45 protein-coding genes (1 of these 45 only partly in view) are annotated in these 56247 nt (G+C 73.2%); 22 read left to right on the top strand and 23 right to left on the bottom strand.

Going from position 1 to position 56247, the window contains the following annotated elements; translation table 11 throughout:
• Positions 1-1275, bottom strand: a 1275-nt coding sequence (gene ligD / locus AB0J97_RS37105) for a non-homologous end-joining DNA ligase (RefSeq protein WP_364097739.1), incomplete at its 3' end; no start/stop codon positions are given.
• Between the two features lie 29 nt (positions 1276-1304).
• Positions 1305-4511 carry a BTAD domain-containing putative transcriptional regulator gene (locus AB0J97_RS37110; RefSeq protein ID WP_364097742.1) on the bottom strand — a complete coding sequence of 1069 codons (3207 nt, stop codon included), beginning with the start codon at positions 4509-4511 and terminating at the stop codon, positions 1305-1307.
• A 55-nt stretch (positions 4512-4566) separates the two neighbouring features.
• Here AB0J97_RS37110 and AB0J97_RS37115 point away from each other — a divergent pair, with 55 nt between their 5' ends.
• Entirely contained in the window at positions 4567-5847 is a 1281-nt protein-coding gene (locus AB0J97_RS37115; RefSeq protein WP_357700998.1) for an FAD-binding oxidoreductase, read from the top strand.
• Positions 5848-5883: 36 nt separating this feature from the next.
• Here AB0J97_RS37115 and AB0J97_RS37120 read toward each other — a convergent pair whose 3' ends face one another.
• Together AB0J97_RS37120 and AB0J97_RS37125 are read right to left on the bottom strand one after the other, a co-directional pair.
• Positions 5884-6627, bottom strand: coding sequence for a crotonase/enoyl-CoA hydratase family protein (locus tag AB0J97_RS37120; RefSeq protein WP_364097746.1), 744 nt, complete (start codon positions 6625-6627; stop codon positions 5884-5886).
• Between the two features lie 35 nt (positions 6628-6662).
• Complete coding sequence (locus AB0J97_RS37125) at positions 6663-8315, bottom strand: acyl-CoA dehydrogenase family protein (RefSeq protein WP_364097749.1); 1653 nt, start codon at positions 8313-8315, stop codon at positions 6663-6665.
• 31 nt (positions 8316-8346) lie between these two features.
• On the opposite strand from AB0J97_RS37125, the gene AB0J97_RS37130 reads away from it, so the two are divergent.
• Positions 8347-9066: a PaaX family transcriptional regulator C-terminal domain-containing protein gene (locus AB0J97_RS37130; RefSeq protein WP_364097752.1), complete on the top strand. Its 720-nt coding sequence runs from the start codon at positions 8347-8349 to the stop codon at positions 9064-9066.
• A gap of 37 nt (positions 9067-9103) precedes the next feature.
• Here the strand turns inward: AB0J97_RS37130 and AB0J97_RS37135 are convergent, their stop codons facing one another.
• The 3 genes from AB0J97_RS37135 to AB0J97_RS37145 all read right to left on the bottom strand — a co-directional run bounded on the left by AB0J97_RS37135 (position 9104) and on the right by AB0J97_RS37145 (position 12340).
• Positions 9104-10132, bottom strand: coding sequence for a hypothetical protein (locus tag AB0J97_RS37135; protein WP_364097755.1), 1029 nt, complete (start codon positions 10130-10132; stop codon positions 9104-9106).
• Between the two features lie 64 nt (positions 10133-10196).
• Complete coding sequence (locus tag AB0J97_RS37140; RefSeq protein ID WP_364097758.1) at positions 10197-11594, bottom strand: glutamate--cysteine ligase; 1398 nt, start codon at positions 11592-11594, stop codon at positions 10197-10199.
• A gap of 35 nt (positions 11595-11629) precedes the next feature.
• Positions 11630-12340, bottom strand: coding sequence for an SDR family oxidoreductase (locus tag AB0J97_RS37145; protein WP_364097761.1), 711 nt, complete (start codon positions 12338-12340; stop codon positions 11630-11632).
• Between the two features lie 113 nt (positions 12341-12453).
• Between AB0J97_RS37145 and AB0J97_RS37150 the strand changes: the two genes are divergently transcribed.
• Entirely contained in the window at positions 12454-13284 is an 831-nt protein-coding gene (locus AB0J97_RS37150; RefSeq protein ID WP_364097764.1) for a helix-turn-helix transcriptional regulator, read from the top strand.
• Position 13285: 1 nt separating this feature from the next.
• Positions 13286-14317, top strand: coding sequence for a zinc-dependent alcohol dehydrogenase family protein (locus AB0J97_RS37155; RefSeq protein ID WP_364097767.1), 1032 nt, complete (start codon positions 13286-13288; stop codon positions 14315-14317).
• Between the two features lie 14 nt (positions 14318-14331).
• On the opposite strand, the gene AB0J97_RS37160 is transcribed toward AB0J97_RS37155, so the two are convergent.
• A complete protein-coding gene (locus AB0J97_RS37160; protein ID WP_357701016.1) occupies positions 14332-14820 on the bottom strand; it encodes a carboxymuconolactone decarboxylase family protein in 489 nt (162 codons plus the stop codon).
• A gap of 143 nt (positions 14821-14963) precedes the next feature.
• Between AB0J97_RS37160 and AB0J97_RS37165 the strand changes: the two genes are divergently transcribed.
• The gene (locus AB0J97_RS37165) at positions 14964-15572 is read left to right on the top strand and encodes a response regulator transcription factor (RefSeq protein ID WP_364097770.1); all 609 of its coding nucleotides are present in this window, start codon (positions 14964-14966) and stop codon (positions 15570-15572) included.
• A gap of 36 nt (positions 15573-15608) precedes the next feature.
• Here AB0J97_RS37165 and AB0J97_RS37170 read toward each other — a convergent pair whose 3' ends face one another.
• From AB0J97_RS37170 to AB0J97_RS37195, 6 genes are all read right to left on the bottom strand, one after another.
• Positions 15609-17588: a prolyl oligopeptidase family serine peptidase gene (locus AB0J97_RS37170; RefSeq protein ID WP_364097773.1), complete on the bottom strand. Its 1980-nt coding sequence runs from the start codon at positions 17586-17588 to the stop codon at positions 15609-15611.
• The gene (locus tag AB0J97_RS37175) at positions 17585-19345 is read right to left on the bottom strand and encodes an ABC transporter ATP-binding protein (RefSeq protein WP_364097776.1); all 1761 of its coding nucleotides are present in this window, start codon (positions 19343-19345) and stop codon (positions 17585-17587) included. Before AB0J97_RS37175 ends, AB0J97_RS37170 begins: the two co-directional genes overlap by 4 nt.
• Entirely contained in the window at positions 19342-21006 is a 1665-nt protein-coding gene (locus AB0J97_RS37180) for an ABC transporter ATP-binding protein (RefSeq protein ID WP_364097779.1), read from the bottom strand. Before AB0J97_RS37180 ends, AB0J97_RS37175 begins: the two co-directional genes overlap by 4 nt.
• Before the next feature lie 69 nt (positions 21007-21075).
• A complete protein-coding gene (locus tag AB0J97_RS37185) occupies positions 21076-21207 on the bottom strand; it encodes a SapB/AmfS family lanthipeptide (RefSeq protein WP_352327332.1) in 132 nt (43 codons plus the stop codon).
• 3 nt (positions 21208-21210) lie between these two features.
• Positions 21211-23766, bottom strand: coding sequence for a class III lanthionine synthetase LanKC (gene lanKC, locus AB0J97_RS37190; RefSeq protein ID WP_364097783.1), 2556 nt, complete (start codon positions 23764-23766; stop codon positions 21211-21213).
• Between the two features lie 127 nt (positions 23767-23893).
• The gene (locus AB0J97_RS37195; protein WP_364097786.1) at positions 23894-24976 is read right to left on the bottom strand and encodes a histidine kinase; all 1083 of its coding nucleotides are present in this window, start codon (positions 24974-24976) and stop codon (positions 23894-23896) included.
• 228 nt (positions 24977-25204) lie between these two features.
• Here AB0J97_RS37195 and AB0J97_RS37200 point away from each other — a divergent pair, with 228 nt between their 5' ends.
• From AB0J97_RS37200 to AB0J97_RS37220, 5 genes are all read left to right on the top strand, one after another.
• Positions 25205-26176 carry an aldo/keto reductase gene (locus tag AB0J97_RS37200; protein WP_364097789.1) on the top strand — a complete coding sequence of 324 codons (972 nt, stop codon included), beginning with the start codon at positions 25205-25207 and terminating at the stop codon, positions 26174-26176.
• Between the two features lie 38 nt (positions 26177-26214).
• On the top strand, positions 26215-27894 hold the full coding sequence (gene polX, locus AB0J97_RS37205; RefSeq protein WP_364097792.1) for a DNA polymerase/3'-5' exonuclease PolX: 1680 nt from the start codon (positions 26215-26217) through the stop codon (positions 27892-27894).
• 233 nt (positions 27895-28127) lie between these two features.
• Positions 28128-28901, top strand: a complete 774-nt coding sequence (locus AB0J97_RS37210; RefSeq protein WP_364097795.1) for a hypothetical protein — start codon at positions 28128-28130, stop codon at positions 28899-28901.
• Positions 28902-29073: 172 nt separating this feature from the next.
• Positions 29074-30147, top strand: a complete 1074-nt coding sequence (locus tag AB0J97_RS37215; RefSeq protein WP_364097798.1) for a sulfite oxidase — start codon at positions 29074-29076, stop codon at positions 30145-30147.
• Between the two features lie 142 nt (positions 30148-30289).
• Positions 30290-31771 carry a wax ester/triacylglycerol synthase family O-acyltransferase gene (locus AB0J97_RS37220; protein ID WP_364097801.1) on the top strand — a complete coding sequence of 494 codons (1482 nt, stop codon included), beginning with the start codon at positions 30290-30292 and terminating at the stop codon, positions 31769-31771.
• Here the strand turns inward: AB0J97_RS37220 and AB0J97_RS37225 are convergent.
• Positions 31709-32254, bottom strand: a complete 546-nt coding sequence (locus AB0J97_RS37225) for a helix-turn-helix domain-containing protein (protein ID WP_364097803.1) — start codon at positions 32252-32254, stop codon at positions 31709-31711. The genes AB0J97_RS37220 and AB0J97_RS37225 overlap by 63 nt on opposite strands.
• A gap of 121 nt (positions 32255-32375) precedes the next feature.
• Between AB0J97_RS37225 and AB0J97_RS37230 the strand changes: the two genes are divergently transcribed.
• The 3 genes from AB0J97_RS37230 (at position 32376) to AB0J97_RS37240 (ending at position 35461) form a co-directional block, all read left to right on the top strand.
• Entirely contained in the window at positions 32376-32948 is a 573-nt protein-coding gene (locus AB0J97_RS37230) for a TetR/AcrR family transcriptional regulator (protein WP_364097806.1), read from the top strand.
• Positions 32948-34453 carry an MFS transporter gene (locus AB0J97_RS37235; RefSeq protein WP_364097809.1) on the top strand — a complete coding sequence of 502 codons (1506 nt, stop codon included), beginning with the start codon at positions 32948-32950 and terminating at the stop codon, positions 34451-34453. Before AB0J97_RS37230 ends, AB0J97_RS37235 begins: the two co-directional genes overlap by 1 nt.
• 78 nt (positions 34454-34531) lie before the next feature.
• On the top strand, positions 34532-35461 hold the full coding sequence (locus AB0J97_RS37240) for an aldo/keto reductase (RefSeq protein WP_357701045.1): 930 nt from the start codon (positions 34532-34534) through the stop codon (positions 35459-35461).
• Between the two features lie 82 nt (positions 35462-35543).
• Here AB0J97_RS37240 and AB0J97_RS37245 read toward each other — a convergent pair whose 3' ends face one another.
• Entirely contained in the window at positions 35544-36578 is a 1035-nt protein-coding gene (locus AB0J97_RS37245; RefSeq protein ID WP_364097812.1) for a polyprenyl synthetase family protein, read from the bottom strand.
• 284 nt (positions 36579-36862) lie between these two features.
• Between AB0J97_RS37245 and AB0J97_RS37250 the strand changes: the two genes are divergently transcribed.
• Both AB0J97_RS37250 and AB0J97_RS37255 read left to right on the top strand, forming a co-directional pair.
• Entirely contained in the window at positions 36863-38233 is a 1371-nt protein-coding gene (locus AB0J97_RS37250) for a cytochrome P450 (RefSeq protein WP_364097815.1), read from the top strand.
• Positions 38230-39744 (top strand): prenyltransferase/squalene oxidase repeat-containing protein, encoded by a 1515-nt coding sequence (locus AB0J97_RS37255; RefSeq protein WP_364097818.1) that lies wholly within the window; start codon positions 38230-38232, stop codon positions 39742-39744. Before AB0J97_RS37250 ends, AB0J97_RS37255 begins: the two co-directional genes overlap by 4 nt.
• On the opposite strand, the gene AB0J97_RS37260 is transcribed toward AB0J97_RS37255, so the two are convergent.
• Positions 39741-40763 carry a terpene synthase family protein gene (locus AB0J97_RS37260; protein WP_364097821.1) on the bottom strand — a complete coding sequence of 341 codons (1023 nt, stop codon included), beginning with the start codon at positions 40761-40763 and terminating at the stop codon, positions 39741-39743. The two genes, AB0J97_RS37255 and AB0J97_RS37260, sit on opposite strands and share 4 nt — an antisense overlap.
• Before the next feature lie 190 nt (positions 40764-40953).
• Here AB0J97_RS37260 and AB0J97_RS37265 point away from each other — a divergent pair, with 190 nt between their 5' ends.
• The 5 genes from AB0J97_RS37265 (at position 40954) to AB0J97_RS37285 (ending at position 45372) form a co-directional block, all read left to right on the top strand.
• Entirely contained in the window at positions 40954-43305 is a 2352-nt protein-coding gene (locus AB0J97_RS37265) for a nitrate- and nitrite sensing domain-containing protein (protein ID WP_364097824.1), read from the top strand.
• A gap of 34 nt (positions 43306-43339) precedes the next feature.
• Positions 43340-43759 carry a roadblock/LC7 domain-containing protein gene (locus AB0J97_RS37270; RefSeq protein ID WP_357701054.1) on the top strand — a complete coding sequence of 140 codons (420 nt, stop codon included), beginning with the start codon at positions 43340-43342 and terminating at the stop codon, positions 43757-43759.
• The gene (locus tag AB0J97_RS37275; RefSeq protein WP_352356948.1) at positions 43756-44133 is read left to right on the top strand and encodes a DUF742 domain-containing protein; all 378 of its coding nucleotides are present in this window, start codon (positions 43756-43758) and stop codon (positions 44131-44133) included. Before AB0J97_RS37270 ends, AB0J97_RS37275 begins: the two co-directional genes overlap by 4 nt.
• On the top strand, positions 44114-44701 hold the full coding sequence (locus AB0J97_RS37280; protein ID WP_357701056.1) for an ATP/GTP-binding protein: 588 nt from the start codon (positions 44114-44116) through the stop codon (positions 44699-44701). Before AB0J97_RS37275 ends, AB0J97_RS37280 begins: the two co-directional genes overlap by 20 nt.
• Before the next feature lie 71 nt (positions 44702-44772).
• Positions 44773-45372 carry a hypothetical protein gene (locus tag AB0J97_RS37285; RefSeq protein WP_364097829.1) on the top strand — a complete coding sequence of 200 codons (600 nt, stop codon included), beginning with the start codon at positions 44773-44775 and terminating at the stop codon, positions 45370-45372.
• Between the two features lie 8 nt (positions 45373-45380).
• On the opposite strand, the gene AB0J97_RS37290 is transcribed toward AB0J97_RS37285, so the two are convergent.
• From AB0J97_RS37290 to AB0J97_RS37305, 4 genes are all read right to left on the bottom strand, one after another.
• Positions 45381-48803 carry a SpoIIE family protein phosphatase gene (locus tag AB0J97_RS37290; RefSeq protein WP_364097832.1) on the bottom strand — a complete coding sequence of 1141 codons (3423 nt, stop codon included), beginning with the start codon at positions 48801-48803 and terminating at the stop codon, positions 45381-45383.
• Between the two features lie 128 nt (positions 48804-48931).
• Positions 48932-50551, bottom strand: a complete 1620-nt coding sequence (locus tag AB0J97_RS37295; RefSeq protein WP_357701343.1) for a cation acetate symporter — start codon at positions 50549-50551, stop codon at positions 48932-48934.
• A gap of 17 nt (positions 50552-50568) precedes the next feature.
• Positions 50569-50898, bottom strand: coding sequence for a DUF485 domain-containing protein (locus AB0J97_RS37300; RefSeq protein ID WP_357701062.1), 330 nt, complete (start codon positions 50896-50898; stop codon positions 50569-50571).
• 165 nt (positions 50899-51063) lie between these two features.
• On the bottom strand, positions 51064-52242 hold the full coding sequence (locus AB0J97_RS37305) for a PLP-dependent aspartate aminotransferase family protein (protein WP_364097836.1): 1179 nt from the start codon (positions 52240-52242) through the stop codon (positions 51064-51066).
• An 11-nt stretch (positions 52243-52253) separates the two neighbouring features.
• Between AB0J97_RS37305 and AB0J97_RS37310 the strand changes: the two genes are divergently transcribed.
• Positions 52254-53246: a LacI family DNA-binding transcriptional regulator gene (locus AB0J97_RS37310; RefSeq protein ID WP_364097839.1), complete on the top strand. Its 993-nt coding sequence runs from the start codon at positions 52254-52256 to the stop codon at positions 53244-53246.
• 73 nt (positions 53247-53319) lie between these two features.
• Positions 53320-54645: a hypothetical protein gene (locus AB0J97_RS37315; protein WP_364097842.1), complete on the top strand. Its 1326-nt coding sequence runs from the start codon at positions 53320-53322 to the stop codon at positions 54643-54645.
• Between the two features lie 66 nt (positions 54646-54711).
• Here AB0J97_RS37315 and AB0J97_RS37320 read toward each other — a convergent pair whose 3' ends face one another.
• Positions 54712-56199, bottom strand: coding sequence for a cation acetate symporter (locus AB0J97_RS37320; protein WP_357701069.1), 1488 nt, complete (start codon positions 56197-56199; stop codon positions 54712-54714).
• A 19-nt stretch (positions 56200-56218) separates the two neighbouring features.
• Positions 56219-56247, bottom strand: partial view of a hypothetical protein gene (locus tag AB0J97_RS37325; RefSeq protein WP_357701071.1) — the 3' end only. Its footprint extends 418 nt past the window's final position; only the last 29 of its 447 coding nucleotides appear in the window; its start codon lies beyond the right edge, outside the window; its stop codon occupies positions 56219-56221.

Below are 56247 nucleotides of genomic sequence, written 5' to 3' on the forward strand. Positions count from 1 at the left end.
GCTCGGCGCCAACGACGAGATCTCGGCCAACTTCCACGTCAGCCTCAACTGGACGACGTACATCGGCCGGGTGCTGGTCTTCGTCGCGCCGGCGCCCTGCCAGGGGTCGTAGTCGACCTCCAGCGGCTCCTGTGCCGGCCGCTCCTCCTCCGGCACGTGCTGCAGGTTGACCCGGATCCGGTACCAGACGCTGCTGCGCCCGCGCATGCCGTCGACCAGCACGTCGGCGGCCTCCAGCAGGGCCGCGACCTCGGGGTGGCGGGCCTTCCAGCGGTCGAGCCCCGCCAGCGCCTCCTCCTTGTGCTGGGCCCTGGCGATCTCGATGACCGGCATGGTCTGCTGCCTGCGCCCGCTGCCCTTGGGCGGCTTGGGCGCGGGCCCGAGCTCTTCGGCCAGCTCCAGCAGCCCGTCGAGCGACCCGGCGTGCAGATCCATGTCCTCCCACGGGTCGCCGAGCTCGGCCAGCCGCTTGGGCACGCTGTCGACCGTGAACGTCTCGGGCCGGCAACCGGGCACCTCGTCCCAGGTCAGCGGCGTGGACACGCGGGCGTCGGGCACCGCGCGCACCGAGTACGCCGAGGCGACCGTGCGGTCGTAGGCGTTCTGGTTGAAGTCGACGAACACGCCGTGGCGCTCCTCCTTCCACCACCTGCTGGTCGCCAGGTCGGGGGCCCGCCGCTCGACCTCGCGGGCCACGGTCTCGGCCGCCTTGCGCACCTTCGCGAACGGCCACCGCCGCTCGATCCGGGCGTAGACATGGAACCCGCGCGACCCGGACGTCTTGGGCCAGGCGACCAGCCCGTGGTCGGCCAGCACCTCCCGCGCCACCTGCGCGGTGGCCAGCACGTCGGCCCAGGCGACGCCGGGCACGGGATCGAGATCGATGCGCAGCTCGTCGGGCCTGGCCAGGTCGTCGGCGCGCACCGGGTGGGGGTTGAGGTCGACGCACCCCAGGTTGATCACCCAGAGCAACTGCGCCAGATCGGTGCAGACCACCTCTTCCGCGCTCAGCCCGGACCGGTAGCGCAGCTCGGCCACCTCGATCCAGTCGGGCCGCTTGGCGGGAGCCCGTTTCTGGAAGAACGCCTCCTGCTCGATGCCGTGGACGAACCGCTTGAGCACCATCGGCCGCCCGTGCACGCCGCGCAGCGCCGCCTCGCCCACCGCCTGGTAGAACCGGATCAGGTCGAGCTTGGTGTGGCCCGACTGCGGGAAGACCACCTTGTCGGGGCTGGTGATGCGGACGGAACGCCCCGCGACCTCGATGTCAGGCATGAGATCACAGTACGCGGCGGGTCCGACAGTCAGCCGGGACGCCACCCCCGGCTGCGCGCCTCCCAGTACGTCAGCCCGAGCCGCCGGTGCAGCGCGACCGCCGCCTCGTTGTGCTCGCGCGCCTCCCGGTCGCGGCCGAGCCGCCCGGCCAGCTCGGCCAGCACGTCGTGCACCGAGCCCCAGGCGGCGCTGCCCATCCCCATGACGATGAGCTGGCCGGAAATGGGCAGCAGCCGTTCGTACAGGTCGGCCGGGTCGGGCGTGCCGAGCCGGGCGGCCACCAGCCCCCAGACCGGGTGGAGGAAGTCCGCCGACCAGTCCTCGCGCAGCTCCACGCCCCACCGGCCGATCAGCTCCCTGGCGAGCTCGGGCCGCCCTGCCTCCAGCGCCGCGAGGACGGCGAGCGGGCGCACCGGGCTCATCAGCGGCCGCTCCCCCGCCGCCACCAGCTCCTCCAGCAGCTCCGCGCCCCGGTCCTGGCCGCGCCGGCAGGTGTAGAGGGCGGCCAGGCGGCGCGCCTCGATCCCCCACAGGCTGCCGCCGTACGTGAGGCCGGGGAAGCGGCCGAGCAGGGCTTCGGCCTCGTCCCAGCGGGCGTGCAGGGTGTGCGCGGCGGTCTGCGAGACGCGGACCATCGCCTCCAGCTCGGGCCTGGCCACCTCGTGCAGGAGCTGCTCGCAGCGGTCCAGGTCCCTGGCCCACTCGGCCAGGTCGCCCGCGCGCAGCAGGCACGACATGCGCAGGACGCGTCCCACCAGCCGGGCCTCCCTGGGCAGGCCGGGAATGGCGAGCATCTCCTCGGCCGCCTTGAGCCGCACGTCGTTGCGGCCCGGGACGAACCCGGCGATCAGGTAGTTGTTCAGCGCCGTGGCCAGCAGCATCGGGTCGTCCAGGCCGCGGGCCAGCTCGACGGCCTCCAGCGCCAGCCGTTCGCCCTCGGCGCGGCGCGGGCCGTAGTGCAGCTCGATGCCGAGCGTGCCCAGCAGCGCCGCCCTGGACGCCGGGTCGAGGCCGCCGGCCAGCAGGTCCTCCAGCACCGTGACCATCGCCTCGTCCACGACGCCGTACGGCCGCCAGTTCCACACCGACAGGCCGCCGAACACCGAGACGGCGGCCACCAGCGCGTCCTTGTCGCCGAGCCGCTGGGCCTGGGCGACGGCCTCGTCCAGGTCGCGGCGGGCGCCGGCGGCGTCGCCCAGGGTGCGGCGGGCCCGGCCCAGCTCGACGAGCAGCCGGCAGCGCCGCGGCGAGTCGCCGGGCGGAAGGTGGGCCAGCGCCAGCTCCCACAGCTCGACGGCCTCCTGGTAGCCGTGCCGGGCGGCGGCCTGGGCCGCGGCCTCGGTGGCGTGCTCGACGGCCTTGGCCGCCCCGCCCAGCCTGGCCGCCGCGGCGAAGTGGCCGGCCAGCAGCGCCGGGTCGGCGCCGGGCACGCCCTCCAGGGAGCGGCCGGCGCGCAGGTGCAGCCGGGCGCGGGCCAAGGTGGTCAGGCCGGCGTCGAGGGCCTGGCGGACGAGGGCGTGCGAGAAGCGGTAGTCGGCGGCCTCGGTCAGCAGCCCGGCGGCCAGGGCGGGCTCCAGGCCCGTCATGACGTCCTCCACCGGCTGCTCCACGAGCGCGGCCAGCAGGTCGACCGAGACCTCGCGGCCCGCGACGGCGGCGGCCCTGAGCAGGTCCCGCGTCGGCCCGGGCAGCCTGGCCAGCCTGCGGTCGATCACGTCGGCCGCGCCGGGCGGGACGAGGTGGCGTTCGCGTTCGGGCAGGCGCAGCAGCTCGGCGAGGTAGAACGGGTTGCCGCCGGAGCGGTCGAGCAGCTCCCCGGGGTCGGCGCTCACCTCGCGCAGGCGCAGGAAGTCGCGCACCCCCTCGGCGTCGAACGGCGCGAGCGGCAGCCTGCGGCCCTCCCTGGACAGCGTGCCCATCGTCTCGCGGAGCTGGGCCGGCTGGTCGGCGGGCTCGGGCCGGAGCGTGGCGATGATCAGGGCGGACGTGCCCGCCAGCTCGCCCGCGACGTGGCCGAGCAGCTTCAGCGACGAGGCGTCGGCCCAGTGCAGGTCCTCCAGCACCAGCAGGAGCGGGCCGCCGCGCAGCGAGGCGAGCACGGCGTCGTAGAGGTCGAACAGCTCGGCGTGCGGGGACGGCGGGATCATGCCCGCCCGCGCCCACGGCCAGAACGCCGGGGCCCTGGGGTCGTCCAGGCATCTGCCCCACTCCACCCGGAACCCGCGGGCGGCGGCCAGGTCGGCGGCGGCCCTGACCAGGCTGGTCTTGCCGATACCCGCCTCGCCGGTGACCAGCGCCAGGCCGCCGTGCCCGGCCCTGGCGCCACCCAGCAGCTCTTCCAGCGTCCGCAGCTCCGCCTCCCGTCCGACCAGGCGCTCTCCCGCCGCCCTTCCGCCCGCCGCGGCACTCGGTGCCGGTGGGGCCTTCGCGTCGTCCGCGTCCGGTCGCCGGGGCGGTTCGGCGGCGGTCGTCCCGCCGGGGGCGTCCAGGGCCGGGGACTGGTCGAAGACGGCCTGCTCCAGGCGTTTCAGCTCCGGGCCCGGCTCGATGCCCAGCTGTCCGGCCAGCAGCCCGCGCACCCGGCGCAGCGCGGCCAGCGCGTCGGCCTGCCGGCCCGCCCGGTAGAGCCCGAGCACCAGCAGCCGCCAGGCCCGCTCCCGGTACGGATACGCCTCGGTCAGCGCCTCCAGGTCGGGCACGGTGGCCTCCCCCAGCTCCAGCCGGGCTTCGAGCAGGTCCTCCTCGGCCGCCAGCCGCAGTTGCCCCAGCCGGGCCGGCACGTCGGGCGCCAGCCCGGGGAACTCGGCCAGCGGCTCGCCGCGCCACAGCCCGAGCGCCCGGTCCAGCACCCGCGCCGCCTCGCCGTGCCGCCCCTGCCGCACCAGCCGGGCGCCGTCGGCCGCCCAGGTGGCGAAGCGGGCGACGTCCGTCTGGCCGGGCGCGATGTCGAGCAGGTAGCCGGGCTCGCGGGTGAGCAGCACTTGAGGCGGCGTGCGCGGCTTGCGTCCGGGTTCGAGCACCCGTCGCAGGTGCGACACGTACGCCTGGAGCGTGGCGGTGGCCCTGGCCGGGGCCTCCCCCGCCCACAGCTCCTCGATCAGCCGGTCCAGCGGCACGATCCGGCCCGGCTCCAGCGCCAGCATGGCCAGCACCGCCCGCTGCTTCCTGGTGCCGAGGTCGAGGCGGGCGCCGTCGTCGTCGTCCACCTCAAGCGGACCGAACAGTCTGAACTCCACAGGGCTCAAGTCAACCCCAATTCCCACGCAAGTGGGACCAAGCATCATCGATCACATGAACGAACTGAGGAACATGACGACCGGCCCCGTTCTCCTTCCCGGCGACGACGGCTTCGACCAGGCGCGCCGTCCCTGGAACCTGGCGGTCGAGCAGCCGGTGCGCGCGGTGGTCGAGGCCGCCGACGCCGACGACGTGGCCGCCGTGATCGGCTACGCCCGCCTGCACGGCCTGGCGGTGACCGCGCAGCCGGGCGGCCACGGCGCGTCGGGCGACACCGAGGGGACGATCCTGCTGCGTACCGGCCGTCTGGGCGGGGTGGCGATCCGCGACGGGGTGGCGCGCGTCGGCGCGGGCGTGAAGTGGGGCGAGGTGCTGGACGCCGCGAGCCCGCTCGGGCTGACCGGCCTGGCGGGCAGCTCGCCGGTGGTGAGCGTGACCGGTTACACCCTGGGCGGCGGTCTGAGCTGGTTCAGCCGCAAGCACGGCTTCGCCGCCGACAGCGTGCGCGCCTTCGAGGCCGTGGACGCCGACGGCGGCCGGATCACGGTCACCGCCGAGAGCGACCCCGAGCTGTTCTGGGCCCTGCGCGGCGGCGGTGGCGACTTCGCGATCGTGACGGCCATGGAGTTCGACCTGCACCCCGCGCCCTTCCTGTACGGCGGCCGGATCATGTGGCCGGCCGACCGCGCCGAGCAGGTCATGGCGGCCTTCCGCGAGGTCACCGCCGACGCGCCCGAGGAGCTGTCGGTGTGGTTCCAGCTCCTCACGCCGCCCGGCGCCCCCGGCTTCGTCATGGTCGAGTGCACCTACCTCGGGGCCGACCCCGGGACGCTGCTGCGGCCGCTGGAGGCCGTGGGCGGGGCGATCGCCGACACCAGGCGGGTGCTGCCGGTGGCCGAACTGGCCTCGATCTGCGACGAACCGGTCGACCCGAGCCCCGGCATGGGCCACACCGAGCTGCTGACCAGGCTGGACGACGAGGTCGCCGGCGTGCTGACCGGGGAGCCGATCGAGCCGCTGCTGGCGGTGCAGGTCCGGCACCTGGGCGGGGCGGTGGCCAGGCCGGTCGAGGGCGGCGGCGCGGTGGAGCGGCTGCCGGAGCCGTACCTCGTGCACGCGCTGGGCCTGCCGTCGCCGGAGGTGTCGGAGCGCATCGAGCGGCTCGGCAAGGTGCTGGTGCCGTTCAGCAGCGGGCGGCGGCCGTTCACGATGCTGCACGGCGGGGAGCAGGCGGCGGCGGCGTTCTCGCCCGAGACGCTGGCCCGGCTGCGCGACCTCAAGCGCGCCCGCGACCCGCTCAGCGTCATCCGGTCCAACTTCCCGGTGCTCGGCTGACCCGGCCCGATGGGCCCGGGAGCCGCGGGCGGCGGGCTAGGTGAGGTCGCCGTGACGGCCGGCGCCGGCGGCGAACCTGGCGGCGCCCGCCGCCGCGCCGGGCAGCGAGACCAGCCCGTGGCGCAGCTCGTTGCGCATGGCCTCCTCCTCGGTGAGGCCGTGCTGCTCCAGCAGCGACATGCGGTCGCCGCGCAGGCACGCCTGCGGGAACGCGGCGATCCGCGCGGCCAGCTCCTCGGCGTGCCGCCGGGCCGTGCCGGTGGGCACCAGGCGGTTGACCAGGCCCATGTCGAGGGCCTCCGGCGCGTGCACGGGGCGGCCGGTGAGTATCAGGTCCATGGCGCGCGAGGCGCCGATGAGCCGGGGCAGCCGGACCGTGCCGCCGTCGATCAGCGGCACGCCCCAGCGGCGGCAGAAGACGCCGAACACCGCGTCCTCCTCGGCCACCCGCAGGTCGCACCAGAGGGCCAGCTCCAGCCCGCCGGCCACGGCGTGCCCGGCGACGGCGGCGATCACCGGCTTGGACAGGCGCATCCTGGTCGGCCCCATCGGGCCGTCGCCGTCCTCGCCGACATGGTTGTCCAGCGCCTTGAGGTCGGCCCCCGAGCAGAACGTGCCGCCCTCGCCCCACAGCACCGCCACGGCCGCGTCGGAGCGCTCGAAGTCGCCGAACGCGTCCGTGAGCGCGCCGGCGGTCTCCCTGTCGACCGCGTTGCGCGCCGCCGGCCTGCTCAGGACGACGGTCGTGACGGGTCCTTCGCGCTCGACGCGTACGGTCATGCGGCCCTCCTCGGGGAGACCTGGCGAGCGTACTGTCAGGCGAGCGCCCCGGCCAGCAGCTCGTCGAAGTGGTCGGCGGCCGGGGCGTCGACGCCGCGCAGCGGGCCGCGGTCGGCCAGGTGCGCCTCGGCGTACAGGCGGGCGACCAGGGCCTTGCGCCCGTCGTCCAGCCCCCAGGCGGCCTGGTCCTCCAGCAGGGCGGCGGCGTAGACGTCGGCCATGAACTGGGCCAGCGGGTAGAGGCGTTCCTCGGCGAGCGCCGGGTCGAGCCCGTGCCAGGCTTCGACGGCCTTGGACAGGTCGTCGATCCGCGCGTTCACCAGGTCAGAGGTGGCCAGGGCGCGCAGGCGGGCCAGGAAGGGCACGTGGGCCTCCTCGCGCAGCATGGCGCGGCGCACGTCCAGGCACAGGATGTTGTCGCCACCCTCCCAGATCGGGTTGACCTGGGCGTCGCGCAGCAGCCTGGCCACCGGCCACTGCTCGATGTAGCCGTTGCCGCCGTGCACCTCGATCGCGTCGCTCGCCGCCGTCAGGCCGAGCCGGGCGGCGCGCAGCTTGATCAGCGCGGGGCCGAGCCGCAGCCGGGGGCCGACCAGGCCGTCGAACACCATCGCCTGGGCGGCCTCGACCTCGACGATCAGTTCGGCGAGCTTGCGGCGCATCAGCGGCTGGTCGATGAGCGGGCGGCCGAACGCCTCGCGGGAGCGGGCGTAGCAGATCGACTCGACCAGCGCCCGCCTGGCCACGCCGACGCCCATCATGGCGACGCCCAGCCGGGAGGCGTTGGTGAGCTTCATCATCGTCCCGAGCCCGGAGCCGGAGCCCTGGCCGGCCAGCAGGAACGCCTCGGCGCCGGTGAACTCGACCTCGGCCGAGGCGACCGAGCGGGTGCCCAGCTTGTCCTTCAGCCGCCGGATGCGCACGCCGTTGCGCGAGCCGTCGCGCCGCTCCCACAGCGCCAGGAACGGCGCCACCGCGCCGTCGGGCGTGCGGGCGAGCACCACGAACGCCGACCCGTTGGCGTTGGAGGCGAACCACTTGAACCCGGTCAGCCGCCACGCCTCCCCGTCGGGCTCGGCCCACGCCTCCAGGGCGGCCAGGTCGGACCCGCCGGTGCGCTCGGTGAACATCTGAGCGGCCTCGCCGGAGTAGTAGCCGTCGGCGAAGATCTCCCGGACCCGGTCGCGTATGTCCGGGGGCGCATGCTTCTCGGCCAGCGAGACCACCATGTCCCCGCCGGTGCCGAGCGCGCAGCCCATCCCGATGTCGGCCTGGTCGAGCAGGTACGTCCAGGCCGCCGCCAGCGCGGACGGGTCCGCCCCGTTCGCCCGTGCCTCCTCGGCGAACGACGGCGAGGTGAAGTTGTCCTCCATGAGCGCCGCGCGGGCGGCCTCGAAGGACGGCGGCATGACGACCCGGCTGACGTCCCTGCCCCACTTGTCGTACTTCTCCAGGCGGGGCGGGTTGCGGTCGGTCTCCTCGGCGCACTCGGCGACCAGGCCGCCCATCAGCGCGCCGAGCCGTTCCAGGCGGGGCTCGGCCCAGGCGAAGCCGTCGCCGAGGTGGCGCCGCATGAGCAGGCGCAGCGTGGGGTCGCAGGTCCACCAGTTGCGCCCGGCCGCCCCCTGGTAGCGCTCGGTGGCGTAGCGGTCGCTGTGGTCGAAAGGTTCGATGAGATACCGGCCCATACTCGCGAGTGTTACATATAATCAACACGCGATGGAAGACCGTAACACCTCACTCAGCGCCCGGTCGGCGGTCCTGAGCGCGCTGCTGGGCAGCCACCCGCCCCGGCTGCCCGTCCGGCATCTGGTGCGCATCGGCGCGCTGTTCGGCATCGCCGAGGGCACGGTCCGGGTGGCGCTGTCGCGCATGGTGGCGGCCGGCGACCTGACGCAGCAGGGCGGCCGCTACACGCTGTCCGAACGGCTCGTCGAGCGCCAGGCCCGCCAGGACGAGAGCCGCGACCCGCACACCAGACCGTGGGACGGCACGTGGGAGGTGGCGGTGGTCACCGCCGAGCGGCGCGCCCCGGCCGACCGGGCGGCGTTCCGGCACACGATGTCCGCGCTGCGCATGGGTGAGCTGCGCGAGGGCACCTGGCTGCGTCCGGCGAACCTGGTGCGCGCCTGGCCCGAGACCGTCACCGCGCAGTGCACGCTGATCGACGGCCGCCCGCACGGCGACCCCACCCCGCTGCTGTGGGACCTCGACGGCTGGGCGGCCGAGGCACACCGGCTGGAGCGGGCGCTCGACCGGGCCGACGGGCTGGCCGAGGGCTTCCTGGTCTCGGCCGCCGTGCTGCGCCACCTGCTGGCCGACCCGCTGCTGCCCCCCGAGCTGCTGCCCGCAGGCTGGCCGGGAGCCGCGCTGCGGGCCCGCTACGACGCCTTCGACCACCGCTACCGCGAGGTCCTGCGCGCCCACATGGAGGGCTGATCCCCGCCCCCACCTGGTGCCCCGCCCCGGCCCCGGCTCAGAGTGCGACGGCGAAGACGATGCGCTTGTTCCTGAACTCGGTGACGCTCCACAATTTGCCGCCGCGCACCGTCAGGTCCTCGGGCCCGATCGGGTAGGGCCTGGTCAGCAGCTTGTCACCGCTGTGGACGAGCAGCCTGCCGTTGGTGTTGCCGTCGGCCGCCTGGCTCAGGTACCACTTGCCGCCCCAGGAGACCGCCCCCTGGATGTTGGGGTGTCCCATGACGAAGGCGTCCTTGGGCGTGCCGTCGGTCAGGGGCAGGTTCCAGCGGGCGACCCACCCGCCGGGGTCGTTCTCGCGGTACTCGCCCGAGACCAGCGCGGGCGTGGCGCCGCTGCGGTCCACCGACAGGAACGAGAAGTGCGGCCCGCGCCGCGCGAGCTTCCAGCAGTCGGTCTGCGGCAGCAGGTAGCGGTAGCCGAAGGCGTGGAACTTGCCGCCGGAACGCCCGACGCGCGCGGGATCGCCCAGGTCGCTCTGGGCGGTGCGCAGGTCGAGCAGGTTTCCCAGGTCGAACACGCGCAGGCCGTTGTAGGTGTCGGCGACGTAGAGCAGGTCGCCGTGACAGGCCAGGCCGCCCGCGTGCACGTCGATCGGCTTGTACGTCCCGTCGGGCGCGGCCTCGACCAGCAGCGCGTGCTGGTACTTCAGCGTCCGGGGGCTCAGGAACGACACCCTGATCCCCCGCTCACCCGGCGTCGGCTTGAAGTACCAGCTCACCAGGAGCACCGGCACGCCGATGCTGCCGGACTCCTCGCCGCAGGTCACGCCCTGCGGGTACCAGTCGACGGTGTCCTGGTCCTTGCCGTCGAAGGCGTACCAGTCCGACGGCCTGGGCTGCATCGAGCCCAGCGCCGCCGTGGCGCCCTTGTGGACGGCGGTCCTGTTGGCGTGGGCCAGCAGGGCCTCGACCCCGGTCGCGCCGATCTCCCCGGCCAGCTTCGCCGCCCCCTCGGCCAGGGTCCCCGTGGCCCGCGTTAACGCGTAGGGCGCCTTGTCGGCCGGAACCATCCCCGTCGCCGCCATATCTGCCTCACTTCGTCCGTCTCTCGGAGTAGTTTGACGGACGAGCGGCGGCATTTGTTGGCGTTCAGTCCCACAGATGCACCGGCAGGCCCGACAGAGCCAGCTCCCGGTAGCGCCGCACGAGCCGTTCCCGGTCGCCGCCGAAGCGCGCCAGCGCCTCGCGCTGCCAGACCGCGCCGGTGCGCCGCAGCCGGGTGCGCTGGGCGATGACGTCCAGGGCGGTGTCGGCGTCGTGCGGGGTCACCCCGTTCGCCAGCAGCGCGGCCCGCGCCTCGGGCAGCAGCCTGAGCACCAGGTCGGCGGCCTCGAACTCGCCGTCCAGGCCCGGCCAGGCCAGCTTGGCCTCCAGCCCGTCCTGGGCGGCGCGGTAGAAGTTCTGGTATGCCTCGGCGAACCGGTAGCCGGTCAGGTCCCGCTCGGCCTGCGAGAGCGTCAGCCCCAGCAGGAACGCCGTGTTCGCGGTCATGTCCGCGCACGACGGCCCGGCGGGCAGCGCGCGCATCTCGACCCGCAGGTGCCCGCCGTCGGCCGGGTCGTAGACGGGCCGGTTCCACTGCCAGATCGTGCCCTGGTGCAGCCGCAGCTCGGGCACCTCGTGCGGCTCGGCGCCGTCGGACAGGTCGGGCACGATCGGCTCGTAGTCCTGCACGTACCGCTCGAACAGCTCGTGCGCGCCCTCCCGCACCCAGTCCGAGCCGAACGTGACCCGCCCGTCCCTGCGCCCGCGCCGCTCCACGTCGCGGTCGTCGGCCGCCTCCTCCATCAGCGCGATCCGCGTCTCCGCCCACAGGTCCCTGCCCAGGAAGAACGGCGAGTTGCCGCACGCGGCCAGCACCGGCCCGATGGCGAGCTGGGCGGCGTTGAACAGCCGGGCGAAGCGGTCGGGCGGCGTGCGGATGTGCACCTGCCAGGAGGTGTTGGCGCTCTCCAGGATCACGTCCTCCACCGACAGCTCCAGGTCCTCGATCTTGACGAGGAACGGCTCCAGCCGCAGCCGCCTGATGCCCCTGCTCATGGCCCGGTAGCGGTTCTGGTCGCTCAGCGCGCCGCGGGTGAAGTCCTTCGCGTCCAGCGTGGGCAGGATGCCGATCGGCAGCGCGCCGCCGTCCTCGACGGCGGCGTCCACCTTGGTCACCGTCTCCTGGATCTCGGCCCCCATGCGCTCGAAGGGCGCGCCCGCCAGCGGCGTCGGAGTGAGGTTGACCTCGATGTTGAAGCGGCCCAGTTCGAGCACGACGCGCGGGTCGTCGAGCTGGTCCCGGACCTCGTCGTTGCGCGGCAGCGGCCGTCCTTGCCGGTCGATCAGGAACAGCTCCAGCTCGGCCCCGATCGTGGCCGGCCCCTGCCCGAAGCCGGGGGTTTCGAGCAGCTCGCGAAGCGTGCCGAGTTGCTCCCGGATGCGTTCTCCGAAGCGCGCGTACTCCGCCTCGGAGAACCGCTCCTTGTCCAGATCTCGTCCCATCGCCCCCTTCTGTCCACTACGCAGGTGTCCACACCTCACCAGGCGATCGGTCCGTCATCCTCCAGGTAGGCGCCGGTCGGGCCGTCGGCGTCCAGGGTCGCCAGCCGTACGGCGACGGCCGCCCCCTGCTCGGCGGTGCGGAAGCCGGTGTGCCCGTTGAGGTCGGTGGCGCAGTAGCCGGGGTTGGCGGCGTTCACCTTGATGGAGGTGTCCATCAGCTCCTTGGCGTAGCAGACAGTGATCATGTTGAGCGCGGTCTTGGAGGAGTTGTAGACGGCGAAGTTGAGGTCCCAGAACGGGCTGCCCGGCGTGAGCGCCAGGCTGATCGAGCCCAGCTCGCTGGACATGTTCACGATCCGGCCCGCCGGCGACCTGCGCAGCAGCGGCAGCATGGCATTGGTCACGGTGACCACGCCGAACACGTTCGTCTCGTAGACGTCCCTGAACGCCTGCGCGCCGGCGGCGCTCGGGACGCCCCCGTCCAGGCCGCCGGCGATCCCGGCGTTGTTGACCAGGATGTCGAGCGAGCCGTACTCGGCCTCGATCCACTTGGCGGCGGCGGCCACGCTCGCCTCGTCGGTCACGTCGATCCGCACGTACGGCAGGCCCAGCCGACCAGCGGCGGCCCGCCCGCGCTCCTCGTCGCGGGCTCCCACGATCGCGATGATCCCCCGCTCCGACAGCAGCCGCGCGACCTCGTGGCCGATTCCCTTGTTCGCGCCCGTGATGAGGGCAGTCGTCGTCATGGCCCAACGTTCTCCCAGGTCGGAAGGGGTGTGGGAGAGACCCGCGGAAGCTGGGATCAGCGGTACCACCTTCGCGAGCCCGCTCACCTGCCCTCAGGACGGAGGATGGAGGCATGAACCGCGACGAACTGGCCGCGTTCCTGCGCAGCAGGCGCGCCCGCGTCACCCCGTCCGACGTGGGGCTGCCGGGCGGCGACCGCCGCCGCACGCCGGGCCTGCGCCGGCAGGAGGTGGCCCAGCTCGCCGGGATGTCGATCGACTACTACATCCGGCTGGAGCAGGGCAGGGGCCCGCACCCGTCGCGCCAGGTGCTCGGCGCGCTGTGCCGGGCGCTCATGCTGAACCAGGACGAGCGCGCCCACCTGTTCCGGCTGGCCGGCCAGCTGTTGGAGGCCCCCCGCATCAGGGAGGACGTGCCCGCGGGCATCCTGCACCTGCTCGCCTTCCTGGAGGACGTCCCCGCCTACGTCCTGGACGCCCGCTACGACCTGCGCGCCTGGAACCCGCTCGCCGCCATGCTCATGGGCGACCTGGACTCCCTGCCTCCCGACCGGCGCAACGTGATCCGCTGGGTGTTCATGTCGCCCGGCATCGCCGAGCACCTGTCCGACGAGGAGAAGGGCCGCTTCGCCCGCGCCTCGGTCGCCGACCTGCGCGTGGCCGCCGGACGCTACCCCGACGACCGGGCGCTCCAGGCGCTGGTGGCCGAGATGCTGGCGCTCAGCCCCGAGTTCGCCGAACTGTGGGCCGGGCACGAGGTCGAGGTGCGCAGGGAGCAGCGCAAGCAGGTCACCCATCCGCTCGTCGGCACGATCGACGCCATCTGCCAGGTGCTGCCATGGCCCGACCGCGACGACCTCCGGCTGGTGCTCTACACCACCGAACCCGGCTCGCCCTCCCACCGGGCCTTGCGCGACCTGCGGCGACTCACTCTAAGCTCATGAGATGCGAGCGGTTGCCTTTGACGTCTTCGGCGGGGAACTCGACCTGCGCGAGCTGCCCGATCCCACCCCCGCGCCCGGCGGGGCGGTGATCAGGGTCGAGGCGACCGGTCTGTGCCGCTCCGACTGGCACGGCTGGCAGGGGCACGACCCCGACATCACGGTCTTCCCGCACGTGCCCGGCCACGAGCTGGCGGGCGTGATCGAGGCCGTGGGCCCCGACGTGCGCGGCTGGCTGCCGGGGGCGCGGGTCACCGTGCCGTTCGTCTGCGCCTGCGGCACCTGCTCGGCCTGCGCGACGGGCGAGCAGCAGGTGTGCGAGCGGCAGACCCAGCCGGGCTTCACCCACTGGGGCTCCTTCGCCGAGTACGTCGCCGTCGACCACGCCGACGTCAACCTCGTGCCGATCCCCGAGGAGATGGCCTACGCCACCGCCGCCGGGCTCGGCTGCCGCTTCGCCACCGCCTTCCGGGCGGTCGTCCAGGTGGGCGAGGTGCGTCCGGGCGAGTGGGTGGCGGTGCACGGCTGCGGCGGGGTCGGGCTGTCGGCCGTGATGATCGCGGCGGCGTCCGGGGCGCGGGTGGTGGCGGTGGACATCAGCACCGACGCGCTGCAACTGGCCGAGCTGGCCGGGGCCACGCACTTCGTCAACGGCTCGGCGGGTGACACGGCGGCCCAGGTCAGGGAGCTGACCAGGGGCGGCGCGCACGTCTCGCTCGACGCGCTGGGCAGCCCGCGCACGTGCGCGGCCTCGGTCGAGAGCCTGCGCAGGCGGGGGCGGCACGTCCAGGTCGGCCTGCTGCCGGGCGGGCCGACGCCGGTGCCGATGGACCGCGTGATCGGCCACGAGCTGCGGCTGCTGGGCAGCCACGGCATGGCCGCGCACGCCTACCCGCCCATGCTGGAGCTGATCAGGGCCGGGATCCTGCACCCCGACCAGCTCGTCACCCGGACGATCGGCCTGGCCGACGCGGGCAAGGCGCTGGCCTCGATCGGCTCGGTCCCGGGCGTGACGATGATCGTGCCCGGCGGCTGACCGCCGGGCCGGGCTCACTCCTCCAGTTGCACGCCGAGCGCCCTGAGCACCAGCGCCAGCATGGAGTAGTGGGCGACGAGGACGACCAGCTCGATCCTGCGCACCTCGTCGTAGCGGTCGCACAGGGCAGCCCAGGTGGCGTCGGTGAGGTCGCCCGCGTAGTGGAGGTCGTCGGCCACCTGTAGCACCAGGCGGTCCTCGACCGGCCAGAGGGCGTCGAGCTGGCGGACCGACTCGATCTCCACGTCCGTCAGGCCCGCCTCGCGGGCGATGCGGGCGTGATGGGTCCACTCGTACGCGCTGCGGCTGTGGAAGGCGGTGCGCAGGATGGCCAGCTCGCGGTCGCGGGCGGGCAGCGTGCCGTTCAGCAGGGCGCCGCCGAAGCGCAGCCAGCCCTCGTAGACCGCGGGGTGCCGGCCCAGCGTCGTGAACACGTTCTGGGGGTTCGCCTGCTGAAAGTCGTCCCATTCCGCGGGAGGCAGGGGCTTCACTCGAGGCTTCATGGCTTGACCATTCCCCAAATGAGCGCCCTCTTGTGCGGGGGACGGCTTTACCCTCACTTAGGGGGACTTTCCACAGTGCGGGCAATAGGTCAGGATTAAGACGCCCGCAGGACGTTGCAAGCCTGGTCGACCGCAAGGATCCCATGGTGATTCGAACGTTGCTCGCTGAGGACATGCACCTGGTACGAGGGGCGCTTGTGGCGCTGCTGGCCTACGAGGAGGACATCGAGGTCGTCGCCGAGGTCGAGCGGGGCGACCACATCCTGGCCGCCGCCCAGTCGTGCCGTCCGGACGTGGCGGTGCTCGACATCGCCCTGCCGGGCATGGACGGGCTCGCCGCCGCCCGCGAACTGTACGACAAGCTGCCCGGCTGCGGCGTGCTGATCCTGACCGGCGTCGGCACCCCCGGGCTGCTGAAGCAGGCGCTGGAGGTGCACGTACGGGGGTTCATGGCCAAGGACGCGCCGCCGGAGCGGCTGGCCGACGCCATCCGCAGGGTCGCCGACGGCGAGCGGGTCATCGACTCGGAGCTGGCCATCGCCGCCATGCGCCCCGAGGAGCCGCCGCTCACCCCCCGCGAGCTGGACGTGATCGGCGCGGCGGCCGACGGCGCCTCCATCGGGGAGATCGCCGCCTCGCTGTTCCTGGCCGAGGGAACGGTCCGGAACTACCTGTGCCGGACGACGGCCAAGCTGGGCGCGCGCAGCCGCATCGACGCCATCCGCATCGCCCGCGAGTCCGGCTGGATCTGACCCCCTGCCGCCTCCCCTCAGCCGCCCGCCGCCCGGTCAGGGCCGGGTGTGGGCGGCCAGGAAGGCCAGGACGTCGGCGGCGAGCGCGATGGACCGGCTGACGGCGCGGGCACCGTGGCCGACGTCGCGCTCGTGGCGCAGCAGGACGGGACGGGAGCCGTCACCGGCCCACTGCATGGCCGCGCACATCTTGCGGGCGTGCATCGGGTCCACGCGGGTGTCGGCGGCCGAGACCGTGAACAGCGTCGCCGGATAATCCGCGTCCCGGCGGACGTGGTGGTAGGGCGAGTAGGCCAGCAGCCAGGCCAGGTGGTCGGGGTCGCAGGGGTCGCCGTACTCGCCGGTCCAGGACGGGCCGAGGCCGCTGCGGTGGTAGCGGGCCATGTCCAGCAGGCCGGCCGAGCAGACGGCGGCGGCGAACAGGTCGGGGCGCTGGGTGACGGCCGCGCCGACGAGCAGGCCGCCGTTCGACTCGCCCCAGATGCCGAGCTGCTCCGGGGTCGTCCAGCCGTCGGCGACCAGCTTCTCGGCCGCGGCGACGAAGTCGTCGAAGACGTTCTGCTTGCGTTCCAGCATGCCGTCCCGGTGCCAGGACTCGCCCTCCTCGCCGCCGCCACGCAGGTTCGCGATGGCCAGCACGCCGCCCGACTCCACCCAGGCCAGCGAGTCGGCCGCGTAGCCGGGCATGAGGGGGATGCCGAAGCCGCCGTACCCGTTGAGTATCGCCGGGCGGGGGCCCGACCCTGAGGAGAGCGCGACCACGACCATGCGCACGCGGGTGCCGTCGGCGGAGGTGTACTCGACGTGGTGGCTCTTCACGTCGGGCAGCGCGACGCGGCCGGGCGGGGCGGCCCACAGGGTGCTGGCGCCGGTCCGGGCGTCGTAGCGCCAGATCTCGGCGGGGGTGACGGCGTCGGTGTAGGTGAACCAGGCCTCGTGGCCGCCCTCGGGGCGGGAGGTGAGCGAGGCGATCGAGCCGCTGCCGGGCAGGGGCACCTCGCCCAGCCGCTCGCCCGTCCTGGCGTCGTGCACGGCGATCTCGCCGACCGCGTGACGGGTCCTGGAGACCAGCAGGCGGTCGCCGTCCAGCAGGGTGAACGCGCCGAGCACCGCCCGGGGGTCCTCGGGGACCAGCTCGCGCCACACCTCCGGCTCGGCCGGGTCGGCCACGCACAGCCGGCGCCGGGGGGCGTTGCGGTCGGTGAGCAGGTACAGGCGGCCGTCGGGGGCCACCGCGCCCGCCGTGCGCACGTGCGTCCCCTCCTGTACGGCCCGCAGCTCCGGCCGCTCGGGGTCGCCCGCGGCCAGGTCCGCCAGCCAGAGCGAGTTGCCGACCGTGCCGCCCGCCGAGATCGTCAACCAGCGGCCGTCCGCGCTGATCTGCACGCCGTACGAGACCGGCCCGCCGGTCAGGACGGGGACGTCGTCGGGGACGCCGAGCCGGTGCAGGTGCACGCCCTCGTGGAAGCGCACGTAGTAGAAGCCCTCGCCGCCGGGCAGCCAGGCGACCGGCGAGTACCGGCAGCCGCCGATGGGGCCGTCCACGAGCTTGCCGGTGTCGACCTCCTCGACGTACAGGTCGGCCTTCTCGTCGCCGCTGCGCGAGATCTGGTAGGCGACCAGACGGCCCGACGGGTCGGGTTGCCAGTCGTCCAGGGTGGTCAGGCCGGTGGGGTCGCGGTCGGCCGGGTTCAGGAAGGGCCGGTCGTCGCAGTAGAGGACCGGGTGCTCCTGGCAGCCGGTCTGCCGCAGGTGGAAGCACCGGCCGCCGCGCCACACGGGCGGGGTGACCAGGCCCGTGACGCTCAGCTCGGTGAGCCGGGCCAGGAAGCGCTCGCGGTCCGGCAGGCGCGCGGCCGCCTCCCGCCACAGCCGGTCCTGCCCGGCCAGCCACTCCTCGGTACGGGGGTCGAGGGGGTCCTCCAGCCAGCGGTACGGGTCGGGGACGTCGTGCCCGCCGAGGCGGTCGGTGACCGGTTGACGTTCGGCGGGCGGGTACTCGTCTGCAAGTGTCATGACACGGGCTCCGGTTGCCAGTGGCCGGCCAGGTCGGCGTACAGGGGCGAGACCCGGATCAGCTCGTCGTGCGTGCCGATCGTGATCCGGGGACCGTCCATGAGCAGGACGCGGCGGGCGCGCAGCGCGGAGGTGAGGCGGTGCGCGACCACGATGAGCGTGCCGCCCCTGGCCGCGAAGGCGTTCTCGGCCAGGGCTTCGGCGGCGGGGTCCAGGTGACAGGTGGCCTCGTCCAGGATGACCAGCGGGGCCTCGGTCAGGTGGGCGCGGACGAGGGCGATGAGCTGCCGCTGCCCGGCCGACAGCGCCGCCGGGTCCAGCGTGGCGTCGTACCCGCCCAGGCTCTCGACCAGCTCTCCGGCGCCCAGGGCGGCCACGGAGCCGTCCAGGCCGCCGGACCCGGGCACGAGATAGGCGAGGTTGTCGCGCAGCGTGCCGCGGAAGACGTACGCCTCCTGCGGGATCAGCACGCGGGCGGCGGGGTCGGCCCGGCCGGCGGGGACGCCGCCGATCAGCACCTCCCCCTCGCCGGGCGGCAGGATGCCGCTGAGCAGGGCGGCCAGCGTGGACTTGCCCGCGCCGCTCGGCCCGACGACGGCCAGGTGCTCGCCCTCGGGGACGGCGAGGTCGAGGCGGTCCAGGACGGGCGCGGAGTGCGGCCCGTAGGAGAAGGTGACCGACCGGAGCGCGACGTCGGCGCCGGCCGGGCGGACCCTGGGCGGGGCGGGCGGCGGGGGCGGCGCGGCGGCGGCGATGCGGCGCAGCGTGGCCACGAGCCGCACGCCGCTCACCCCGAGCCCCTGGACGAGCCCGCCGAGCGCGGGTGCCAGCGACTGGGTGACGTAGGCGAGCGCGCCGACGATCACGCCCGGCCCGGCGCCGCCGTCGAGCAGCCACGGGGTGCCGGCGAGCAGCAGGACGACGGGCAGCCAGCCGCCGACGGCCAGCGCGGCGGTGCGCACCGAGGTCACCCTGGCCAGCGCGCGGGCGGCGTCGCGCTGCGCGCCGACCTGGCGGGCCAGCCGCTCGTCCTCGCGGTCGGCCAGGCCGCACGCCTCGATGTCGCGCAGCCCGGTGGCCGTCGCGGTCATCGACCGGGCCAGCTCCTCGTCGGCCAGCAGGAACGCGCGCTGCCGCCGGGCCAGCGCGGGCAGCGAGGCCAGGAAGAACGCCAGCCCGGCCGCGAACGGCGGCAGCACCAGCACGAGCGTGCCCGGCGCCAGCGTCAGCAGCCCCAGCACCACGCTGACCAGCGTGAACGCGAACCCTCTGACCGTGGTGACGACGGCGGCGAAGGCGTCCCTGGCCAGCTCGACCTGGAGCCCGGCCCGTGCCGTGGCCGCGCTGTCGGGCCGCTCGGCGAGCGGGCGGCGCAGCGCTCCCTGCACCACCCGCGTCAGGAGGTCGTCGCGGAACGGCTCGGCCACGGCGGCCACGGCCAGCACCACCTGGCGGGCGCCGACGGCGGAGACCAGCCACGCCAGCCCGAGCGCCGCCAGCCAGGCCAGGCCGGTCAGCGGCCTGGCGCGGGCGAAGCCGTCCTCGATGGCGCGGGCGACCGCGTGCCCGACGAGGAACGCGGGCGCCGCCTCCAGCACCGACCACAGCAGGATCGCGACCAGCCGCCGGGGCTCACGGACGAGCGCCCGCCAGAACCCGGCGGGGGCGCCGGGGATCGAGGGGCCGTCGGGGATCGAGGGGCCGTCGGAGACCGAGGGGCCGTCAGGGGCCGCGGGAACGTCCGGGGCCGGGGTCATGGGGGGCCCTCCTGGAAGACGGCGCGGTAGGCGGGGTCGCGCCACAGGGCGTCGTGGGGGCCGGCGGCGCGCACCCGGCCCTCGTCGAGCCAGACGACCTGGTCGGCGCGGGCGGCGGTGGCCAGGCGGTGGGCGGTGATCAGGCGGGTGCGACCCCGGGGATCACCGGTGAGCGCCCGGCTGACCTCGCGTTCGGTGACGGTGTCCAGGCTGGAGGTGGCGTCGTCGAGCACCAGCACCCGGTCCCCCCGCGCGAACGCCCTGGCCAGGCCGAGCCGCTGCCGCTCGCCGCCGGACATGGGGGTCTCGGCCAGCGGCGTGTCGTAACCGGCGGGCAGGCGGCGGACGAACCCGTCGGCGCGGGCCGCCACGGCGGCCTCCCGTCCGGCCTGGGAGCCGGGGACGGCGCCGATCGCCTCGCCGACGGTGTCGCCGACCAGGACCGGGCGCTCGAAGGCGTAGCCGATGGCCGATCGCAGGCCGTCGCGGGTCAGCTCGCGCAGCGGGACGCCGTCGAGCAGCACGTCCCCGCGTTCGGGGTCGGTCAGCCGGCCGGCGAGCGCGGCCAGCAGGGACTTGCCGGAGCCCGACCGTCCCACCACGGCGGTGACCGTGCCGCCGGGGATCGTCAGGTCGCCCACGGTGAGGCCGTTCGCGGCGACGTCCCGGAACTCGACCGTGCCGGGGCCGGACGGGAGCGGGCGCGTGCCGTAGGAGACCGGCGGCAGGGCGAGGACGTCGGCCACCCGGGCGGCGGCGGCCCGCGCCCTGGCCAGGCCGCCGATGTAGCCGAGCGAGGTGCTGAGCGCGGCGCCGAGCGCGGCGTAGCGGGCGGCGGCGTACAGGTCACCGACGGTGAGCCGCCCGGCGGCCAGCATGAGCCCGCCGGCGGCCAGCACGGCGACCTCCAACAGCGGGATCATGAGCCCAGACCGGACCCCGGCGGCGGCGTTCGCGCGCCACAGGGCCATGCCGTGCGCGCGCAGCCGGGGCAGGGGCGCGAGCACCCGCCGGGCCTCCTGGCCCGCGGTCCCGGCGGCGGCGATGGTGCGGGCGCCGTCGAGCGCGTCCACCAGGCGGGCCGCGATCTCGCCCTGGACCTCCTGGTAGCCGCCGGAGATGACGGTCGTGGCGCGCAGGAAGGCCCGCAGGACGAACACGATGAGGACGATGCCGGCCCCGAGCGTGAGGGTCAGCAGCGGATGGATGAGGGTGAGCGCGACCAGGGCGCCGGCGGTCGGTACCAGCAGGGCCAGGGCGCCGGTGACCGTCTCGGGGGCCCGTCCGGCCTCCTCGGCGTTCAGCCCGGCCCGGGTGACGAGGTCGCCCTCGGGGAAGCGTCGGGTGGCGGCCCGGCCGACGCCGAGCACGTGCCGCAGCACGCCGAGCCGCAGCCGGGCGGCCGCGTACGCGCTGCTCGCCCCTCTGGCCCAGCCGCCGAGGCTCTCGCAGAGCACCACCACGGCGACCACGCCCGCGCACAGCACCAGAGCGGTGGCGGCGCCGGAGGAGCGGGCGAGGAGCAGGTCGAGCGTGCGGCCGACGAGGAACGGGACGGCCAGCTCACCGGCCGCGCCGGCGACGGCGGTGACCGCCAGCACGGCGGGCCACGGGCCGCAGCGCCGTACGGCGTCCGCCACCAGGCGGTCTCCCGGTCCCACCTGCCGGCCTCCTTCGGACTCGGGAGGTCCCCGCGCCACCACGAAACGGCGCGGGGACCCTGTCAGCTATCAGTGGCAAAGAGCGACACTGAGGTTGCTCGGGTGGCCCGAGTGACACGTGAGAGCAGTGAGCGAGCTGCCGCCGCTGGCCACGTCGCTGGCCGCGGGAGCCTCCAGACCCTGCAGGTCGAGAAGAACCATGTTCTACACCTCCTTCCACGGTTGATCATGCGCAGGCCGCTCGGGTGCGGCCTCCAGGAACGGCAGGCGTGCCGGCTGGTCTCCCAGCACCGCCCCGAGGGCGAACAGCACGCCGGCCGTTCCGGTCGCGAAATCCATGGACAGGCGCAACAGCCCGTCACCGGGGAAGGCCAGGCCGCCGCCGTACGGCATGGCGTGCCAGCTCAACCCCTTGATCAGCTCGCGGGCCACCGGATCTCCGGCGAGCGCCGCGATGATGCCCGCGCGGCCGGTGAACAGCCCCGGCTGGACGAAGAACCCGGAGCGGGCGACCAGCTTCAGCCGGTCCAGCTCCGCGGCGAGCTCCTCGTCGTCGCGATGCACGAGATGACGTCCGAGCACCAGGGCGATGCCCACGGAGCCCTCGTCCAGGTAGGGCAGCGTCCGCCAGCCCTGGTCCACCTGGAGCGAGCCGTCCTCCGAGGCCCGGCAGCGCCGCAGGTCCTGCCTGAGCGCGATCTCGGCCAGGTCGAGGAGTGCGCGGTCGCCGGTGTGCTCGTAGGCGTGCAGGAAGAGCAGGGCGGAGCCGGACGAGCCGTACATGAGGCCCGCTCTCGGGTTGTCGCCGCCGCTGATCCCGGGCACGTCCTCGGGGCCGCCGAGGCGGTCGGCGCACATGTCCACCGCGCGCATGGCGTGCTCGGCCAGGGCGGGCTCGGTCCGGCCGAGGCGCAGGAGGTTCAGGCCGATGCCGGGCAGGCCGGAGAACAGGGCCGTCTCCAGGCGGTCCCACTGCTCCCGCAGGGCGATGTCGACGACGTCGAGCGCGTCCTGGCGGTGTCCGAGCCGGTCGAGGACGTGGGCGATGCCGTGCAGGCCGTCGTACAGGCCGATCCCGGAGCCGGCGGCGGGGCGCAGGGCGCGTTCGCGCAGCCATTTCTCGTACTCGGGGAAGGGGCCGAGGCCGGTGGCCGACAGGGCGAGCAGGACGCCGGCCGCGCCGGTCGCGATGTTGAGGCCGCCGCCGGGCCTGAACTGGGCGACGTCGCCGGGGAAGAGGCGGTCGTCGCGGTCGGGGGTCGCGGCCGCCCGGATGGCCCGGCACATCGCGTCCCGCAGCTCGGCCCAGGTGGCCGTCCCCGGCATCGGCACGGGGGTCTCGACGGCCTGGTCACCCGCGATGGTCGCGGCGGCGGTGTCCATGAAGGCGGCGGGGACGGGGAAGGTCTCCTTGACGATCCGCGCCAGCTGGACGATCTTCGGCCGGTGTATCGGCAGCATGATCGTGCACTGCGGGGCGAACAGGGCGAACCGCAGGCAGGCCAGCGCGTACCGGTCGACCTCGACGCCGTGGCGGTCGCGCGGCGCGGCGAAGGCGGGGTGGGCCAGCGCGGCCCTGGCCTGGTCCGCGGCGAGGGTGGCGACCTCGTAGTCGATGAGCACGACCCGGTCGTCCTGGGTGATCAGGATGTTGTCGGGGTGCAGGTCGCCGAAGACCACGCCGCGTCCGTGCAGTGACGCGACGGCCTCCTCGACGCTCTCCAGGGTCGTGGTGGCCCAGGCGGTGTACTCGGCGAGGTCCTGGTCGGTGCAGGTGGCGCGGGTCAACGGGAAGCGGCGCACCAGCCGCCGCTGGAGCGGGGTGCCGTCCACGAACTCCTGCACGAGGAAGTGGTGGCCGCCGATGCTGAAGTAGTCGCGCAGGCCGGGGGCGGCGGGCAGGCCGGCCAGGCGGCGCAGCATGTCGCGCTCGTGCTGGAGCCTGGCGACCGCGTCCCGGCCGGCCACGTCCAGCCCGGCGTGCGGCCTGGCCTCCTTGAGCACCACCCGTTCGTCCGTACGGGTGTCGCGGGCCAGGTAGACGCCGCCGCCGTTGGAGAAGTGCAGCACGCTCTCGATCCGGTACGGCAGCTCCTCCATGGTCACGGCGTTGCGCGCGGCCAGGTGGGGTTCCAGGAACTCGGGCAGCGTCGTCCAGGGCGGCACCGAGAACGTCGCGCCGCGCACGTCGGGGATCAACGTGCCGTCGCCGTCCTCGACGGCCAGCACCCGCTCCCCGGAAGGGGACAGGCAGTGCCGCTCGGCGAACCCGCCGTACCGGACGAACATCGGCCCCTCGCCGTAGCGCAGGTCGCTCAGGATGTACGGCCCCTCGACGCCGCGCAGCAGCTCGTCGAGCTCCTTGAGCACGAGTTCGAGCTGGCCCTCGTCCCGGGGGTAGATGGTGATCAGCTTGCCGCTCGACGCCCGGGAGGCGGCCTTGGAGTTGACCATGACGAGCACGGCCGGGCCGCGCAGGAACTTGAAGGCGACCCCGCGGGGCACGCAGTAGTCCCACACGGTCTGGACGACCTTCTCGGCGTCCTCGACCCGGGCCGACACGTGGATCTTCCAGCCCTGGGTCGGCAGGGGCGCCTCCTGGGTCGGCATGTAGTAGGCCCAGGTGTCACTGAGGTCGTGGGCCCAGCCTTCCGGGACGGGCCGGCGCAGCTGGGGGAAGTCGGCGTCCGCCGCCGTGCTGTGGTCGGGAGTGTCGTAGAAACACTGGTCCACAAGGCAGTAGAGCTCGTACTTGTCCATTTGGCGCGGCCCTCCGAGGCGGTGTGCTTAGAGCCTGCCGCAGCCGCGCCGGGGCGCACTAGTAACACGCAACATAAGTCATATATGGCTATGGAATGCGCTTTGATGTGTTTTTCACAAAAGGTAATTATCTGCGCGGGGCATAAACACTGAAAGAGAACTGCCCGCCGCGCGACGTGGACGCCTCCAGCCAGCCGCCCAGCGCCGAGACGCGTTCGGCCAGGTTGAGCAGGCCCTGACCGGCGTCGCCCGGCCGGCGCGGGGGACGTACGCCGTCGTTCCTGATCGACAGGCGGACCACGTTGTCGCGTTCCATGAGCTGGATCCAGCACTGCCCGGCCTCGGCGTGCCGCAGCACGTTCGTCACGCCCTCGCGCAACGCGTGCGTGAGGGCCTCCTCCACGTCAGGGTGCAGATCGCGGCAGGCCACCCTGATCTGGCAGCGCACCCGCGCCGACTCCAGCAGCGCCCGCGCCGAGCTCATCTCGGCCGCCAGCGAGGAGCTGCGCAGGCGTCCGTGCGCGACGGCCCGGACGTCGGCCGACAGCTCCCGCAGCAGGTCGAGCGTCTCGGTCAGCTCCTGCCGGGCCTTCTCGTCACCCTCCGCCACCAGCCGCTGGATGAGCCGCGCCTTGAGCGTCAGGACGGTCAGCCGGTGCCCGACCAGGTCGTGCAGGTCGCGGGTGAAGCGGCGGCGCTCCAGCGTCACGGCCTGGCGCATGACGTCGGTACGGGCCCCGGCCAGCCGGCGCACCTGGGCCAGCAGGCTCAGCAGCGCGAACTCCACGACGCCGACCAGCGGGCAGGCCAGCGCCCACGCCGGCTCGACCTGCCAGGAGGGCGCGGCCAGCAGCACCGGCCCGCACGACAGCGCCAGCACCACCAGCACGACCGACCTGATCCGGGACGCGACCACCAGCAGGGCGCCCGCCAGCAGCCCGCACACCGGCGTCCAGGCCGGCCCGAACACCGCCAGCGGCACGTACGTGAGCCACGCCTGGACGGCCACCAGCCACCACGCACCGGCCCGGCGTGAGGGCTCCTCCAGGACGAACCTGCCGTGCAGCGTGAGCAAGACGGCCAGCGCGACCGACCCCTCGACCACCAGCCCGGACCCGGCCAGCCCGGCCTGCACCGGGATCGCCAGCCCGACGCCCCCGGCCACCAGGCCGAGCCCCCCGGCCCAGGACGGCGACGAGAGACTGTGCATCCTGGACCGTAATCGAGGCGTCAGGCCACGGTGTGTCGCGTCCACCTCACCCCCGGTACACGGTTGATGCGTCGGGACAGTACGCGTGGCGAGTGCGCTCACCGCTGCCTCGTTCCTCTAATCGACCTGATCGCGTAGCCCCGTGTAAAGGCCGGGGCCGCTTCCGGACACGCTGACTTCCCACCCCACAAGAGGTTAGACAGTTCATATCAGCCATAGGGTGGCGGTATGGAATACATGCGACTTGGCGCGACTGGTATGAAAGTTTCTCGCATCTGTTTGGGGATGATGAGCTACGGCGACCCGGCGCGGCAGGAATGGGCGCTGCCCGAGGAAGAGGCCGAGCCGATCATCCGCCGGGCCGCCGACGCGGGCGTGACGTTCTTCGACACCGCCGACATCTACAGCCGGGGCCAGAGCGAGGTCGTCACCGGCAGTGTGCTGCGCCGGATCTTCCCCCGGCGCGAGGACTACGTGCTGGCCACCAAGGTCTACTTCCCGATGGGCCGGGGCGCCAACGACCGCGGCCTGTCGCGCAAGCACATCCTGTCCGCCGTCGACGCCTCGCTCGACCGGCTCGGCACCGACTACGTGGACCTGTACCAGATCCACCGATGGGACGACGAGACCCCCATCGAGGAGACCATGGAGGCACTGCACGAGGTCGTCAGGTCGGGCCGGGCCCGCTACATCGGCGCGTCCACGATGTGGGCCTGGCAGTTCGCCAAGGCCCAGCACGTGGCCGAGGCCAACGGCTGGACCAGGTTCGTCTCGATGCAGAACCACCTCAACCTGCTCTACCGGGAGGAGGAGCGCGAGATGCTGCCCCTCTGCGCCGACCAGGGCGTGGGCGTGATCCCGTGGAGCCCGCTCGCGCGCGGTGTGCTGGCCAGGGCGGGCTCGACGGCCTCCGCGACCGCCAGGACCGGCTCCGACCAGCGCATCGACTTCCTGTACGACCCCGACAACGACCGGCAGATCCTCGACCGGGTCGCCCAGGTCGCCGCCGAGCGGGAGCTGCCGCCGGCCCAGATCGCCCTGGCCTGGCTGCTCAACCGGCCGGGGATCACCGCGCCGATCGTCGGGGCCACCAAGGACCGGCACGTGGACGACGCCGTCGCCGCCGTCGGCGTCACGCTGTCGGACAGGGAGATGGAGTTCCTGGCCGAGCCGTACCGGCCGCGGGAGGTCAAGTTCTGATCACCGGGATTGTCGGTCGGAGATCCTAAGGTAGGGGCATGCGGGCTAATGAGGAGGCGGCGGCGGCGCTGCAGGAATACGCGGAGCTGTTCGCGCTGAGCGGCGGCGACGCCTTCCGGGTGCGGAGCTACCAGAAGGCGGCCAAGGCGATCGCCGGGTTCCCCGAGGACATCTCGGAGGTCGACGTGCGCGGCGTCCCCGGCGTCGGGGAGGCCATCGCCAAGAAGATGGAGGAGTTCCTCCAGCGCGGCAGCTTCCGGCAGCTCGACGACCTGCGGGGCCGGGTGCCCGAGGGCGTGCGGCGGCTGACCCGGGTGCCCACGCTCGGCCCCAAGACGGCCATCATGCTCTTCGAGGACTACGGCATCGACTCCACGGTGGCGCTGGGCGAGGCCATCACCTCCGGCCGGCTCGACGACGTCAAGGGCCTGGGCCCCAAGACGCTGGCCAACCTGCTCAAGGGCATCGAGCAGCTTGAGCAGGCGGGCCGGCGGGTGCACATCGGCGTCGCCATGGCGCTGGCCGAGCAGGTCATCGGCTCGCTCAAGGCCGAGCGCATCGCGTACGCGGGGTCGCTGCGGCGGATGAAGGACACGATCGGCGACATCGACATCCTGGCGGTGGCGCCCGAGTCGATCATGGCCGACTTCCGCGCGCAGCCCTACGTGGCCGACGTCATCGCCGCCGGCGACAAGAAGACCTCGATCCGCACGACCTCCGGCGTCCAGGTCGACCTGCGCCTGATCCCGGCCGGGTCGTGGGGCGCGGCGATGCAGTACTTCACCGGCTCCAAGGAGCACAACGTGACCATCAGGGAGATGGCGGTGAAGAAGGGCTGGAAGCTGTCCGAGTACGGGCTGTTCGAGGGCGAGCGGGTGATCGCCGCGGAGTCCGAGGAGGACATCTACGAGGCGCTCGGCATGCAGTTCGTGCCGCCGCCGATGCGCGAGGACGGCGGCGAGGTCAAGGCGGCGCTGTGCGGCGAGCTGCCCGTGCTGGTGGAGCTGGCCGACCTCAAGGGCGACCTGCACACCCACACCGACCTCACCGACGGCATCGCCTCGCTGGAGGACATGGTGGCCGCCGGGGCCGCGCGCGGCTACTCCTACTACGCGGTCACCGACCACGCGCCCGACCTGGCCATGCAGCGCATGACGCTGGACAAGGCGCTGGAGCAGCGCGGGCGGGTGGCCGAGCTGCAGAAGAAGTATCCGCACATGCGCATCCTGCACGGGTCGGAGCTCAACATCGCGCCCGACGGCTCGGTCGACTGGCCCGGCGAGGTCCTGCGCGAGTTCGACGTGTGCGTGGCGTCGGTCCACTCGCACTTCGGCATGTCGCGGGAGGAGATGACCCGCCGCTTCATCGCCGCCTGCGAGAACCCGTACGTCGACATCATCGGCCATCCCACCACCCGGAAGATCGGCAAGCGGCCGCCGGTCGAGGCCGACTGGGACGCCGTCTTCCGGGCGGCCGCCCGTACGGGCACCGCGATGGAGATCGACTCCTATCCCGACCGGTCCGACCTGCCGGCCGACCTGGTGCGGCTGGCCAAGCACCACGGGGTGAAGTTCTCCGTCGACAGCGACTCGCACGCGATCCCGCACCTGGCCCACCAGCGGTTCGGGGTCGGCATCGCGCAGCGGGCCTGGCTGACCGGCGACGACGTCATCAACACCTGGCCGCTCGACCGGCTTCTCGCCTTCCTCGGGCGCTAGTCCCGGCCCCGTCCCGCGTCGGAGGGCGGGTCGGGTGCGGCCCGCACCCAGCGCGGGCCGCACCCGAGCCTGGAGGCGGGGGTCCGCCGCGGGCGGTCGCGGCCTTCGTCCTGGAACGAGCGTCCACCCAGATTTCTGCTCTCAAATTCGGACTTAACACCACAAATTAGAACATTTGCCGCATTCTTGCCGCGCCGCGCGCAGATCATCCCGCTTCGCTAGCTTGGACGGCGATGAAGGACAACCATCCCCCGGCCCGGCCCACCGAACGGGCATCCGGGACGAAGAGCAGGCGGCGCTGGTGGCGCATTCTCGTCGCCGTACTGGCCTCGTTGCTGCTGGCCGCCGTCGGCGGGGTCGCGCTGGCCTACCCCTCGCTCGCCGCCACCACCTGCCCCGGCTGCTACGGCCTGACCGAGCTGCACCCGGGCGTCTACACCGAGGACGGCCTGACCCCCGCCCAGCGCACCCGCGTCGGCGAGGTGGCCGAGCAGGCCGCCCGCCGGGTCACCGGCTTCTACGGCACCCGCCTCAGCTCCCCCGGCCTGCTCGTCTGCCTGACCGACACCTGCTACCGGCGCATCGGCGGCGGCCAGGAGCGCGGCGTCGCGGTGCTCAACCGGTCGGTCATGCTCTCGCCGCGCGGCCTCGACCCGGTGATCGCCTCGCACGAGCTGTCCCATGTCGAGCTGCACGCCAGGCTCGCCTCCTCCGCCACCGTCCCGCAGTGGTTCGACGAGGGGCTGGCGGTGGTGGTCTCGGGCGACCCGCGCTACCTGGCCCCGGAGTCCGCGCCGGACCGCTGCCTGGTGGCGCCGGCCGGGCCGCTGCCGGTGACGCTGGAGGAGTGGCTGCGGACCGCGAGCGCGGACCCCGCCACGTACGCCAGGTCGGCCTGCCAGGTGAGCCGCTGGCTGCGGGAGAACGACGGCCGCACCGGTCTGCTCGGCCTGGTGGCCCGGCTCAACACCGGCGAGCCCTTCTCCACCCTCGTCCGGACGCCCTGACGAACCACCCCGAAAGGCACGGTTGCCGCACCCACGCCGTTGGGTAGGTCTCGTCAGGGCTGGAACGGTCCCAGATCCGGGACAGGATTCGGCAAGCACTCGCACGCGGAGACAGCGCGAGGAGATTAAATGGTTTCCAGGTAGGAAATACGTCTTGCGAGAGGTGGCTCCCATGAGGCAAGTCGCGGCGACGATCGTCAAACCGCTCCCCGACCACCTGTTCCTGGTCCACGACGGGAACGCGGAGATGCGATGGGAGGCGATGTCCGGGGTCGGCTACCACACGCCGAACGACCGCTTCTTCGTCAGGAACCACACCTCCACGCCGCTGATCGACGCCGCCGCCTGGCAGCTCCACCTGCACGGCGCCGGGCTGCGCGCGCCGCGCGCCTTCACCTACGACGAGCTGCTGTCGATGCCCTCGCGCACCCATGACGTCGCCATCGAGTGCGCCGGCAACGGCCGCGCGTTCTACGGCACCCAGCAGGGCGACCCCGCGCCCGGCGCCCAGTGGGGGCTGGGCGCGGTCGGCGTGGCGAGGTGGCGGGGCGTGCCGCTGCGCCACCTGCTCGCCGAGGCCGGGCTGCGTCCCGAGGCCGTGGACGTGCTCCCCACCGGCCTCGACGCGCCCTTCGAGCACCACGGCCACGTCCGCCGTCCGCTGCCCGTGGCCAAGGCCGTGGGCGACGTGCTGGTGGCGTACGAGATGAACGGCCGGCCGCTGCCTCCCGACCACGGGTTCCCGGCGCGGCTGGTGGTGCCGGGGTGGGTGGGCATCGCCTCCATCAAGTGGCTGGGGGACATCGAAGTCTCCACGAGCAAGCTGTTCACGCCGTGGAACACGGTCTTCTACCGGGACGTGGCGGCGCAGCCCGTGAAGAGCGCCTTCGAGCTGCCCTGGGACGCCCGGCTGCCGATCCGCGGCCCGCACGCCTGGCGTGGCCGTCCGGGGCCGCACGTGCTGCGCGGCCGGTCGTGGTCCGGGCGCGGCCGGATCGTCAAGGTCGAGGTCAGCTTCGACGGCGGCCGGACCTGGCACCTGGCCGAGCACCACGGTCCGCACCTGGTCGGGGCGTGGTTGCCGTGGCACGTCCAGTGGGCGCCGAAGCACCTCGGGCCCGCCGTGCTGATGGCCAGGGCCACCGACGAGACCGGCGCCACCCAGCCCCTGCGCACGCCCAAGCACCCCTTCGGCTACTCCTTCGACGCGGTCGTGCGTCATCCCGTGCAGGTGGTCAACGGATAGGTAAGTGTCACGAACGCGGCTGAGCTGGCCCTTCACGAAAAGGTGGTCCGGAGGTGTGCATTTCATCTGAAAGACTCTCGCGGAAACGTTACGGAAATGACACCGTGCGAGGCTTTCGCACACGACGAAGAAGGGAGAGCAGATGCGCCAGCTGACCCCGTTGGACGCCCAGTTCCTCCATGTCGAGTCCGAGACCACCGCGGCGCACGTCGCCGGGCTGGCGGTCCTCGACCCGGCCGGCGGCGCGGTGGACCGGGACGCGCTGGCCCAGCTGCTGCTGGACCGCGTCCACCTCTCCCCCGCGCTCAGCCTGCGCCTGGTCGAGGTGCCGTTCGGGCTCGACCGTCCCTACTGGTGCGCCGATCCGGCCTTCGACCTGGGCAACCACCTGTTCGAGACGACGCTGCCCGCGCCCGGTGACGACGCCGCGCTGGCCGAGGCGGTGGCCGCGATCCACGAGCGCAGGCTCGACCGGTCGCGTCCGCTGTGGGAGATGCACCTGATCAAGGGCCTGGCGGGCGGCCGGGTCGCGGTCTACACGAAGGTGCACCACGCCGCCATCGACGGTGTGTCGGGCGCGGAGACCCTGGCGACCCTGCTCGACCTGACCCCGGAGGGGACCCGGGAACGACGGCCGCGTCCGGCGGCGCCGCGGCAGGACGCGCCGGGCCTGATGGAGATGCTGGCCGGCGCCGCCGTGCGATCGGTCACCCATCCGGTGCGGGCAGCCCGCTCGGCGGTCAGGGCCGCGGGCGACCTCGACGCGATCCCGCTGGTCGGCGCGCTGCCCGGCGCGAAGGCGATCGCCAGGGCCGCCCGGCTGGTGGCCGGCGACCAGAAGGAGCGGCCCGAGCTGCCGGGCCTGACCGCGCCGCGCACGCCGTTCAACGGGCCGATCAGCGCGCGGCGGGAGCTGTCGTTCGGGTCGGTGCCGCTGAAGGAGGTCAAGAAGGTCGCCAAGGCCAACGGCATCAGCGTCAACGACGTGGTGATGGCGCTGTGCGCCTCGGCGCTGCGCTCGTGGCTGGACGAGCGGGACGCGCTGCCGGAGGAGCCGCTGGTGGTGGCCGTGCCCGTGGCAGTGCGCACGGGCGGCGCCAAGGACGTGGTCGGGAACCAGATCGCGGCCATGGTGGCGCCGATGCCGACGAACGTCCCCGACGCCGGGGAGCGGCTGCGGGCGGTCGGCGAGACCATGAACAGGGCCAAGCGGCGCTTCGCGCTCGCGCCGCCGAGCTGGCTCGGCGAGCTGTGCTCGCTGCTGCCCGCGCCGGTCACCAGCCTGGCCACCCCGGCGATCTTCCGGCTGGCCGGCTCGGCGTTCCCGCCGATCAACCTGATCATCAGCAACGTGCCGGGCCCGCAGTTCCCGCTCTACATGTGCGGCGGCCGGGTGCTGGCCTACTACCCGCTGTCGGTGCTGACCGACCTGTCCGGCGGCGTGAACATCACCTGCTTCTCCTACGACGGCATGCTCGACTTCGGCATCGTGGCCTGCCCCGAGCGGGCGGACGACGTGTGGGGCCTGCTCGGCCACCTGCGTGACGCCCTCGACGAGCTGCTAGCCGAGTGCGTGGGCGATGAGTTCGGCGACGGCGTCGGGGTCGATCTGGTGACCGGTTAGCTGGCAGAGGTTCTCCTGGTAGAGCAGCACGGCGGCGAACGTCGCCGCGGCCACCTCCAGCCGCGCCGCGTCGCCGCGCGTGCCGGGCAGCGCGAGCTCCAGCGCGAACCTGGCCCTGCTGATCAGCTCGCCGTTGAGCCTGCCGAGCCGCTCCTTGACCGAGCCGTGCGTGTCGGCCTCGCGGAACAGGATGCGCCGCATCGCCGGTGAGGCCCGCAGCGGCAGCCCGCGCGCCAGCCGGGCGAGCGTGCCGGCCGGGTCGCCGGGCACGGCGTCGACCTCGCGGCCCTCCTCGACCATGGTGCGCTCGTCGACCAGGGCGACGAGTACGTCGATCTTCCGCGGGAAGTAGTGGAAGATCAGGCCCTTGGGGACTCTCGCGAGCCTGGCTATCACCGCGGTCGGAGTGGCCTCGTAGCCGCCGCCCGCGAACAGTTCCTCGGCCGCGTCCAGGATGCGCGTGCGCGCGTCACCGATCGACACAGCTCGCACCCTAACGCCACCTGCGACTTCGTCGCCATCCCGCCGGGGCGAGAGCCTGCTGCCCTTGGGCCGTCATGTAGCATATGAGACGTAAATGTCTCATATTCGACGGAGTTGTCTCATGGTGGTGAGCCGGGAGCAGATCATGACCGCGGCGATCCAGCACCTCAACGAACATCCGGCCGCCTCGATGGCCCAGCTCGCCGAGGCGGTGGGGATCAGCAGGGCCACGCTCCACCGGCAGTTCAGCAGCCGCGAGGAGCTGATGACGGCGCTCGGCCACCGCGCGCACGACCGGTGGCACGACCTCCAGGTGCGCGCGGACGTCAGGTCCGCCGCCGCCTCCGACGACCCCCACCTGATCCGGCAGGCCCTGGAGGCCCTGCTGGAGGGCTGGATCGACGTGGCCGACGACTACGGCTTCGGCCTGACCGACTACGCGATGGCCGTGCACCCGGAGCTGCTGCGCCGCGCGGACGAGCTGGAGGAGCACGAGATCGCGCTCTTCGCCGCCGCCCAGCGGGCCGGCCTGCTGCGCGCCGACCTGCCCGCCCGCTGGATCAGCAACACGGTCTACGGCCTGCTCGTGGCCGTCCGGGAGAGCCTGCGCCGCGGCGACGTCGCCCGCAGGGACGTGCCCAGGCTGCTGCGCGAGACGTTCCTGGCCGGCGCGGGCGCCGGGGGGTGGGCGTGATGACGGCCACCGGCGTCCCGGCGCGCAGGCGGTGGGCGGGCCTGGCCGTGTTGTCGGCCAGCGTGCTGCTCGTGGTCATGGACATGACCGTGCTCAACGTCGCCCTGCCCGCGATCACCGAGGACCTGCGGCCGACCTCGGTCGAGCTGCTGTGGATGGTGGACGCGTACTCGCTGGTGCTGGCCGGCCTGCTGGTCACGGCGAGCGCGCTGGGCGACCGGTGGGGGCGCAAGCGCATGCTGCTGGCCGGGTTCGCCGTGTTCGGGCTGGCCTCGACGGCGGTCCTGGCGGCCGACTCGGCCGCCGAGGTGATCGCCGTACGGGCGCTGCTCGGCGTGGGCGGCGCGATGATCATGCCGTCCACGCTGTCCATGATCCGGAACCTGTTCACCGACCCGGGCGAGCGGGCCAGGGCGCTCGGCGTCTGGTCGGCGATGGCGGCGATGGGCGCGGCGCTCGGCCCGATCCTGGGCGGGTTCCTGCTGGAGCACTTCGCCTGGCAGTCGGCGTTCCTGGTGAACGTGCCCGTCATGGCGGTGGCCGTGGTCGCCGGGCTGCTCCTGCTGCCGGAGACGCGCAACCCCCGGCCGGGCCGGTGGGACGCGCTGGGCACCGTCCTGTCGATGGCGGGCATGGCCGCGCTGCTGTACGCGGTCAAGACGTTCGGCAAGGACGGCCTGACCTCGCCCGCCGCCCTGGCCGCCACCGCGGTCGCGGCGGTCGCGCTGGGCTGGTTCGTGGTGCGGTGCCTGCACAGGCCCGATCCGCTGCTGGAGATCAGGCTGTTCCGCAGCGGGCCGTTCTCGGCGGGCGTGGTGACGGCGCTGACCACGTCGATCGCGATGGCCGCCGTGCTGCTGCTGCTCGCGCAGTGGATGCAGCTCGTCCAGGGGTACGCGCCGCTGGAGACGGGCGTGCGACTGCTGCCCGCCGCGCTGGCCGCGCTGATCGCCTCGCCGCTCGCGCCGGTCCTGGCCGAGCGCGTCGGCGCCCGCCCGGTGCTGACGGGCGGGCTCGCGGTGACGGGGCTGGGGTTCCTGCTGCTGGCCCTGGCGCCGCACCCGCTGGGCTACTGGCCGGTCGCCGTCGCGCTGGCGCTGATCGGCGCGGGCAACGGCGCGCTGGCCATCGCCTCCGCGGTGATCATGGCCGGTTCGCCGCCGGAGAAGTCGGGCAGCGCGGCGGCCATCGAGGAGACCAGCTACGAGGTGGGCGCCGCGCTCGGCGTGGCCGTGCTGGGCAGCGTGGCCGCCGTGGTCTACCGGGACGCGCTGAACTACGGCGGCCCGGCCGCGGGCGCGGCGCGCGAGTCGCTGGGCGGCGCGCTCGACGTGGCCGCCGAGCTGGGGGCTCAGGGGGCGCGGCTGGTGGAGACGGCCAGGACGGCCTTCACCGACTCGCTGGCCCTGACCTCCGGGGCGGGGGCGGCGCTGATGCTGATCGGCGCGCTGGTGGTCTGGCTGCTCACCCCGCGCGCCCTCGACCTGGCCTCCGTGGAGCACTGACGTCAGGTCCGCGACCAGGCACGGACGTGACCGGGGCGCCGTCCGTGCCTCTTCGCCGGGGGCGCGGATAATGGCCGCATGAGATCAATAGGCACGACGGACCTGTCCGTTTTCCCGATATCGCTCGGCACCAACGTCTTCGGCTGGACCGCGGACAAGGAGACCTCGTTCGCGATACTCGACGCCTATGTCGAGGGCGGGGGCAACTTCATCGACACGGCCGACGTCTACCCCCACTGGGTGACCGGCGAGTCCACGTCCGAGCTGATCATCGGCGAGTGGATGGCCGACCGCGGCAACCGCGACTCCGTGGTCGTGTCCACCAAGGTCGGCATGCTGGAGGGGCTCGAAGGGCTGGCCCCGGCCACGATCCGGACGGCCGTCGAGGACTCGCTGCGCCGCCTGCGCACCGACTACATCGACCTGTACTGGGCGCACGTGGACGACCACGACACACCTCTGGTGGAGTCGCTGGCCGCCTTCGACGCGCTGGTCAGGGAGGGCAAGGTGCGTCAGGTCGGCGCGTCGAACTACGGGCCGGAGCGGCTGGCCGAGGCCCTCCGGATCTCCCGGGACGAGGGGCTGGCCTCGTACGTGGCGTTGCAGCAGCCGTACAACCTGGTCGACCGGGGGTATGAGGGCGAGCTGCGGGACGTGGTGGCGGCGGCCGGTCTGTCGAGCACGCCGTACTTCGGGCTGGCCCGCGGGTTCCTGACCGGCAAGTACCAGCCCGGCGTCACCGTCGACAGCCCGCGGGCCGGGAAGGCGGCCGAGTACCTCGACACCGAGCACGGGCGCAGGGCGCTCGAAGGGCTGCTGAAGGTGGCGGCCGAGCGCGGCGCGGAGCCCGCCTCGGTGGCGCTGGCCTGGCTGGCCGCCCAGCCCACGGTCACCGCGCCGATCGCCAGCGCGCGCGACCCGCGCCAGCTCAAGCCGCTGCTGGCGGCGGCCGAGCTGGAGCTGAGCGAGGAGGAGCTGACCCTCCTCGACGAGGCCTCCCGCCCCTGACCCTCTCCGCCGGCCCGCCTGACGACCCGCGCCGGGCGTCGCCGAACCCCTCCGGGAGCCGCGGCCGCGCGGGTCGTGGGCGTCAGTGGGTGCGGTTGGTCACCGAGGCGCACAGGGCACGCAGGGCGGCGGCGCCGGGCAGGTGCTCGTCCATGACGGCCAGCGCCGCCGACAGGTGGCGGTCGGCGACCTCCTCGGCCAGGGCCCGGCCGCCCGCCTCCTCGACCAGGCGGGCGGCCCGCCGCGCGCTCTCCTCGTCCCCGGCGCCCTTCGCCAGCACCTCGGACAGCTCCTCGGCGGCCGGCCCGCCGACGGCGAGCGCCGCGAGCACGGGCAACGTCTTCTTGTCGCGCCGCAGGTCGCTGTGCACGGGCTTGCCGGTGACCCGCGGGTCCCCCCAGATGCCGAGCACGTCGTCGGCGATCTGGAAGGCGATCCCGAGGTCCAGTCCCATCCCCCACATGCGGCCGGAGAGCGCGGGCGCCCCGCCGAGCGCCGTCCCCGCCGCCGCGGCCGCGGCCAGCAGGCTGCCCGTCTTGCCCGCGGCCATCCGCGTGTACTCCTCGACGGTGACCTCCTCGGGCCCCGTCCACGGGCGGGTCTCGAACGTCATGTCGGCCGTCTGCCCCTGCACCAGCTCCGTCAGGGCCGCCGACAGGTGGCGCATCGCCTCGGCGTGGCCGCTCAGGCGGCTGACGGCCAGCGCCAGCAGCGAGTCGCCGGCCAGCACCGCCGGGCCCACGCCGTACGCCTTCCACAGCGCGTCCCGGTGCCTGCGTTGCTCGTCGCGGTCGATGATGTCGTCGTGCACGAGGGAGAAGGCGTGCACGAGCTCGACCGCGACCGCGCCGGGCAGCGCCTGCTCGGCGGTGCCGCCGACGGCCTCGGCGCTGAGCATGGCGATGGCGGGCCGGAGGATCTTGCCGCCGCCACCAGCACCGCCACCACCGCCGCGGACGTGGCCCTCGGCGTCGGGCCAGCCGAGGGCGAAGGCGGCCATGCGCGCGCCCCAGGGATGCAGCTCGGAGACGGCCTCGCGGAGCGCGGGTTCGAGCAGGGCGCGGCAGCGCGCGATCACGTCGTCGTCGCGTCGTGGCGTCGTCCGGCCGGGATGCATCGCCGCTCTACCCCCAAGTACGATCTTGAATCTACACGGAAGACCGCAGCATCCAGCGACGAAGCGCCAGGTCGGATGAGGGACAGGCCGTCAGCGCAGTGTACGGCCCAGGCCGCGCGCCCCCACGACGCGGCCCGCATGATCCCACAAGAAGCGTAACTGTACCATCACGCCCCAACCTTGATCACGGGCGGATGATCATGCCATAATCACGCAAAAAGTAACATATGGCGATATAGCCACTCTTGCCTTCAGCGTCATCCTCAGGATCGGGGTTCCCCCCAATGCCGCACGCCCCCGCGAGTAGCCCCAAGACCCTTCCCCTTTATCGAGTGGTGCCGCGTCTGGTCAAGGATCCTGTCAGTGAACTCGCGAAAATGGGGACGGAGGCGGACGGGCGGATCGTCCGGCTCGACCTCGGCCCGTTCCGCCCGTACCTGATCTCGCACCCCGACCACGTGCAGCAGATCCTCAAGACCGACGCGGCGAACTTCGTCCGCGAGGGCACCCTCTGGCAGGCCGTACGCCGGGTGACCGGCCACGGCATCCTCAGCGAGGGCGACACGTGGTCGACCACCAGGAAGATCCTCCAGCCGCTGTTCACCGTGAAGCACACGGCCTCGCTGGCCGAGGACATGACCGAGCTCATCGACGACTACCTGCGCGCCTTCGACGGCCACGCCCGTACGGGCCGCCCGGTGGACGCCGGGCGTGAGATGACCACGATCATCAACCAGGCCGTCGCCCAGGTCCTGTTCGGCGGACGGATCTCGCGGGAGACGGCCGCGGTGCTGGCGCCCGAGTTCGCCACGTGTGCCACGTCCATCGCCTTCCGGCTGCTGCTGCCGTTCGTGCCGGACTCCGTGCCGCTGCCCGGCGACCGCGCGTTCATGGCCGCCAAGAAGAAGATCGACGAGATCGTCTACCCGCTGATCGAGCAGGCGGTCGCCGAGACCTCGCACGGCAAGGACACCGACGTGCTGGCCGCCCTGGTCAGGGGCAGACGCGGGCCGGACGGCGAGGTCGACGTCCACCAGGTCCGGCACGACCTGGTGAGCGTCTACGGCACGGCCACCGAGACCACGGCGATGTCGCTCACCTGGCTCTGGGGCCTGCTGCACGAGCACCCCGAGGTGGACGCCCGGCTGCGCGCGGAGATCGCCCGCCTCGACGTCGACGGCCCGGTACGCCCGGCCCAGGTCGCCGAGCTGCCCTATCTCCGCATGGTCCTGCAGGAGCTGCTGCGCATCTACCCGACGGCGTGGATCGTGCCCCGCCAGACACTGGCCGACACGGAGGTCGGTGGCGTCCGGATCAAGGCGGGGACACACGTGCTGATCAGTCCGTTCAGCACCCATCGGCTGCCGGAGTTCTGGGACCGGCCGCTGGAGTTCGACCCGGACCGCTGGGCCGACGGAAAGGGCGAGCGGCGTCACCGTTACGCCTTCATCCCGTTCGGCGCCGGCCCGCACATCTGCCTCGGCCAGCACCTGTTCTACGTCGAGGCGCCGCTCGTCGTCGCCAACCTGCTGAGCCGGTACCGGCCGGAGCTGACCAACCCCCAGCCGTTGACGGCCCTGCCCGGCGCCTCGACCCGGCCGAAGGAGAAGCTGATGCTGAGGCTGCACCCGATCGAGCGGACCGCACGCGCGTGAGCCGGACGAGCACCGCCGCCGGCACGGCGGCGGACATCAGCGCGCGCGCGGACGACCTGGTCTCCAGCCTCATGCTCCGGCCGTGGGGGCAGGTCTCGCCGTCGGTCTACGAGACCGGGCGGCTGGTCTCGCTCGCTCCCTGGCTGATCGGGCACCGCGAGCGCCTCGACCACCTCACCGCCGTCCAGCACGCGGACGGCTCCTGGGGCGCTCCCGACGGTTACGGGCTCGTGCCGACGCTGAGCGCGACCGAGGCGCTGCTGACCGCGGCGCGCCGGGGCGACCCGGGCGTGGACCTCGACGCGGCGGCCCCGGCGGCGGGACGCGGACTCCGCGCGCTCTCCGCCATGTTGTCCGCGCCGCTCAGCCTGCCCGACATGCCGGCCATCGAGCACATCGTCCCCTCGCTCGTGTCGCTCATCAACGGGCACGGCGGGCACCCGCCGCTGCCGCTGCCCACGGGCATGGGCTACGGGACCCTGGACACGATCAGGTCCTGGGTCGCCGCCGGGCAGGACATCCCGGACAAGCTGCTGCACGCCCTGGAGATCGCGGGCCCGGACGCCCGCGGCGCGTTGGGGGCGCGGCCGTCGGTCATCGGCACCGTCGGCGCCTCGCCCGCCGCGGCCGCCGCCTGGCTCGGCGGCCGGGTCGCGGGCCCGGTCCTCGACCACCTGGAGGCGGTCGTGCGCATCCACGGCGGCCCGGTCCCGGTCGGGCTGCCGATCACCGTGTTCGAGCGCGGCTGGGTGCTGAGCTGGCTGGCCCGCGCCGGGGTGCCCGTCGAGGTGCCGCCGGAGATGATCGCGGACCTGCGGGCGGCGATCGGGCCCCAGGGCACCCCGGCGGGCCCGGGGCTGCCGGCCGACGCCGACACCACCTCCGTCGCGCTGTACGCGCTGGCGCTGCTGGGCTCGCCGTACGAGCCGGACTGCCTGTGGCACTTCCACAACGGCTCCCACTTCACCACCTGGCCCGGCGAGCAGGGCGTGTCGATCAGCGTCAACGCGCACGTGCTCGACGCCTTCGGCCAGTACGCCGCCCGCCGGCCGGACGCCGCGCCGCGCTACGGCGAGGTGATCACCGGCCTGTCCGCCTGGCTGCGCGAGCGGCAGGACCCCGGCGGGTTCTGGGCCGACAGGTGGCACGCCTCGCCGTACTACGCGACCGTGAGCTGCGCGCTCGCGCTGGCCGACTTCGGCGGCCCGGCCTCGGACGAGGCCGTGGCGGCGGCCGCCCGCTGGGTGCTGGACACGCAGCGGGCGGACGGCTCGTGGGGCCGCTGGACGGGCACCCGAGAGGAGACGTCGTACGCGATGCAGACCCTGCTGCTGACCCCGGGACGGGCCGAACCCCGGCGCGAGGCGGCCGTGGAACGGGGGCTGGAGTACCTGACCCGCGCGGCGGACGAGCGGCACGTCCCCCTCTGGCATGACAAGGACCTGTACGTGCCGGTCGCGGTGGTCAGGTCGGCCGAGCTCGCCGCCGCCCACCTCGCGCGTCCCTCCTAGCCGCCGTGTGCTCCGACGTCCCCGGCCAGCTCGCGAACCGTGTAGGCGTGCGTGTCCCTGGCCAGGTACCACGCGCCGTTGAAGGCCACGCTCCTGCGCTGCCCCTCGGCGATCGCGGCCAGTTCGGGGGGCAGCGCGGCGAGCGCGTTCAGGAAGCGCCCGTTGAGCTCGGCGATGTGGGCGGCGACCCGGTCGACCGCGGCCCGCGTGTCCGTGCCCGCCCGCTCCAGGATGAGGACGGAGTTCGGCTTGCCCTCGCTGCGTTCCCGCTCGAACGTCCTGATGTCGTTGGCCAGCCGCATGCAGGCCGCGCCGAGATGGGTGGCGGACACGACGGCCCGCCAGTGCCGGTCGTGCGCCGGGCGGGGACCGCGCACCCCGAGACCGGCCACCCACCACGTCCTGTACAGGATCGTCTGGGTGCCGTTGTCCACGTAGGTGTCGTAGTCGGGCCAGGGTTCCCCGCCTTCGGACCACGCCCGCTCGCGGGCCATGGCCGCGCCCGCGAGGTCGAGCTGCTCGGCCAGGGCGGGCGCGTACACCGCCACCTCCGGGTCGGCGCCGAACCGCGTCCACCAGTCGCGCCAGGCGCGCAGGGCCTCGCCCACCGGCCCCTCGTCGCCGGGGTCGGTTCCCTGTCCGCGCAGGGCCGAGGAGAGGCGGCCGAAGATCGCCAGGACGTCGTCCGGGGACCAGGAGCCGGCGATGTTGTCGGCTATGTCGTCCAGACCGAAAAGGATCGCGGTGAGTGTGCCGAGTTCGGCTACTTCGTCACGCGCTGCGTCCGGAAACGTGGCCGCGGCGGACAGGCAACTGAAGGCCAGCCTGCTCGCCGAGCTGTCGCCCTCGGCGAACAACGTGGAGTACGGCCGCAGGAATCCGGCCGCCACCGGGACGGCGTCCAACGCGGTTGCGAGTACCGCGGCCCGGTCGGGTTCGGGCACGCCGGCGAGCTGGTCAGACTGCTTGAGCAGGGTATTTCTGATGCTGAAGTAAGCAGGGGGAGACGAGTCGGGCATTAATAAAGGCTACCCATTTTGCCCATTTTTGACTACTGGTGTCAAAAATGGGATATAAGTACAGATAGTGCCTAGTGTTGCTTGAGAGACGCTTTGGAACTGCGCTAAGGTTTCGTGATCGACAGCGTCGATATGCCATGACCTGTCCGGATGATGAGCACGCGAAATGACTTTCACAGGGTGGGTATAAATGGGCTTCCGCAATACGAGCCTGCGGACCAAAGTCACAGCTCTACTGCTCTCCCTCACGGCACTGTGGGCGTTCGCTGCCTGGGTCACCCTTCGTGAGGGTGTCAACCTGCTCTGGGTCTCTCAAGTCGACTCCAGCGTAGTGGGCCCCAGCGAGCCCTTGCTCATCGAGCTCCAGAGGGAGCGCCGGATCTCCGTCGTGAAACTCAGCGACGCCACCGGCGGCCCCCGCCGTGACCTGGACAACCAGCGCGAGAAGACCGACGGCCTGCTCGCCGCGTTCCAGGAGGCGGCGACCGGCGGCCTGGTGAGCTGGGCCATCGACGACGAGGGCGCCGGTCGCCTGAACGACGTGCTCAAGGCCCTCGGCACGCTCAAGGAGACCCGCAAGGCCATCGACGCCGGCCGCCTGGACAAACTGGAGGCCACGGCCGCCTACAGCGATCTGATCGACTCCGTCTTCACCCTCTACGGCTCGCTGGCGACCGTCGACGACAAGACCGTCGCCAAGGACATCCGCACGCTCCTGGCCCTGAACAGGTCCCGCGAGGTGCTGGCGCGCGAGGACGCCCTGCTGGCCGGCGCGCTCGTCCAGGGGCGGATCTCGGCCGAGGAGCAGGCGCAGTTCACCCAGACCGTCGGCGCCTGGCACGTCCTCGCCGAGCAGGCCGGCGACGAGCTGCCCGACTCCGAGCAGGCGGCCTTCGACAAGCTGCTGAAGGGCGAGTCGCTGAGCAGGCTCCAGACCATGGAGAACCTGATCTCCGGGCAGGGCCCGCAGGCCGGGGCGCTGCCGTTCGGCGCGGCGCAGTGGAAGACCGCGGCCGACCGCGCGCTGGCCGACTTCAGCGCCCTGGTGCTGGCCGCCGGCGACCGCCTGGTGGACCGGGTCGTGCCCGTCGCGGCCGGCGTCATCGTCCGGCTGGTGCTGGCCGCCGGTCTCGGGCTGGTGGCCGTCGTCGCCTCGATCATCCTGTCCATCACCACCGCCCGCGCCCTGTTCGCCCAGCTCCAGAAGCTGCGCGACGCCGCGCACGAGCTGTCCGACGAGCGCCTGCCCGGCATCGTCGAGCGCATCGGCCACGGCGAGGAGGTGGACGTCGCCAAGGAGGCGCCCGCGCTGGAGTTCGGCGACGACGAGATCGGCCAGGTGGGCCAGGCGTTCAACACCATGCAGCACACGGCCATCACCGTCGCGGCCGAGCAGGCCGAGCTGCGCCGCAGCATCCGCGACATCCTGCTCAGCCTGGCCCGCCGCACCCAGGGCCTGGTGCACCGGCAGCTCACCGTCCTGGACGTGATGGAGCGCCGGGAGACCGACCCGGAGGAGCTGAAGGAGCTCTTCCGCCTCGACCACCTGGCCATCCGGATGCGGCGCAACGCCGAGAACCTGATCGTCCTGTCCGGTTCGTCGCCCGCCCGTACGTGGCGGCGGGCCGTCCCCATGGTGGACGTGGTGCGCGGCGCGCTGGCCGAGGTCGAGGACTACACCCGGGTCACGCTCATGCCGATGGGCGAGGTCGTGCTCGTCGGCCGGGCCGTCGGCGACGTCATCCACCTGCTGGCCGAGCTGATCGAGAACGCCGTGTCGTTCTCGCCGCCGTACACGAACGTGCAGGTCAGCGGGCAGCTCGTGGCCAACGGGTACGTCATCGAGATCGAGGACCGCGGGCTCGGCATGAAGCCCGAGGACCTCGACGCCGCCAACGAGCGCATCGCCGACCCGCCCGAGTTCCGCATCTCCGGCACCGCCCGGCTGGGCCTCTACGTGGTCAGCCAGCTCGCCCGGCGGCACGACATCCAGGTCGTGCTGAAGTCCTCCCCGTACGGGGGGACCACGGTCGTGGTGCTGCTGCCGCAGGAGCTGGTCGAGCTCGACCCGGCGCCGCGGCACCCGGAGGGCGACGACCGGCCGAGCCTGCCCCGCCGTACGAGCACCGGGACCACGCTGGCGACGGTCGCGCGGCCCGCCGAGAACGTCCGCACCCTGACCCCGCCGCGTCCCGCCCCCGCCCCCATCGCCTTCCCCACCCAGATCCATGCAGTGGCAGATCCCTTCCCAGCACCAGTACCAGCACCCTCGCCTTCACCTGAACCAGAACCGCCCGCGGAACCGGAGCAGCAGCCTGTGGCCGAGTTCACGCCGTCCGGCCTGCCCTTCCGAGTCCCCCAGGCCAACCTGGCGCCAGCGCTGCGTGACGACACGCCGACGCAGCCCGATTTCGAGGAGGACGATGACGAGCGCTCGCCCGAGGAGATCCGCGCCATGATGGGATCCCTGCAGTCAGGCACCCGTCTTGGCCGCACCGAGGCGGCCAGGCTGATGGAAGAGCAGCCGGGGGGCGAGGCATGACCGCCGCGGCCCGGCTCCCGACGGGAGGCCCGACATGACGCCCACCGCGGGCACCGACCTCAACTGGCTGCTCGACGACCTGATCGGCCGGATCAAGGAGGCCGAGCACGCCATCGTGCTGTCCTCCGACGGCCTGCTCATGGCCTCGTCCGCCGGTCTGCAACGCACCGACGGCGAGCACCTGTCGGCCGTCGCCTCCGGCCTGCAGAGCCTGGCCAAGGGCGTCGCGGACCACATCTCCGCCGGTCCGGTGCGGCAGACGGTCGTGGAGTGGAAGTCGCAGTTCCTGATCGTGACCACCGCCGGCGAGCGCGCCTGCCTGGCCGTGCTCTGCGCCCAGAACGCCGACATCGGGCTGGTGGCGTACGAGATGGCGATGCTGGTGGCGCGGGTCGGCCAGTACCTGACCTCCGGCGCGCGCAACGCCGAGGCCGTGGCCAGGAGCGACCGGTGAGCACCACGGAGGAGTCCACGGACGAGCACTGGATAGATCCGGAGATCATCCGGCCCTACGTCGTCACGCGCGGGCGGACCCAGCCCGCGCACGGCAAGTTCGACCTCATCTCCATGGCGCTGGCGGTGGGTCCGCCGCCGGGCCCCGACGCCGGGCTGGACCCCGAGCACCTGCGCATCCTCCAGCTCTGCCGCGAACCCAAGTCGGTCGCCGAGATAGCCGCGCACCTGAACCTCCCGGCCGGCACGATCCGCGTGCTGCTAGGCGACCTGTTCGACCGTGAACTCGTCTCTGCCCAGGAACCGCAATCCGAGGTGGACATGCATGACATGAAGATGTACAGGGCGGTGCTCGATGGTCTTCGCTCGCTCTGAGCGCCCGCGCCTCCCGACGGCGATCAAGATCCTGATCGCCGGAGGATTCGGCGCGGGCAAGACGACGATGGTCGGCGCCGTGTCCGAGACCAGGCCGTTGCGCACCGAGGAGGTGCTGACCGACCGAAGCGTGGGCGTCGACGACCTCACCTCCGTGGAGGCCAAGCGCACCACCACGGTGGCCATGGACTTCGGACGCATCACCCTGGGCACCGACTACGTCCTGTACCTGTTCGGCACCCCCGGGCAGGAACGCTTCTGGTTCGTGTGGGACGAGCTGGCCGAGGGCTCCCTGGGGGCCGTCATCCTGGCCGACACCCGCCGCCTGGCCGACTGCTTCCCCTCGGTCGACTACTTCGAGCGGCGCGGGACGCCGTTCGTGGTGGCGGTGAACTGCTTCGAGGGGGCGCCGACGTTCGAGCTGGACGAGGTGCGGCTGGCGCTGCAGCTCAACCCGTCGATCCCGATCGTGATGTGCGACGCGCGGAAGCGGGACTCCAGCCGGGAGGTGCTGATCACCCTGGTCAAGCACTCGGCGCGGCTGCGCGCGGAGCCCGTCGGGAGCTGAGCCGCCCAGATCCCGAGCCGACCGGTGGCCGCGCCGGTCGGCTCACCTGGCGGGCCTGGGACGATGGGCCCATGAGAGCCTCCTGGCGCAACACGACGCACGACTGGACGGGCACGGTCGACGTCGAGCATCTCGCCCACGTCCGCGCCCGTCCCGGCGTGTTCGCCCCCGGCGGCGTCCGGCACCTGGTGCTGGAGGTCCTCGCGTACGCGGCCGACGAGGCGGAGTCCCGTGGCGGCGGGCGCTGCGTCGTCGTCCTGCGCCCGGACGGGTCCGTCGAGGTCGCCGACGACGGCCGGGGCACCGACACCCGCCTCGACGAGCACGGACGTCCGGTGCGCAAGCCGGTCATGGCGACGAAGGACCTGCGCTTCTTCGACCACCCCGAGGCCCCGGCGCTGCCCGACGGCCGCCCGCGCCGGGGCATGTCCGTCGTCGCGGCGCTCAGCGCGTGGCTGGTCCACACCAACCGCCGCCTCGACGGCTCCTGGAGCGGCCGCTACGAGCACGGCGTGCCGGTGACCGGCCTCGAACCCGTCGCCGACGACGGCACGACCGGGACCGTCGTCCGGTTCCTCCCACAGGAGGGCCTGCCTCCGCTCGGCGCGCTGACCGCCGCCGACCTGGCCTGGCCCCACCTGGCCGTCGAGGTGGACGACCGGCGGGGCTGAGGCCCGGGTCAGGGGATCTGCAGGGCGAGCAGGGCGACGTCGTCGCGGGCGCCGTGCTCGGTCATCACCCGCAGGGCGCGGTCGCAGACCGACTCGGCGTCACCGGGTCCGGCGGCCAGGGCGGCGCGCAGGTCGTCCAGCCGCCGGGTCAGCGGCTCGTCGCGGGTCTCGACCAGGCCGTCGGTGTACAGCAGCAGGGTCGAGCCCTTGGGCAGGACGAACGTCTGCCCGCCGTAGGCGAACCCGGGGTCCACGCCGAGCGCCTGGCCGTGGTGCGCCTCCAGCAGGCGTACCGCCCCCGTGGACGGCACCAGCATCGGCGGGACGTGACCGGCGTTCGCGATCTCCAGGCGGCGCTCGGCCGGGTCGTAGACGGCGAAGAGCATGGTGGTGAAGTAGCGGAGGCCGCCCTGGGTGACGAACACGTTGAGGCGTTCGAGCAGGCGGGCGGGGCGCACGCCTTCGAGTGCATAGGCGTGGACGGCGGCGCGCAACCTGCCCATGAGCGCGGCGGCCTCCACGCCCTTGCCGACCACGTCGCCGATCACCAGGGCCACGCGGCCGCCGGGCATGGCGATGACGTCGTACCAGTCGCCGCCGACGAGCCGTCCTGAGGTGCCGGGCTCGTAGCGGGCGGCCAGGCGCAGGCCGTCGAGGTCGGGCAGCCGGGCCGGGAGCAGCGAGCGCTGGAGGCTGAGGGCGGTGCGGTGCTCGCGGGCGTAGGCGGCGGCGTTGTCGAAGGCGAGGGCGGCGCGGTCGGCCAGCGCGGTCAGGAAGGCGCGGGCCTGCGGGTCGGCGGTCGCGGCGGCGGGCTGGGCGAGGGTGACCACGCCGACGCTCCCACGCCGTCCCCGCAGGGGTAACGCGAGCAGCCCGGCGGGGTCGGGCGGGGGTGGACCGTGCAGCAGGGCGCGGGCCGGGCCGGATGCGGGCGGGGTGCGGAGGAGGGTGCGGGCGGGGGCGGGGAGGTCGGGGGTGGTGCGGACGGCCTGGCGGCGCGGGGGCGGTGGCGGGCCGCCGGGAGCGTCCGCGTCGTCCGGGACGAGCCAGACCGCGCAGCCGGCCGCGTACTCGGGCACCAGGTGCTCGCACAGCACGCCGGCGATCTCGTCCGGGTCGAGGCTGGCGTGCAGGCGTTCGCCCAGCTCGGCCAGGGCCCGGATGCGCCGGGTCGCCTCGACGCGCCGACGCAGGGCACGCAGGTGGGTGCCCACCCTGGCGACCAGCTCGGCGGCCGTGAACGGCTTGATCAGGTAGTCGTCCGCGCCCGACTCCAGGCCCTCGACGGTGGCCTCCTGGCCGGCCCGCGCGGAGACCATGATCACGGGGATGGTGCGGGTGCGTTCGTCCGCGCGCAGGGCGCGCAGCAGGCCGTACCCGTCGAGGCCGGGCATCATGACGTCGGTGAGCACCAGCTCGGGCGGCGCCTGCGCGACGGCCCGCAGGGCGGCCTCGCCGTCGGCGACGGCGGCGACCCGCCAGTGCGGGGACAGCAGGCGGACGAGATGCGCCCGCATGTCGGCGTTGTCGTCGACGACCAGCACCTCGGGCGCCCGTTCCGCGGCGGCGGGGTCGTTCGGGACCCAGCCGAGCGCCTCCTGCACGAAGGCGGCCGCGTGGGCCCCGCTCCCGGCGGCCGTCCCGGACGCCTGCCCGTCGGGTGCGAACGGCAGCAGGACCGTGAACGTGCTCCCCTCCCCCAGCACGCTCTCCACCTCGATGACGCCTCCGTGCCGCTCCACCAGCTCCCGCGTCAGCGCCAGCCCGATGCCGCTGCCCTCGCCGCTCCTGGCCCGCGTGCCGGCGACGCGGCGGAACCGTTCGAACAGCCGGGGCAGCTCGGCGGCCGGGATTCCGACGCCGGTGTCGCCGACGGTGACCCTGGCCCGGTCGCCCGCCACGTCCACGCGGACCCTGATCTCCCCGCGCAGGGTGAACTTGAACGCGTTGGACAGCAGGTTGAGCACGACCTTCTCCCACAGGTCGGGATCGACGAGGACCGGCCTGGGCAGCGGCGGGCAGTCCACGACGAGGCTCAGCCCGCCGCGCTCGACCGCCGCCTGGAACAGGCTGGCCACCTCGGCGGTGAGCGCGCCGAGATCCACCGGCCGGGGCTCGGCGGGCAGCGCGCCCTCCTCGCCCCTGGAGAACTCCAGCAGCGTGTTGACCAGCTTGAGCAGCCGCAGCGCGTTGGCGTGCACGGTACGGACCCGCTCCCGGTCGGCCTCGCGCAGCACCGAGCCGAGCAGGTCCTCGGCCGGGCCGAGCATGAGCGTGAGCGGCGTGCGGAACTCGTGGCTGAGGTTGGCGAAGAACATGGTCTTGGCCCGGTCCAGCTCGGCCAGTTGCTCGGCGCGGCGGTGCTCGGCCTCGAACGCGGTGGCGTTGGCCAGGGCCGCCGAGATGTGGTTGGCGGCCAGGCCCAGGAAGGTGTGGCAGTCGGCGTCGAGCGGGCGGGCGCTGTTGACGCCGGCCACCAGGAACCCGGCCGGGTGATCGGCTCCCGCCTGCTCCAGCGGCAGGACCAGGGCGGTGTCCGGCGGGTCGAACCCTGGCCTGGCCAGCCGGGCGAGCGCCTGGTCGGGCGGGCAGGACGTCACGACGCGGCCCTTCTCGGCGGCCTCGCGCAGCGGCCAGCAGGTGCTCTCCCCCTCGTCCGGGAGGAGGGTGGCCGGGCTCAGCGCGCCGCCGGGTTCCAGGCCCGCGGCGGCGGCCAGGCGGGCGGTGCGGCCGTCGGCGTCCAGCAGGTAGAGCAGCGCGAACGGCACGTCGTCGCGGTGCCGGGCGAAGACGGCGGCCGCCTGCGCGCAGGCCTCGGCGGCGGAGGTGGCGGTCATGGTCCGCTCGCCGAGGTCGCTCAGCACGGCCAGCCTGCGTTCGCCCACCACCCGGCCGGTGGTCTCGGTGACGGCGCAGAACACCCCGCCCACGCCGCCGGACTCGTCGCGGATCGGGCTGAAGGAGAAGGTGAAGCAGCACTCCTCGGCGTACCCGCTGCGCCGCAGCACGAGGTGCAGGTCGTCGGAGTACGTCGCCTGTCCCCGGTCGAGCACCTGGTGGAGCATCGGGCCGACGACGTCCCAGATCTCCCGCCAGCACTCGTCGGCGGGCTGGCCGAGCGAGCCGGGATGCTTGCCGCCGAGGATCGGGACGTAGGCGTCGTTGTAGAGCTGCGCCAGCTTGGGGCCCCAGAAGATGATCATTGGGAAGCGGGAGGACAGGCAGATGCCGACCGGGCCGGTCAAGCTCTGCGGCCAGCTCTCCGGCGGGCCCAGCGGGGTGCGCTCCCAGGGATGGCTGCGCATGAGCGCCCCCATGGCCCCGCCCGCGCCGAGCACGGCGTCCATGGCGGACCGGTCCTCGCACAGCCGGTCGGGTGGCTGGTCGGACGCGCCGCCGGAGGGCTTGCCTGAAGGCCGAATGGCGTCCATCTCAACCTCCATACGCTCGGAGGCGTCCAGATTATGCTTGTTCGTTCGCCGCGCGCCTCCCCCTGCCGTACGCACGTGAACGGGGCCCGGCCGGTGACAGGCCGGGCCCCGTTCACGCGGGGGGTGGGTCAGTGCTCGGTGGCCTTCTCGGCGCCCACGCCGGTCAGCGAGCGCACCTCGATCTCGGCGTACTTGGCGGCGTTGTACTCCTTGCTGAGGATCGTCCCCAGCCAGCCGAACAGGAAGCCGAGCGGGATCGAGACGATGCCCGGGTTGCTCAGCGGGAACCAGTGGAAGTCCACGCCGTGGATCAGCGCGGTCACCGCGCCGCCCGCGGGCGGCGGCGGGGCCGAGACCACCGGCGAGAAGATCACCAGGATCAGCGCCGAGCCGAGGCCGCCGTAGATGGCCGCGACCGCGCCCGCCGTGTTGAACCGCTTCCAGAACAGGCTGTAGAGGATCGCCGGCAGGTTGCCCGAGGCCGCGATGGCGAAGGCCAGGGCGACCAGGAACGCCACGTTCTGGCCCTGGGCCAGGATGCCGAGGCCGATCGCGATGGCGCCGATGACCAGGGCCGAGACGCGGGCCACGACGACCTCCTGCCGCTCGCTGGCGCCGCCGCGCTTGAAGACGTGCGCGTACAGGTCGTGGGCGAAGCTGGAGGAGGAGGCCAGGGTCAGGCCCGCGACGACGGCCAGGATCGTGGCGAAGGCGACGGCGCCGATGAGCGCGAGCAGGATCGTGCCGCCGACGTCGCCGAACATCTGCGCGCCGATCCGTTCGGCGAGCAGCGGGGCGGCGGTGTTGGCCGCCTTGTCGGCCTTGAGGATGTCGGTCTTGCCGACGATCGCCGCCGCGCCGAAGCCGAGCACCAGCGTCAGCAGGTAGAACACGCCGATGATGCCGATGCCCCACAGGACGGACTTGCGGGCGTCCTTGGCGGTCGGGACGGTGTAGAAGCGGATGAGGATGTGCGGCAGGCCAGCCGTGCCGAGCACCAGCGCGAGGCCGAGGCTGATCAGGTCGATCTTGCCCGCCAGGCCCTGGGCTTCGGTGCCGTACTTCAGGCCCGGGATGAGGAAGTTGCCCGGGTTGGCCTTCGGGCCGCTGGTGGCGGCGGCCTCGCCGAGCAGGGACGAGAGGTTGAAGCCGTACTTGCCCAGCACCATCAGCGTCACCAGCGCGGCGCCGGTCATCAGCAGCACGGCCTTGACGATCTGGACCCAGGTCGTGCCCTTCATGCCGCCGAAGACCACGTAGACGATCATCAGGGCGCCCACGCCGATGATCGTCCAGACCTTGCCGGCCTCGCTGGTGATGCCGAGCAGCAGGCCGACCAGCGCGCCCGCGCCGACCATCTGGGCCAGCAGGTAGAAGATGCTGACCACGATCGTGGACACGCCCGCCGCCGTGCGCACCGGACGCGGGCTCATCCGGAAGGCCAGCACGTCGGCCATGGTGAACTTGCCGGAGTTCCGCATCAACTCGGCCACCAGCAGCAGCGCCACCAGCCAGGCGACCAGGAAGCCGATGGAGTAGAGGAACCCGTCGTAGCCGGAGACGGCGATGATGCCGGCGATGCCGAGGAAGGAGGCGGCCGACATGTAGTCGCCGCCGATCGCCAGGCCGTTCTGGACGCCGCTGAAGGACCGGCCGCCGGCGTAGTAGTCGGCGGCCGTCTTGGTCTGGCGGCTGGCCCAGAACGTGATGGCCAGGGTGCCGGCGACGAAGGTGAGGAAGAGGATCATCCCCAGCGTCGTAGAGCTCACTGCGTCTTCTCCTCGACCTCGTGGCGGAGCTTGTCGGCGATCGGGTCGAGCTTCCTCTCGGCGTGCCGCGCGTACGCCCACGCGATGAGGAACGTCGAGACGAACTGCAACAACCCGAAGACCAGCCCGACGTTGATGTCGCCGAGCAACTTGATGCCCATGAAGTCACGGGCCCAGCCGGACAGCACCACGTACAGCAGGTACCACAGCAGGAAGGCCACCGTCATGGGGAAGGTCCAGCGGCGGAAACGCCGTTTCAACTCCTGGAACTCAGTGCTCTCCTGTACCTGTTCATAGACAGACGCGTCATGTTCTCTGGTCGTCACGAGACCTCCACTGTGATGCGGATCACGCCCAACGTAAGAGCGCAACCTACCCGTCGTGGAGAGCCGCGGGGGCGCTGTTCGGCGAGCCGCTCGCGTACCGCGATTAGTTGGGGATGGCCTGCGGTGAAAGGTCTGTTCAGCGCGATGAGCGGTCGGGTATTCCGTTCACCCCGATATCGGGCCCGCGTTGCCGGGCAGGGCGCCCAGGGCCTGGGCCAGGTCCTCGATCAGGGTCTGGGCGGGCTCCAGGCCGATCGACAGGCGGGCCAGGCCGACGGGGATGCCCATGGTGGCCCGTACGCTCTCCTCGATGGTGAGGGCGGGCGCGTTGACCAGGCTCTCGAAGCCACCCCAGGAAACACCAATCCTGAAATGTCGCAATTTATCGAGGAAAAGTGCGGCCTGTTGGCGATCGTCGGTGGCGAGTTCGATGCTGAACAGGCTGGAGAAGCCGGACATCTGGCGCGACGCGATCGCGTGGCCGGGATGGGAGGGCAGCCCCGGATGGTTCACCGCGCGTACGGCCGGATGCCCCTCCAGGAACGCCGCCACCGCGAGCCCCCGCTCCTGGTGGGCGGCCATCCGGACGGGCAGCGTGCGCAGCCCCTTGATCACCTTGGCCGCGTCGTGCGGCGACATGGCCGCGCCGTAGAGCTGGTACTCCGTCAGCGCCAGCGGCCGGATCAGCCGGGACGGCCCGACCACCACGCCGCCGACCAGGTCGCTGTGCCCGCCGACGTACTTCGACAGCGAGTGCACGACCAGGTCCACGCCGAGCGTCAGCGGCTTCTGGAACAGGGGTGTGGACCAGGTGTTGTCCATGACGGTGACGAGCCCGCGCCCGCGCGCCCAGTCGGCCACCCCCGCGATGTCCACGATCTCGTACGCCATGTAGGAGGGCGACTCGAAGTAGAGTAGGCGCGTGCTCGCCCTGATAGCGCTGTCACATCCCGCGAGGTCGTCGACGTGCGTATGCGTGACACCGAACTTCTCCAGGTAGCGCAGGAACTGCGTGGTCGGCCCGTACACCGCGCCGAGCACCAGCACATGGTCACCGGCGGAGACCAGCGAGGAGATCGTCGCCGAGATGGCGCCCATCCCCGAGCCGAAGCACTTGGCCCGCTCGCCGCGTTCCAGCGCGGCCAGCTTGCGCTGCGCCACGTCGACGGTCGGGTTGGTGCCGCGGCCGTAGACGTACCGCTCGTCCTCGTCGCGGATCGCGGCTCCCAGTTCGGCCGCCGTGGCGAAGGTGAACAACGAGTTCTCGAACACCGGCGGGTTCACCGCGCCCAGCGTCCACGGCTCGTCCTCGCCCATCCGGCCGCAGATCCATTCATCCTCCATGGGGGGAGACTATGACAAACCGGAAACCCACCATGGCGGACGTCGCCCGGCACGCGGGCGTCAGCCTGAAGACCGTGTCCCGCGTGGTCAACCAGGAGCCGCACGTCCGGGCGTCGCTGCAGCAGCGCGTGCACGACGCGATCAGCGCGCTCGGCTTCCGCCGCAACGAGGCCGCCGCCCGGCTGGCCCGCGGCGCGACCATGCTGACGCTCGGCCTGGTCATGGAGAACATCTCCAACGAGTTCTACGCCCGTCTCGCCGCCGCGGTGGAGGCCGCGGCGGCCGAGCAGGAGGCGCTGGTGGTGTTCGGTTCGTACGAGGAGCGGCCGGACAAGGAGCGCATGCTGATCGAGTCGATGCACGCGCGGGGCGTGGACGCGCTGATCGTCGTGCCGTCGCCGGCCGACCACGCGTGGCTGGCCGAGCACGGCGGCCCGCGCACGGTCTTCGTCGACCGCGTCCCGCACGGCCTCGACCACGCCGACGTCGTCATGCTGGACGACGAGCGCGGCGGCCGGACCGCGACCGCGCACCTGCTCGCCCACGGGCACCGCCGCATCGCGCTGATCTCCGACGACGACGGGCTGAGCTCGGTGCACGACCGGGCCCGCGGCTACCGGGCGGCGCTCGGCGCGGCGGGGGTGGCGGCCGACGAGGCGCTGGTGGTGCGGGGGGTGTTCGATCCGGGGCGGGTGTCGTACGAGGTGGGGCGGCTGCTTGGCCTGCCCGACCCGCCGACGGCGTTCTTCGCGACGAACAACCGGGCGGCGATCGGCGTCCTGCAGGCGTTGCGGGGGCGTTCCGAGCGGCCGGCGTACGTGGGGTTCGACGACTTCGCGCTGGCGGACCTGTTCAGCCCCGGCGTGACGGTGGTGCGTTACGACATCGGCCGCCTGGCGCGCGGGGCGGTGGAGCTGCTGCTGGATCCCGTACGCGAGCCGCGCCGGATCAGGGTGCCCGTCGAGCTGGTCGCCCGGGGGTCCGGGGAGCTCCCGCCTCCCTGACCTTCTGGTCAAACCTCCCCCAAGTCCCCACATGTCGGGGCCTGAGGGGATACCCGAGGGGTAATCGCAGGTCATGTCCGAGAGCAGCCCGCACCGCGATGACCGTACGCCCGAGGAGCGGGCGCTCGGCTCCGACGCCTCCGCGCCCGCCTGCCCGAGCCCCGACGGGCGGCTGCCGCGGGCGCGCGACACCTCGACGGGGCCGGGCGCTCCCGACGTCCGCCTGGAGATCTCCGAGGTACGGGTGGAGGAGCTCGACGTCGAGGGCGAGGACCTGCACGCGCGGCTCGGCGGCACCCGGGCGCGAGCGACGCTCCGGATACGGCTGGACGACGTGGCCCACCTCATCGACCGCCTCCTGGACGCCGACCCCCACTTCCTGGACCACCTCCCCGCTTCCCTGCCCCGCCACGCCCTGCGCACCGCGGGCACGTCCGCCCCGGGAACGCCTGCGTCGGCGGCCCATGAAGGCGGAGCGGCCATGGGCCGGGCACGAGAGCCCGGGACGGGCGTCGACCGGGCACGCGAGGGCGGGACGCTGCGGGACTGGCCGAGAGGCGGCGCCCCCTCCTGGCGACCGGGCCGCAAGCACGCGGGCGACCTGGGAGCGGCCACCGGCCGGACCGTCCACCACCCGCCCCCGGTCGAGGAGCCCCTGCACACCGTCCCCGGGCACGAGGTGCTCGACGTCGAAACCCACGTGGGCACGGACGCCAGACCCATGACCGAACAGGCCACCCGGCACGGCGACGTCCCCCGCCCGACGCCTCCCACGAGACCGTACTTCGCCCCCGACGAGGGAACCACCCCGGACGACCCCTCCGACACCACCCCGCACGAGCCTGCCGGCACCACGCAGTACGGCACGCGCGCTCAGCGTCCTGGCCGGACCGCCCGGCCGTCTCCCACGGACGGCCTCTCCCGCCGACCTCAGCCCTCCGCCCAGGACCCGGGCCCCGGTCGCTCCAAGACCCCGCCCACCGACGTCGGCCCGCGTCCGGGCCTGGACCCTCCACCGCCTGAGCCGCCCCACCCGAGCCTCGCCCACCGGATACCGGCCCAACCCGGCCCTCCCCCACACGCACCACCCCATCACGACCGGACACCGCAAGGCTCGGCCCAACCACGCCCCGGCCGCGCCCCGACCCCACCCGGCCCCGCCCTGTACCGCCCCGGCCTGGACCCGCCGCCACAGAGCGGCCAGCCCCACGACCAGGCCCGGCTTCCTCGGCACGCGCGAAGCACCCGCGAGGCCCCGGCCGGACACGACCGCGCAACCGAATCCGCCACCAAGGCCGGGGCCGGAGGCGGGGCTGGGACCGTGGCGGAGAACGAGGGTGCGAGTGGGAACAGGGTGGCGTCGGAGCGGTTGGGAGGCGTCGCCGCAGGCTGGTCGTGAGCCGAGGAGGCGCACCGGCTCGCGTTCCAGAGCACCGGGGAGGCTCGGAAGGCCGTCCCCCACGGGTCAGGGGGAGCGGGGGTGCCAGTCGCCGCGGTCCAGGTCCAGGTTCTCCGGGGTGTGGAGGCGGACCATCGTGCGGGCCACCCCCGGCGGTACGCGGTGCGGCGTCAGGAACGACACCGACACCATCACCGTGAACGCGATCGGCACCGTCCATGCCGCCGGCTGGGCCAGCAGCGCCCCCGGCAGCCCCTCGTACGGCCCGCCGGTGATCGTGACGAGCACGGCCGCGCACGCCAGCCCGCCCCCCACGAACAGCCCCGCCAGCGCCCCGGTCGTGGTGAGCCGCCGCCACCAGATGCCCAGCACCAGCAGCGGGCAGAACGACGAGGCGGCCACCGCGAACGCCAGCCCCACGACGTCCGCGACCGGCAGCGCCCGCGCCCAGAGCGCCAGCGCCAGCGGCACCGCGACCGCCATGAGCGTGGCAATCCTGAACGAGCGCACCCCGCCCTTCAGCAGGTCTTGCGCGATCACCCCGGCGACGGACACGGTCAGCCCGGACGAGGTGGACAGGAAGGCCGCGAACGCCCCCGCCGTCACCAGCGCGGTCAGCAGGTCGCCGAGCGTGCCGCCGATCATGCGGCTGGGCAGCGTGAGCACGACGGCGTCGGTACGCACGAGGTCGGGGGCGTAGAGGCGGCCGAGCCAGCCGTACAGGGCGGGCAGCAGGTAGAACGCGCCGAGCAGGGTCAGCACGACCAGCGTCGTCCGGCGCGCGGCCCGTCCGTCGGGGTTGGTGTAGAAGCGCACGAGCACGTGCGGCAGGCCCATCGTGCCGAGGAACGTGGCCAGGATCAGCGAGTACGTCGAGTAGAGCCCGTACTCCTTGGCCCCGGCCAGCGGCATCTGCCAGGTGACCGCGTCCTGGACGCTGAGGGCGGGCGCGCCGTCGCCCTTCCAGGCCAGCAGCAGGAACACCAGCGGCACGGCCAGCGCGGTCAGCTTGAGCCAGTACTGGAACGCCTGCACGAACGTGATCGACCGCATGCCGCCGGACAGCACGTTCACCGCCACCACGCCGGCGACCAGCAGCCCGCCGGCCCACACCGGCGCGCCGGTGATCGTGCGCAGCACCAGCCCGGCGCTCTGGAACTGCGGCATCAGGTACAGCCACCCGATCAGGACGACGAGCACGCTGGCCGTCCTGCGTACGGTCATCGACTCCAGCCTGGCCTCGGCGAAGTCGGGCAGCGTGTACGCCCCCGAGCGCCGCAGCGGCGCCGACACCAGCACCAGGAGCACCAGGTAGCCGCCGGTCCACCCGACGGGCAGCCACAACATGTCCACGCCGTAGGACAGGATCAGCCCGGCGACGCCGAGGAAGGAGGCCGCCGACAGGTACTCGCCGCCGATGGCCGAGGCGTTCCACAGGGGGCTGACGGTCCGGGAGGCGACGTAGAAGTCGGAGGTGGTGCGGGAGAACCTGATGCCGTACGCGCCGATGAGCACGGCCGCGGCCATCACGACGACCACCGCGGCGAGGCTCACGACGGGCCCTCAGCGCCGGTCACCGGCGTTCCACCAGCTCGGCGAAGT

Origin of the sequence: Nonomuraea sp. NPDC049607 (assembly GCF_040675375.1) — a bacterium.
Classification (GTDB): Bacteria; Actinomycetota; Actinomycetes; order Streptosporangiales; family Streptosporangiaceae; genus Nonomuraea.

What these genes read in the sequence shown, in the direction of transcription:
- AB0J97_RS37295 (WP_357701343.1), bottom strand. Translation starts at nt 50,551, where the DNA reads ATGATCCTCTTCCTCACCTTCGTCGCCGGCACCCTGGCCATCACGTTC.
- AB0J97_RS37135 (WP_364097755.1), bottom strand. Translation starts at nt 10,132, where the DNA reads ATGGCGGCGACGGGGATGGTTCCGGCCGACAAGGCGCCCTACGCGTTA.
- AB0J97_RS37250 (WP_364097815.1), top strand. Translation starts at nt 36,863, where the DNA reads ATGCCGCACGCCCCCGCGAGTAGCCCCAAGACCCTTCCCCTTTATCGA.
- AB0J97_RS37120 (WP_364097746.1), bottom strand. Translation starts at nt 6,627, where the DNA reads ATGACCGTACGCGTCGAGCGCGAAGGACCCGTCACGACCGTCGTCCTG.
- AB0J97_RS37315 (WP_364097842.1), top strand. Translation starts at nt 53,320, where the DNA reads ATGTCCGAGAGCAGCCCGCACCGCGATGACCGTACGCCCGAGGAGCGG.
- AB0J97_RS37245 (WP_364097812.1), bottom strand. Translation starts at nt 36,578, where the DNA reads ATGCATCCCGGCCGGACGACGCCACGACGCGACGACGACGTGATCGCG.
- AB0J97_RS37265 (WP_364097824.1), top strand. Translation starts at nt 40,954, where the DNA reads ATGGGCTTCCGCAATACGAGCCTGCGGACCAAAGTCACAGCTCTACTG.
- AB0J97_RS37270 (WP_357701054.1), top strand. Translation starts at nt 43,340, where the DNA reads ATGACGCCCACCGCGGGCACCGACCTCAACTGGCTGCTCGACGACCTG.
- AB0J97_RS37170 (WP_364097773.1), bottom strand. Translation starts at nt 17,588, where the DNA reads ATGACACTTGCAGACGAGTACCCGCCCGCCGAACGTCAACCGGTCACC.
- AB0J97_RS37290 (WP_364097832.1), bottom strand. Translation starts at nt 48,803, where the DNA reads ATGGACGCCATTCGGCCTTCAGGCAAGCCCTCCGGCGGCGCGTCCGAC.
- AB0J97_RS37210 (WP_364097795.1), top strand. Translation starts at nt 28,128, where the DNA reads ATGAAGGACAACCATCCCCCGGCCCGGCCCACCGAACGGGCATCCGGG.
- AB0J97_RS37160 (WP_357701016.1), bottom strand. Translation starts at nt 14,820, where the DNA reads ATGAAGCCTCGAGTGAAGCCCCTGCCTCCCGCGGAATGGGACGACTTT.
- AB0J97_RS37260 (WP_364097821.1), bottom strand. Translation starts at nt 40,763, where the DNA reads ATGCCCGACTCGTCTCCCCCTGCTTACTTCAGCATCAGAAATACCCTG.
- polX (WP_364097792.1), top strand. Translation starts at nt 26,215, where the DNA reads ATGCGGGCTAATGAGGAGGCGGCGGCGGCGCTGCAGGAATACGCGGAG.
- AB0J97_RS37230 (WP_364097806.1), top strand. Translation starts at nt 32,376, where the DNA reads ATGGTGGTGAGCCGGGAGCAGATCATGACCGCGGCGATCCAGCACCTC.
- AB0J97_RS37310 (WP_364097839.1), top strand. Translation starts at nt 52,254, where the DNA reads ATGACAAACCGGAAACCCACCATGGCGGACGTCGCCCGGCACGCGGGC.
- AB0J97_RS37200 (WP_364097789.1), top strand. Translation starts at nt 25,205, where the DNA reads ATGGAATACATGCGACTTGGCGCGACTGGTATGAAAGTTTCTCGCATC.
- AB0J97_RS37220 (WP_364097801.1), top strand. Translation starts at nt 30,290, where the DNA reads ATGCGCCAGCTGACCCCGTTGGACGCCCAGTTCCTCCATGTCGAGTCC.
- AB0J97_RS37130 (WP_364097752.1), top strand. Translation starts at nt 8,347, where the DNA reads ATGGAAGACCGTAACACCTCACTCAGCGCCCGGTCGGCGGTCCTGAGC.
- AB0J97_RS37305 (WP_364097836.1), bottom strand. Translation starts at nt 52,242, where the DNA reads ATGGAGGATGAATGGATCTGCGGCCGGATGGGCGAGGACGAGCCGTGG.
- lanKC (WP_364097783.1), bottom strand. Translation starts at nt 23,766, where the DNA reads ATGGACAAGTACGAGCTCTACTGCCTTGTGGACCAGTGTTTCTACGAC.
- AB0J97_RS37165 (WP_364097770.1), top strand. Translation starts at nt 14,964, where the DNA reads ATGGTGATTCGAACGTTGCTCGCTGAGGACATGCACCTGGTACGAGGG.
- AB0J97_RS37175 (WP_364097776.1), bottom strand. Translation starts at nt 19,345, where the DNA reads ATGACCCCGGCCCCGGACGTTCCCGCGGCCCCTGACGGCCCCTCGGTC.
- AB0J97_RS37280 (WP_357701056.1), top strand. Translation starts at nt 44,114, where the DNA reads ATGGTCTTCGCTCGCTCTGAGCGCCCGCGCCTCCCGACGGCGATCAAG.
- AB0J97_RS37145 (WP_364097761.1), bottom strand. Translation starts at nt 12,340, where the DNA reads ATGACGACGACTGCCCTCATCACGGGCGCGAACAAGGGAATCGGCCAC.
- AB0J97_RS37115 (WP_357700998.1), top strand. Translation starts at nt 4,567, where the DNA reads ATGAACGAACTGAGGAACATGACGACCGGCCCCGTTCTCCTTCCCGGC.
- AB0J97_RS37240 (WP_357701045.1), top strand. Translation starts at nt 34,532, where the DNA reads ATGAGATCAATAGGCACGACGGACCTGTCCGTTTTCCCGATATCGCTC.
- AB0J97_RS37125 (WP_364097749.1), bottom strand. Translation starts at nt 8,315, where the DNA reads ATGGGCCGGTATCTCATCGAACCTTTCGACCACAGCGACCGCTACGCC.
- AB0J97_RS37195 (WP_364097786.1), bottom strand. Translation starts at nt 24,976, where the DNA reads ATGCACAGTCTCTCGTCGCCGTCCTGGGCCGGGGGGCTCGGCCTGGTG.
- AB0J97_RS37155 (WP_364097767.1), top strand. Translation starts at nt 13,286, where the DNA reads ATGCGAGCGGTTGCCTTTGACGTCTTCGGCGGGGAACTCGACCTGCGC.
- AB0J97_RS37285 (WP_364097829.1), top strand. Translation starts at nt 44,773, where the DNA reads ATGAGAGCCTCCTGGCGCAACACGACGCACGACTGGACGGGCACGGTC.
- AB0J97_RS37150 (WP_364097764.1), top strand. Translation starts at nt 12,454, where the DNA reads ATGAACCGCGACGAACTGGCCGCGTTCCTGCGCAGCAGGCGCGCCCGC.
- AB0J97_RS37185 (WP_352327332.1), bottom strand. Translation starts at nt 21,207, where the DNA reads ATGGTTCTTCTCGACCTGCAGGGTCTGGAGGCTCCCGCGGCCAGCGAC.
- AB0J97_RS37140 (WP_364097758.1), bottom strand. Translation starts at nt 11,594, where the DNA reads ATGGGACGAGATCTGGACAAGGAGCGGTTCTCCGAGGCGGAGTACGCG.
- AB0J97_RS37235 (WP_364097809.1), top strand. Translation starts at nt 32,948, where the DNA reads ATGACGGCCACCGGCGTCCCGGCGCGCAGGCGGTGGGCGGGCCTGGCC.
- AB0J97_RS37215 (WP_364097798.1), top strand. Translation starts at nt 29,074, where the DNA reads ATGAGGCAAGTCGCGGCGACGATCGTCAAACCGCTCCCCGACCACCTG.